This is a genomic window from Streptomyces sp. NPDC091649 (assembly GCF_044756785.1).
Lineage (GTDB): Bacteria > Actinomycetota > Actinomycetes > Streptomycetales > Streptomycetaceae > Streptomyces.
Genome location: NZ_JBIVTR010000001.1, coordinates 1 through 57,671, shown reverse-complemented (window position 1 = coordinate 57,671; position 57,671 = coordinate 1). Strand labels below are relative to the sequence as shown.

Genomic DNA, 57,671 nt, shown 5'->3' with positions numbered 1-57,671 from the left:
GACCATCGGCCCCGCCACCCTCGTCGTCGAGCGCGACGGCGAGAAGGTGACCCTCAACGCGGTCCTGCGCGAGAACGCCGTCGCGAAGAAGGACGGCAACGGCGAGATCGTCCCGGACCAGTTCGTCAAGGCGGGCTACCTGGGCTTCGCCGCGCGGACCGAGATCGTGCCGCTCGGCTTCGGCGACTCCGTCGTCCGCATGGGCGACATGATCGAGAACGGCGTCGACTCGATCATCGCCCTGCCGTCCAAGATCCCGGCCCTCTGGGACGCCGCCTTCAGCGACGGCGAACGGGCCGACGACTCGCCGGTCGGCGTGGTGGGCGCGGCCCGCATCGGCGGCGAGGTGATGAACCTCGACATCCCGGCCCAGAACCAGGTCGCGATGATGCTGTTCCTGCTCGCGGGCTTCAACCTCTCGCTGTTCCTGTTCAACATGCTGCCGCTGCTGCCGCTGGACGGCGGGCACATCGCGGGCGCGCTGTGGGAGTCGCTGCGGCGCAATGTGGCCAAGGTCTTCCGGCGCCCCGACCCGGGGCCGTTCGACGTGGCCCGGCTGATGCCGGTCGCCTATGTGGTCGCCGGACTCTTCATCTGCTTCACGCTGCTGGTCCTGGTGGCCGACATCGTGAACCCCGTCAAGATCACCTGATCGGCCCTCTCCTCCTCCACCCGGCCGCCTCTTCCGTCCCACGGGCGACGGCCGGGCACACACGTCGTGTCCGGCCGCTCACCCGTGGATGGACTTGTCGACACGGTGCGTCCGTCCCGGCTCCGGTGCCGTAACCTCGAAGGCCGGAGCCCGCCGATCTCGGGACCTTGATCCACACCTTGGGGATGCACAGCGCATGACTGCGATTTCTCTCGGAATGCCGGCCGTTCCGACCAAGCTCGCCGACCGACGGGTCAGCCGACAGATCCAGGTCGGCTCGGTCGCGGTCGGCGGCGACGCACCCGTATCCGTGCAGTCGATGACGACGACACGCACGTCGGACATCGGTGCCACGCTCCAGCAGATCGCCGAGCTGACGGCCTCCGGCTGCCAGATCGTCCGCGTCGCGTGCCCGACACAGGACGACGCCGACGCACTGGCCACGATCGCCCGGAAGTCGCAGATCCCGGTGATCGCCGACATCCACTTCCAGCCGAAGTACGTCTTCGCCGCGATCGACGCGGGCTGCGCAGCGGTCCGGGTGAACCCGGGCAACATCAAGCAGTTCGACGACAAGGTCAAGGAGATCGCGAAGGCCGCCGCCGAGACCCGCACGCCGATCCGCATCGGCGTCAACGCCGGCTCCCTCGACGCGCGGCTCCTCAAGAAGTACGGCAAGGCGACCCCCGAGGCCCTGGTCGAGTCGGCCCTGTGGGAGGCGTCCCTCTTCGAGGAGCACGGCTTCGGCGACATCAAGATCTCGGTCAAGCACAACGACCCGGTCGTGATGGTCAACGCCTACCGCCAGCTCGCCGCCCAGAGCGACTACCCGCTGCACCTCGGCGTCACCGAGGCCGGGCCGGCGTTCCAGGGCACCATCAAGTCGGCCGTCGCGTTCGGCGCCCTGCTCTCCGAGGGCATCGGCGACACGATCCGCGTCTCCCTCTCGGCCCCGCCGGCCGAGGAGGTCAAGGTCGGCCTCCAGATCCTGGAGGCGCTCAACCTCAAGCAGCGCCGCCTGGAGATCGTCTCCTGCCCGTCCTGCGGCCGCGCCCAGGTCGACGTCTACAAGCTCGCCGACCAGGTGAGCGCCGGCCTGGACGGCATGGAGGTCCCGCTCCGCGTCGCCGTCATGGGCTGCGTCGTCAACGGCCCCGGCGAGGCCCGCGAGGCCGATCTCGGCGTCGCCTCCGGCAACGGCAAGGGCCAGATCTTCGTGAAGGGCGAGGTCATCAAGACCGTCCCCGAGTCGAAGATCGTCGAGACCCTCATCGAAGAGGCCCTGAAGATCGCCGAGCAGATGGAGAAGGACGGCATCCCGTCCGGCGAGCCCGAGGTCTCCATCAGCGGCTGACCCGCGCCGCTCCGGGCCGCCGCCGCCCCGCCGGGCCCCGCTCCCGGCGGGGCGGCCGCGTGTGCGGGGCCCGGCTCCCGCACACACCGCCCCGGGGCCCGGCTCCCGGACTCGAGCGGCGTTCGACGGCCCCGTCGGTTACAGTGCGGAAATCAGCAGACCGCATGGTGAGGCCCCCTCGTGTTGACGCAGACCACCACCCGGGTCCTCGAACCCAGCGACCTCGGCGCCGCGCTCGCCATCCTGGAGAGCGAGCCCGTGGCCAACGCCTTCGTGACCTCCCGCGTGCAGGTCGCGGGACTCGACCCCTGGCGCCTCGGCGGCGAGATGTGGGGCTGGTACGCCGACGGCATGCTCCGCTCCCTGTGCTACTCCGGCGCCAACCTCGTCCCCATCTGCGCCGGACCCGAGGCGGTCCGCGCCTTCGCCGACCGGGCCCGCCGGGCCGGCCGCCGCTGCTCCTCCATCGTCGGCCCCGCCGAACCCACCACCCAGCTGTGGCGGCTCCTCGAACCCAGCTGGGGCCCCGCCCGCGAGGTCCGCGCCAACCAGCCCCTCATGGTCACCGAGAGCCTCCCCGCCGACGTCACACCCGATCCGCTCGTCCGCCGCATCCGCAAGGACGAGACCGAGACCCTCATGCCGGCCTGCGTGGCGATGTTCACCGAGGAGGTCGGCGTCTCCCCGCTCGCCGGCGACGGGGGACTCCTCTACCAGGCCCGCGTCGCCGAACTCATCGGGGCCGGCCGCTCCTTCGCCCGCATCGAGGACGGCAAGGTCGTCTTCAAGGCGGAGATCGGCGCCGCCACCCCGCAGGCATGCCAGATCCAGGGCGTCTGGGTCGCCCCCGAACACCGCGGCAAGGGCCTCTCCGAAACGGGCATGGCCGCCGTCCTGCGCTACGCCCTCGCCGACGTCGCCCCCGTCGTCAGCCTGTACGTGAACGACTACAACACCGCCGCCCGCAGGGCCTACCGCCGCGTCGGCTTCCGCGAGACCGGCTCGTTCATGAGCGTCCTGTTCTGAGCCCCCGCACAAGCCCGCGCCGCGCTCCCACGGTGCTGATGGCCCGCCCCGGCCAGTAGGGTTCGCGCATGGCAGCAGCCCCCGGAGAAGGCCACGCGGCACCCGACGTCCAGATCGGCCCCGTCGACCTGGCCGCCCGCGTCGACGAAGCCCTGCACGTCCAGGCGGCGGCCTTCGGACTGAGCCAGGACGAGATCGACGTGCGCCGCCACATCGTCCTGAGACACCTGGACCACCCCCACGCCCGCGCCCTCGGCGCCACCGCCCCCGACGGGCGGCTCGTCGGCTTCGTCTACGGGCTGCCCAACGACCGCTCCCAGTGGTGGTCCACCGTCGTCGAGCCCTATCTGCGGGCCACCGGTTCCGACGGCTGGCTCGACGACTCCTTCGTCATCACCGAACTGCACGTCCACCCGGACCACCAGCAGCGCGGTATCGGCCGCACCCTGATCACCACCATCACCGACGCCGTCCACCATCCCCGGTCGATCCTCTCGGCGATCGACAGGGACAGCCCGGCCCGCGCCCTGTACCGCTCCCTCGGCTACCGCGACCTGGCCCGGCAGGTCGTCTTCCCGAGCGCCCCGCAGCCGTACGCCGTCATGGGCGCTCCCCTGCCGCTGCTGCGCGAGGGGCCCGCGGGCCGAATGGATTTCCGCCTGCCCGCACCGCCCGGCTAACCTCGGGCCCACCACCCTTGCGAGCAGGAGTTCACCATGGCCCAGGTCCAGCGCATGTCCCGATTGATGATCAAGACACTGCGCGACGACCCGGCGGACGCCGAGACGCTCAGCCACAAGCTGCTGGTCCGCGCCGGGTACGTCCGCCGCAACGCGGCCGGCATCTGGTCCTGGCTGCCGCTCGGCAAGAAGGTCCTGGACAACATCTCCCACGTGGTCCGCGAGGAGATGGACGCCATCGGCGGCCAGGAAGTCCTGCTGCCCGCCCTGCTGCCCAAGGAGCCCTACGAGGCTTCCGGCCGCTGGGAGGAGTACGGCGACCTGCTCTTCCGCCTCAAGGACCGCAAGGGCGGCGACTACCTCCTCGGCCCGACCCACGAGGAGATCTTCACCCAGACCGTCAAGGACCAGTGCACGTCCTACAAGGACCTGCCGGTGATGCTCTACCAGATCCAGACCAAGTACCGCGACGAGGCCCGCCCCCGCTCCGGCGTGCTCCGCGGCCGCGAGTTCCAGATGAAGGACTCGTACTCCTTCGACACCACCGACGAGGGCCTCGCGCACTCCTACGCCCTGCACCGGGCCGCGTACATCAAGATCTTCGAGCGTCTCGGCCTGGACCACCGCGTCGTCTCCGCGGTCTCCGGCGCGATGGGCGGCTCCGCTTCCGAGGAGTTCCTCGCTCCCGCGGCCGCCGGTGAGGACACCTTCGCGGACTGCCCGAACTGCGACTACGCCGCCAACACCGAGGCCGTGACCTTCGCGCTCGCCCCGGTCGACGGCTCGGCGCACGGCCCGGTCGAGGAGCTGGACACCCCCGACACCCCCACCATCGAGACGCTCGCCGCGCACCTCGGCGTCCCCGCCTCCGCCACCCTGAAGAACCTGCTGGTCAAGGTGGACGGCGAGATCGTGGCCGTCGGCGTCCCCGGCCACCGCGAGGTCGACCTCGGCAAGCTCGGCGAGCACCTGGCGCCCGCCGTCGTCGAGCTGGTCACCGCCGAGGACTTCGTCGGCCGCGACGACCTCGTACGCGGCTATGTCGGCCCCCAGGGGCTGGAGAAGGTCCGCTACCTCGCCGACCCCCGCGTCGCCCCCGGCACCACCTGGGTCACCGGCGCCAACCAGGAGGGCAAGCACGCGAGGAACGTCGTCGCGGGCCGCGACTTCGAGGTCGACCAGTACCTCGACGTCGTCGTGGTCGAGGAGGGCGACCCCTGCCCGAAGTGCGGCACCGGCCTCACCCTGGACCGCGCCATCGAGATCGGCCACATCTTCCAGCTCGGCCGCAAGTACGCCGACACCTTCCAGCTCGACGTGCTCGGCCAGCAGGGCAAGCCCGTCCGGGTCACCATGGGCTCGTACGGCATCGGCGTCTCCCGCGCCGTGGCCGCCCTCGCCGAGCAGACCGCCGACGACAAGGGCCTGTGCTGGCCCCGCGAGGTCGCCCCGGCCGACGTCCACGTCGTCGCCGCGGGCAAGGCCCTCCAGACGGAGCTGGCCCTCGACGTCGCGGAGAAGCTCAACGCGGCCGGCCTGCGGGTCCTGGTCGACGACCGTCCCGGCGTCTCGCCCGGCGTGAAGTTCACCGACTCCGAGCTGATCGGTGTGCCGAAGATCCTGGTCGCCGGACGCCGCTCCGCCGACGGCGTGCTGGAGCTGAAGGACCGCCGCACCGGCGAGCGCGAGGAGCTGACCGTCGACGAGGCGATCGCCCGCCTCACGGCCGACCTGGCCTGACCGCGTACGGCGAAGGCCCCCGCGCACCCGCGCGGGGGCCTTCGCCGTACGGTGGGCGGTGTTACAGCCAGCCCGCGAACTCCAGGTTGACCTCGCCCATCTGCCGCCGCCCCTCGGCCAGCGCGCGCGTACCCGACTCGACCGCCCGGAACAGCGTCCAGCCCAGCAGCCGCGGCTGCTCGACCTCCAGCGACTCCGCCAGCTTCTTGACCCGCCGCCGGGCCGTCACCGGGCCGCTGGGGGAGGCGATCAGATCCTCCACCCGGTCCCGCACCAGCCGGGCCAGGTCATAGGCGCGCTCGCCCACCAACGGCTCCGGGCCCACCGTCAGCCACGGCGCCCGCTCCCCGGACAGCACCTTGCTCTGCCGGAAGTTGCCGTGCAGCAGCAGGAGTTCGGACGTGCCCCCGACCAGTTCCGCCCGGGCCGCGAGCGCCGCCTCCACCAGCGGCGCCAGCTCCCGGTCGGCCCCGGCGGCGGCCCGCATCCCGGTGCTCTGCCGTTCGGTCCGCTCGGCCACCGTCTCGAAGGCGGGCCCGGCCGGCGGTTCCACCCACAGTCGGCGAAGCGTGCCCGCCGCCTCCAGCAGGGCCTTCGCCTCCGGCAGCGAGCGCAGCGACACCTCGTGGTGCAGCCGCTCCAGCAGCAGCGCCCCGGGCTCCGGAGCGTCCAGCACCTTCACCGCGCCCCACCCGCTCCAGTGCTCCAGCGCGGCCCGTTCCAGCTCGGGCCGGGCGACCGGCGGGGCGATCTTCAGCGCGGCCGGGGTCCCGTCGGCCCGCCGCACCAGGACCACCAGGGAACTGCGCCCGCCGGGGGCGGCCACCCGCTCCGCGGTGAGGCCGTCCCCGGCGGTGAGCGCCCGTTCGGTCAGCGCGGGTAGCCCGTCCAGCCAGTCGGCCGCCGCGGCGTCCCCGTACATCTCACCGAGCGCGCGCACCAGGCGTGGCGGCGGTTCGAAACCCATACGTCGTGTGTTCCCTTTCCGGTCCTTCGTGCCGCCGCGTCCCGTCCGCTCCGCGTGTACTGTGCCGCTCCCCGCGAGCCGTCCGCTCAGCGCGTCCCGTCCGGGCCCGCGGCCTCCACCGGCCCCGTCGTGGCCGGATCCGCGTCGGCGGCCCGCTCCGCGAGCCCCGGAAAGGCTACGTTGCCGCCCCGCCAGCGGGCCGAGCGAACCGCGGCCTCCCGCAGCGCGCCCGCGGCCTCCTTGCGACGCGGGCCCTCGGTGGCCCGTACGAGATCGGCGTAGGCGCCCGCGATCCGGTCCTCCAGCACCGCGGCCAGCCGCACCGCCGCCGGGGAGTCCGGGACGGCGAAGGGCAGGGCGTACGCGGCGTCCGAGGGCACCGGCCCGCCGCCCAGGTCGCGCACCGTGCGCGCCAGCGCGTCACGGCGGGCCCGGTGCCCGTCGTACGCCGCGCGGGCCTCGGCGCGCCGCTTCCCGTCGAGGCGGCCTCCCAGCACCCCGTAGCCGTACACCGCGGCGTGCTCGGCGGCCAGGGCCGCCTGGGCGGCGGTCAGCTCGGGGGAGTCGGCGTCCTCCTCGGAGGGTCTGACGGAACGAGTGCTCATGCGGCTGCCTCCTCGGCCAGTCCGGTCAGCAGAAACGCGTGCGCGGCCGCGGCCGCCGCCACCGAGGCCAGCAGCCGGGCCAGCTCCGGGCCGGCCGTCAGCAGGGCCTCGGTGTACGCGTCGGCCCGCCGGCGCTCGGCGGCGGCCAACTCCCGCACCGCGGCCTCCGGGTCGGCGGGCACCGGGGCGGGAGCGGCGGAAGGGGACTTCCCGGCGCCGTCCGCCGGGCCCTTCGCACCCGGCGGCGCCAGCGCCTTCCCGTGCTCCCCCACGGCGGCCCGCAGGGGCGCCAGGCCCGCCGCGGTCGCCGGATGCGCCACGGCCACCAGGTCGTACCGGGCGAGCAGGAGGCCGCCGTCGCGCACCGCCTTCTCGCGCAGGGCCCTCTCGGCCCGCGCGGCGGCGTGCTCCGGCTTCCCGCTCCCCGCCGCGTCGTCGCGGCCCCCGCAGCCGGTCAGCACCGCACCCAGGGCGAGGGCTCCCGTCGTGGTGAGCGCCCCCCTGCGCGTCGTCCCCGTGCGCCGCACGTTTCTCCTTCGGGCCTGGACCGATCCTGACAGGATCTGTCCTGATGTGATCACCGCAGGCGAGCGTACCCGCGGCCGAGCGGCAGGCGGACGGCAACACCCCTGGCGACCGGATACCCTTTGACCTGACGCACGAAGATCCCCACAACAGCACACGCGGCCGAGGAGTCACCCGGATGAGCACCACCCAGAGCGAGAGGCTGCGCGGGTTGCTGGAACCGCTCGTCAGCGCGCGGCAACTGGAACTCGAGGAGATCGAGGTGTCCCGGGCCGGCCGCCGAGGAGTGCTGCGGGTCATCGTGGACTCCGAAGAGGGAGTGGAGCTGGACGCCTGCGCGGAGCTGAGCCGCGCGATCTCCGAGAAGCTGGACGAGACCGACGCGATGGGCGAGGGCGAGTACGTCCTCGAAGTCAGCTCCCCCGGCGCGGACCGCCCGTTGACCGAGCACCGCCACTACGTACGCGCCATCGGCCGGCTGGCCAGGTTCCACCTGGCCGGCGACGGATCCGGTGAACTGGTCGCCCGCATCCTCTCCGTCGACGAGGACGGGCTCGACCTCGAAGTACCCGGCGTCAAGGGCCGCAAGCCCACCGCCCGCCGCCTCGCCTTCGACGAGATCGCCAAGGCGCGCGTCGAAATCGAATTCAACCGCAAGGACAAGAAGGAAGAGGAGGCGTAGCCGTGGACATCGATGTGAAGCTTCTGAAGGGCTTGGCGCAGGACAAGGAGATCCCCTTCGACGTGCTCGTCGGGGCGATCGAGTCGGCCCTCCTCATCGCGTACCACCGCACCGACGGCAGCCACCGCCGGGCGCGCGTGGAGCTCGACGAGAACGGCCACGTCACCGTGTGGGCCAAGGAGGACCCGGCCGACCTCGAAGAGGGCCAGGAGCCCAAGGAGTTCGACGACACCCCGTCGGGCTTCGGCCGGATCGCCGCGACCACCGCCAAGCAGGTCATCCTGCAGCGGCTGCGCGACGCCGAGGACGACCGCACCTTCGGGGAGTACGCGGGCCACGAGGGCGATGTCGTCACGGGCGTCGTCCAGCAGGGCAAGGACCCCAAGAACGTCCTGGTCGACATCGGCAAGATGGAAGCCATGCTGCCGGTCCAGGAGCAGGTGCCGGGCGAGGAGTACACCCACGGTCTGCGCCTTCGTACGTATGTCGTACGGGTCGCCAAGGGCGTCCGAGGCCCGTCGGTGACGCTGTCGCGCACCCACCCGAACCTCGTGAAGAAGCTCTTCGCGCTGGAGGTCCCGGAGATCGCGGACGGCTCGGTGGTCATCGAGGCCATCGCCCGCGAAGCCGGTCACCGCACCAAGATCGCCGTGCGCTCCACCCGCGCCGGCCTGAACCCCAAGGGCGCCTGCATCGGCCCGATGGGCAGCCGTGTGCGCAATGTCATGGCCGAGCTGCACGGCGAGAAGATCGACATCGTGGACTGGTCCGACGACCCGGCCGAGATGGTCGCCAACGCCCTCTCGCCCGCCCGGGTGAGCGAGGTCGAGGTCGTCGACCTCGGCGCGCGCTCCGCCCGCGTCACCGTGCCGGACTACCAGCTGTCGCTGGCCATCGGCAAGGAGGGCCAGAACGCCCGCCTCGCCGCGCGCCTCACGGGCTGGCGCATCGACATCCGTCCCGACACCGAGACGGACGAGGAGCGCGTGAGCGCCGACCGCGAGCGGGCCGAGCGGGCCCGGGAGCGCTCGGAAAGGCGTTGACCCGGAGCCGTCCCAGGGAATAGATCTGGACCGTACGCCGCTGAGATCACGACAACATCCGTTCGATTTTTTGCCCCAAAGCGGCGAGGTCGGTACGGGGAGGTAGACTTAAACGTGTCTGGCCGGACGCAAGCCCGCGCTTGCCCCGAGCGAACCTGTGTGGGATGCCGGGAGCGAGCGGCCAAGAGCGAGCTGCTGCGCATCGTGGTGGACGAGGGTGCGTGCGCCCCTGATCCACGCGGTACGCTGCCCGGCCGGGGTGCTTACGTGCACCCCGTCTCATTCTGTCTCGACCTGGCGGTTCGCCGCCGGGCATTCCCCCGGGCCTTCAAGGCCAAGGGGCCGTTCGACACCGCGGCACTGACGTGGTTCGTCGAGCGGGTGACACCGTAAGAAAAGTGAACGGCACGGGTCCCCGTGCGGTCAGGTACCTCGCGAGTTGGAAGTAGGTCGAGATTGCGATGAGCACTCGATGAGTACGCGATGAGTACGCCCATGAAGTAGCGACGGTCCGGCGGTAACCCGGACCTAAAAGGAGCGAAGTGGCTAAGGTCCGGGTATACGAACTCGCCAAGGAGTTCGGCGTCGAGAGCAAGGTCGTCATGGCCAAGCTCCAAGAACTCGGTGAATTCGTCCGTTCGGCGTCCTCGACGATCGAGGCGCCGGTTGTACGTAAGTTGACCGACGCACTGCAGGGGCCCGGCGGCAACGCCGGCAAGTCCGCTGCCAAGCCCGGTGCGCCCCGCAAGGCGGCGCCCGTGAAGCCCGCAGCGCCCTCCCCGGCCGCTGCGGCACGTCCCGCTGCCCCGAAGCCCGGCGCACCGGCTCCCAAGCCGGCCGAGGCCGAGGCCCCGAGCAGCACCCCGGCGGCGCCCTCCGCGCCGTCCGCGGGCCCCCGTCCGGGCCCGAAGCCCGCGCCGAAGGCGGCCCCGGTGACCCCGGTCCCGGCCGCCGAGTTCTCGGCTCCGGCTCCGGCCCAGCCGGCTGCCCCGCAGCAGCCCCAGGCCCCGCGTTCCGCGGGCGCCACCCCGGGGCCCCGCCCCGCACCCGCCCGTCCGGCTCCGGCCGGCGGTCAGCGTGACGGTGGGCGCGACGCGGGTCAGCGCGATGGCGGCCAGCGCGACGGCGGCCGCGGCGGCGAGCGCGGCGGCGACCGCCCCGCACGTCCCGCGGGCCAGGGCGCCCCGCGCCCCGGCGGCGCCCGTCCGGCCGGTCCCCGTCCGGGCAACAACCCCTTCACCTCCGGCGGCTCCACCGGCATGGCGCGCCCCGGGGCGCCCCGTCCCGGCGGCGCTCCGCGCCCCGGTGGCGGCTCGGAGCGCCCCGGCGCCCCGCGTCCCCAGGGCAGTGGTCCCGGTGGCGCCCCGCGCCCCCAGGCCGGTCAGGGTCAGGGCGGTGCCCGTCCCACTCCGGGCGGCATGCCCCGCCCGCAGGCTCCGCGTCCCGGCGGCGGTCCCGCCGGTAACCGTCCGAACCCGGGCATGATGCCGCAGCGTCCCGCAGCGGGCCCGCGTCCCGGCGGCGGCCCCGGCGGTGGCCGTGGTCCCGGCGGCGGTGGCGGTCGTCCCGGCGGTGCCGGTGGCGGCGGTCGTCCCGGTGGCGGCGGCGGCTTCGCCGGTCGTCCCGGCGGCGGCGGCGGCGGCTTCGCCGGCCGTCCGGCCGGTCCCGGTGGCGGCGGCGGTGCCGGTCGTCCCGGTGGCGGCGGCGGCTTCGGCGGTCGTCCCGGCTTCGGTGGCCGTCCCGGCGGCCCCGGTGGCCGCGGCGGCACCCAGGGTGCGTTCGGCCGTCCCGGCGGTCCGGCGCGTCGTGGCCGTAAGTCGAAGCGGCAGAGGCGCCAGGAGTACGAGGCCATGCAGGCCCCGTCGGTCGGCGGCGTCATGCTGCCTCGCGGCAACGGACAGCCCGTCCGACTGTCGCGCGGCGCCTCGCTCACCGACTTCGCGGAGAAGATCAACGCCAACCCGGCGTCGCTCGTCGCCGTGATGATGAACCTCGGCGAGATGGTCACCGCCACGCAGTCCGTTTCCGACGAGACGCTCCGGCTTCTCGCCGAGGAGATGAACTACGTCCTGGAGATCGTCAGCCCCGAGGAGGAGGACCGCGAGCTGCTCGAGTCCTTCGACATCGAGTTCGGCGAGGACGAGGGCGGCGAAGAGGCTCTGGTCTCGCGTCCGCCGGTCGTGACCGTCATGGGTCACGTCGACCACGGTAAGACCCGGCTGCTGGACGCGATCCGCAAGACGAACGTCATCGCGGGCGAGGCCGGCGGCATCACGCAGCACATCGGTGCGTACCAGGTCTCCTCCGAGGTCAACGGCGAGGACCGCAAGATCACCTTCATCGACACCCCGGGTCACGAGGCGTTCACCGCCATGCGTGCACGTGGTGCGAAGTCGACCGACATCGCGATCCTCGTGGTGGCGGCCAACGACGGTGTGATGCCCCAGACGATCGAGGCGCTGAACCACGCCAAGGCGGCCGAGGTGCCGATCGTGGTCGCGGTCAACAAGATCGACGTCGAGGGCGCCGACCCGACCAAGGTGCGCGGTCAGCTCACCGAGTTCGGTCTGGTGGCCGAGGAGTACGGCGGCGACACCATGTTCGTCGACATCTCCGCCAAGCAGGGCCTCAACATCGAGTCCCTCCTGGAGGCCGTCGTCCTCACCGCCGACGCCTCGCTCGACCTGCGGGCCAACCCGGAGCAGGACGCGCAGGGTATCGCGATCGAGTCCCACCTCGACCGCGGTCGCGGTGCCGTCTCGACCGTCCTGGTCCAGCGCGGAACGCTGCGCATCGGCGACACGATGGTCGTGGGCGACGCCTACGGCCGAGTCCGCGCCATGCTCGACGACAACGGTCAGAACGTCCAGGAAGCGGGTCCCTCGACCCCCGTCCTGGTGCTCGGTCTCACCAACGTCCCGGGCGCCGGCGACAACTTCCTGGTCGTCGACGAGGACCGTACGGCCCGTCAGATCGCCGAGAAGCGCGCCGCCCGTGAGCGCAACGCCAACTTCGCCCGCAAGGGCGTCAGGTTCTCCCTGGAGAACCTGGACGAGGCGCTCAAGGCCGGTCTGGTCCAGGAGCTCAACCTCATCATCAAGGGCGACGCGTCCGGTTCGGTGGAGGCTCTCGAGTCCTCGCTGCTCCAGCTCGACGTCGGCGAAGAGGTCGACATCCGGGTCCTGCACCGCGGTGTGGGTGCGGTCACCGAGTCGGACATCAACCTGGCGACCGGCTCCGACGCCATCGTGATCGGCTTCAACGTGCGCGCCGCAGGGCGTGCCGAGCAGATGGCCGAGCGCGAGGGTGTGGACGTCCGGTACTACTCGGTCATCTACCAGGCGATCGAAGAGATCGAAGCGGCCCTCAAGGGCATGCTCAAGCCGGAGTACGAAGAGGTCGAGCTCGGCACGGCGGAGATCCGCGAGGTCTTCCGCTCGTCCAAGCTGGGCAACATCGCCGGTGTGCTGGTCCGCTCCGGCGAGGTCAAGCGCAACACGAAGGCGCGCCTGCTGCGCGATGGCAAGGTCATCGCGGAGAACCTCAACATCTCCGGTCTGCGTCGCTTCAAGGACGATGTCACCGAGCTCCGCGAAGGCTTCGAGGGCGGTATCAACCTCGGAAACTTCAACGACATCAAGATCGACGACGTCATCGCGACGTACGAGATGCGCGAGAAGCCGCGAGGCTGATCCACCAGGATCCGCAAGGATTCGGAAGGGGCCCCGGGAGTTCGCTCCCGGCCCCTCCCACACGGTCGGAGCCGGTCGACGGGTGGTATTTCCGTCGATCGGCTCCGGCCGTTCCGGTACGGTTCTGGTGTCCCCGCCAAACTCTGGCGGGGCACGAACCCGAACCGGCGGGACATCCGGACACACATGTATGTGGGGACCCTGTCCTTCGATCTGCTCCTCGGCGACGTACGGTCGTTGAAGGAGAAGCGTTCCGTCGTCCGCCCGATCGTCGCCGAGCTCCAGCGCAAGTACGCGGTGAGCGTGGCCGAGACCGGCGGACAGAATCTCCACCGCAGGGCCGAGATCGGCCTTGCCGTGGTCTCCGGTGACACCGGACACCTCACGGACGTGCTGGACCGGTGCGAACGGCTGGTCGCGGGGCGTCCCGAGGTGGAGCTGCTGTCGGTGAGACGGCGGCTGCACACTGACGAAGACTGACAGTCGAGCGAAATCAGAAGGAAGAGTGACGGACCGGTGACCGACAACGCGCGGGCCCGCAAACTGGCCGATCGCATCCAGGTCGTGGTCGCGGAGACCCTGGACCGGCGAATCAAGGATCCGCGGCTGGGATTCGTGACGATCACGGACGCCCGGGTCACCGGCGACCTGCGGGAGGCCACGGTCTTCTACACGGTCTACGGCGACGACGAGGAGCGCGCGGCCTCCGCCGCCGCGCTGGAGAGCGCCAAGGGCGTCCTGCGCTCCGAGGTCGGCCGCCAGACCGGGGTGCGGTACACGCCGAGCCTGGCCTTCGTCCCGGACGCCCTCCCGGACAACGCCCGCACCATCGAGGACCTCCTCGACAAGGCGCGGGCCAGGGACGCGGAGGTGCGCCAGGTGTCCACGGGAGCGAGCTACGCCGGCGAAGCCGACCCGTACCGCAAGCCCGAGGACGAGGACGACGAGCCCGGGACGGCGGCCGAGACCGACGGACCCTCCGAGAAGAACGAGGGCCCGGCCTCCGCATGACCGAGCAGACCACCACGCCGGACGGACTCGTCATCGTCGACAAGCCGTCCGGCTTCACTTCGCACGACGTCGTCGCCAAGATGCGCGGCATGGCCCGCACCCGGCGGGTCGGCCACGCCGGCACGCTCGACCCGATGGCGACCGGCGTCCTCGTGCTCGGGGTCCAGCGGGCCACCAAGCTGCTGGGCCATCTCGCCCTGACCGAGAAGGAGTATCTCGGAACCATCCGGCTCGGCCAGGACACCGTCACCGACGACGCCGAGGGCGAGATCATCTCGTCCACCGACGCCTCCGGCGTGACCCGCGAGGGCATCGACGCCGGGGTGGCCGCCCTGAGCGGGCCGATCATGCAGGTGCCCTCCAAGGTCAGCGCCATCAAGATCGACGGCAAGCGGTCCTACGCGCGGGTGCGCGGCGGCGAGGAGTTCGAGATCCCGGCCCGACCGGTGACCGTCTCCTCCTTCCGCGTCTACGACGTCCGCGAGGCCGTCGCCGAGGACGGCACCCCCGTCCTCGACCTGGTCGTCTCCGTCGTCTGTTCCTCGGGGACGTACATCCGGGCCCTCGCCCGCGACCTCGGCGCCGGGCTCGGCGTCGGCGGCCACCTGACCGCGCTGCGCCGCACCCGGGTCGGCCCGTACGGACTGGACGCGGCCCGGACGCTCGACCAGCACCAGGAGGAACTGACGGTGATGCCGGTCGCCGAGGCGGCCGACTCCGCGTTCCCCCGCTGGGACGTGGACGAGAAGCGCGCCAAGCTGCTCCTCAACGGCGTACGCCTGGACATGCCCGCCCACGCTCGGGGCCCGGTCGCGGTCTTCGGTCCCGACGGCGCGTTCCTCGTGCTCGTCGAGGAGGACAAGGGCAAGGCCAAGAGCCTCGCCGTCTTCGCCTGAAGCGCGCTCCGCGGAGCGCGGCTCCGGGCCAGGAGTGTCCGGGCCCGGTTCGGCCCCGGGCCGGCTCCCGGAGCGCGCCTCGGGTGCGCGTCCCGGCCGGCCCTGCGTGGAGCGGGCGCCCGCCCCCGTCCCGGGGCCCGCTCCACGTCCCCCTCCCCGGCACCATTCATGCTCCCCCGGGGGCACGCTCATTCACCCCATTGGACGGGCGCTCGGAGTGAATACCGGGAGCGCGGGGGGCGCTTTACCCCGTCCGCGCCCTTCGGGAGATCACCGGCGGCCTAACGTCGGACCATGGGCAGTGGGGACCGGTCGAAGCTGGTAAGAATCTGCGATCAGGCCGGCCGGCCGCGAGGGACGGGCTTCGTCGCGGACGACCGCGGCACGGTCGTCACCGCCCATCAGGCCGTCACCTCCCCGGGGCCGCTCCTCCTCCACGGCAGCGACGACCGCGCCTGCCGCGTCGCCCCCGACGACATCACCGCGCTGCCCGCCCTGGGCCTCGCCCTGCTGCGCACCGGCGGCCCCGACGCGCTGGCCGTCGAACCGCTGCCCATCGCCGGCCGCGACCGCGCGGAGCCCGGCGGCTACGTGGACATCGCCGCCCACGGGCGGCGCGAGGCCCGGGTGCTCGGCACCACCCCCGTCACCTACACCGCACCGGACGGCGCGGGCCACCCCGTCGCCGCCGCCCTGGAGCTGGCCCTCGGCACCGACGGACGGGACGCCCTGCGCTCCGGCGGCGCGGCCATCGGCGGCCCCGTCACGGACCCGGCCACCGGCGCGGTCCTCGGCATCCTCTGCACCGCCCTCACGGCCCCGCACGAGGCGGCCGGCCTCGCACTCCCGCTGACCCGCGGCGCCGACGACACGCTCGACGCCCTGCTGCGCCGCAACGCCGCCGCCGCCCCCGCCTACGGCCCCGACCTCAACCTCGCCGGGGCCCTCCAGCTCACCGCCACCTCCGTCGGCTCGGCGAACGGCCCCCGAGCACGCACCGCCCCGGTCGAACGCGACGAGGTCCACGCGGAGCTGGCCGCCTTCGCCGCCGGTACGGCCCCGGTCCTCGCCCTCGTCGGAGCACCCGGCACCGGCCGCACCACCGAGCTGGCCGCCCTCGCCGCCCGCCGCGCCGAAGGCGGCGCACCCGCCCCCACGCTCTGGCTGCGCGGCGCGGACCTGCTGGCCGACGACACCTCGATCGAGGACGCGGCGAGCCGTGCGCTCACCCGCGCCGCCCGGATCGTCACCGCGGCGGGAGCCCGGGGCGACATGAGCACGGCCACCCCCCGGAGCGTCGCCCGCCTCGCCGCCGAAGCGGGGCACCCGCTCCTGGTGGTCCTCGACGGCCCGGAGGAGATGCCGCCGCTGCCGGCCCACCGGTTCGCCGACTGGACGACCGGCACCGCCGCCTGGCTGCGCCAGCGGGGCGTCCGGCTCGTCGTCGCCTGCCGGCCCGAGCACTGGGAGAGGGCCGGAGCCCTCTACCCGCCCCACGCCCTGCACCGCCCGCACCGCCCCGCCCGCCGGCTCCCGCCCGCCGTGCGCCTCGGCGACCTCACCCCCGAAGAGGCGGAGCGGGCCAAGGAGGCGTACGGCATCCCGTCCGCCGCTCTCGCCCCCGGCCACGACCGGCACCCGCTCACCCTGCGGCTCCTCGCCGAGGTGCGGGCGGCGCTGCCGCCCGGCGTACCGGGCCGCCCCGACACCGAGGACGTCTTCGGCGCCCACCTGGACCTGCTGTGCGTGCGCGTCGCGGTGCGGATCGCGGCCGCCGCCGACGAACAGCCCCGCGGCGCGGCCGTGCGGCGGCTGGCGGCCCGGGTGGCGGGCCAGGTCCACGAGGCGGCCCGCCGCTGTCTGGGCCCGGGGCAGGGCGAGCTGGACCGGGCGGCGTTCGAGGAGGTCTTCCCCTGGCGCACCGGCTGGGCCTCCGCCGTGCTCACCGAGGGCCTCCTCGTCCCGGCGGGCGCGGGCTACCGCTTCGCCCACGAGGAACTCGGCGACTGGGTACAGGGCGCCCACCTCGACCTGGACGCGGCCCTGCGCTCCCTGGTGCACCGCTGGCACCGCGGGAGCGCCGGGGCGGGCCGGCCGCCGCACCGCCGCGGCGCCGAAGAGCCCCGCAGCCTGCCCGTGCCCCGGCACCGCATCGGACCGGTGATCCAGGCGATGGTGCTCCTCGGCCGGCGCCAGGGCACGGCCGCGCTCGCGCACCGGATGGCCGACCTGATCGAGGCGCTGGACCGGCTGTGGACCGACGAGGGCCCGCGCCACGAGGACGCCGCCTGGTGGGCGGCCCACCTCCTCGGCGGCAGCCTCCTGCGGGTGCCCGACGCCCGCCCGTACCTCGGGGTCCTGCGGGTCCTCGCCGGCCGCATCACCCGCCGCTCCGCCGCCCCCGAAGGGCCCGGAGACCTCGGGGCGTACGGCGAGTTCGGCCCCTGGTTCTGGCGGCGGCTGCGGCTGCCGGAGGAGGACCGGATCGACCTGCTGCGCCGCCTCGTGCCCGCCGACGGGCTGCCCCGCGCCGACGGCGACGAACGGTATCTGGACGCGGTCGCCCGCCGCCTGGCCCTCGACGCCCCGGCCGTGCAGCCGCTGCTGTGCCGCTGGTTCACCGACGAACGCCCGCTGCTCGTGGGCCCCGACGCGCCGGACGTCCCGCTGCGCCCCACGGTCGCCGCCGCCGCGCAGGCCCTGCTGTACGCCCGCCGGGGCCTCGCCCCCGACGCCCTGACCGACGCGCTGATCGCCACCCCGCACCAGCGGGCCGGGGAGCTGCTCCTGGCCCTCGCCGAGGACGAACCCACCACGCTCTGCCGGGCCGTCCGGCGCTGGGCCCGCGACGAGGACCGCCCGGCCCGCCGCTCCGCCGCCGCCCGCTACGCCGGGCTCCTCCAGCGGCGGATCACCGCTGAGGACGACCGGGCCCTGCTGCGCTCCGCCGCCCTGGAACTGCTGGAGCGCCCGGACGACGACGGCCTGCACGCCGCCGCCCTCACCCTCCTCGTCCGCGACCCCGGGGCCGGGGACCGCCACCTCCCCAGGGCCCTGCGCGCGTTCGCCGCCGGAGAGCCCGGGCTGTCCGTGGAACTGCTCGCCGAGGTGTTCCCGGCCCACCCGGAACCGGTCCTCGCCGCGCTCCGCGCCCGCCTCGCCCGCCCCGGGGACGACGGGGCGGCGGTCCTGCGGGCCCTCGCCGGACTCGACACGCCCGCGCTCGCGCTGCACGTGGCCGGACTCGTACGGGAGTACATCGACGCCCACCCCGAGGACGGCACGCACGCCGCCGAGTACGTCGACCTCCGCCTGGAGCACGGCCCGGCCGCCCGCGCCCTGCTGCTGCCGCTGGTGACCGGGCTGCTGCGGGACCGCCCCGCGCCGCCGCCGGTGCGTGCCGCGCTCGCCCGGGTCCTCGCCGGGGCCAGAAGCACCGAGTCCGGCCCGCTGCGGGCCGAGCTGCTGGAGGTCCTGCTGGAGTTCGAGCAGGTCACCGGCCGGGACCCGGACGTGCTGGAGGCCCTGCTCCGGGCCGCCGCCGCAGGCTCGGAACGCCGCCCGGAGATCCGTACGCGCGCACTCGTCCACCGCACCGGAATGCTGCTGGTCCGCACCCCGGAGGGCGCCGCCCGCTTCGACCGGGGCCTGGTCGAACTCGCCCGAGAGGTGCCCGGTTTCGCCACGCTCGTCACCCGCTGGCTGGCCGACGCCCCCCAGGAGTGGGCGGTGGTCGTCGGCCCGAGCGCCCGGCGCACGGTCGAGGCGCTGGAGACCGCACGCCCGCCGATGCCGATGCCGATGCAGGCGGCGGGACGTGAGCATGGCAGTCTTAGACCTGCGTAATCGACATACACACGTACACGGGTTCGGGCGAGGAGCGGTCACAGTGCAGCGCTGGCGTGGCTTGGAGGACATCCCCCAGGACTGGGGACGCAGCGTCGTCACCATCGGCTCCTACGACGGCGTGCACCGCGGGCACCAGCTGATCATCGGCCGGGCCGTCGAGCGCGCCCGTGAGCTGGGCATCCCGTCCGTCGTCGTCACCTTCGACCCGCACCCCAGCGAGGTCGTCCGCCCCGGCAGCCACCCGCCCCTGCTCGCCCCGCACCACCGCCGCGCGGAACTGATGGCGGAGCTGGGCGTGGACGCGCTGCTGATCCTGCCGTTCACCACCGAGTTCTCCCAGCTGTCGCCCGCCGAGTTCATCGCGAAGGTCCTCGTCGACCGGCTGCACGCGAAGGCCGTCATCGAGGGCCCCAACTTCCGCTTCGGCCACAAGGCCGCGGGGAACGTCGCGTTCCTGACCGAGCTGGGCGCCACCTACGACTACACCGTCGAGGTCATCGACCTGTACGTGACCGGCGAGGCGGGCGGCGGACAGCCGTTCTCCTCCACGCTCACCCGCCGGCTGATCGCCGAGGGCGACGTCGCCGGGGCCGCCGAGGTCCTGGGCCGCCCGCACCGGGTCGAGGGCATCGTGGTGCGCGGTGCGCAGCGCGGCCGCGAGCTGGGCTTCCCGACGGCCAACGTCGAGCCCCTGCCGCACACCGCGATCCCCGCCGACGGCGTCTACGCCGGCTGGCTGGAGGTGGACGGCGAGTCGATGCCCGCGGCGATCTCCGTGGGGACCAACCCCCAGTTCGACGGCACCGAACGGACCGTCGAGGCGTACGCCATCGACCGGGTCGACCTGGACCTGTACGGGCTGCACGTGGCCGTCGACTTCCTCGCGTACGTCCGCGGCATGCTGAAGTTCGACTCGATCGACGACCTCCTGGTCGCCATGGCCGCCGACGTGAAGCGCGCCGGCGAGCTGACGGCCGCCTACGCCCGCACCCACTGACGCACCCGCCGGCCGTGCGGTCCGTCCGGGGACGGCGGATGCTGACAGGGTGCGCGACATCCTGCCCGACCTCCGTGCCCGGTGCGCCGACGGCACCCCCTTCGCCCTGGCGACCGTCGTCGCCGTGCACGGCAGCGCACCCCGCGACCCCGGCGCCGTGCTGGCCGTCGACGCGGCGGGAAGGGTCGTGGGCAGCGTCTCCGGGGGCTGTGTCGAGGGCGATCTGTACGAGGTCGCCCGCGAGGTGCTCGCCGGGGCGGCGCCGCGCGTCGTGTCGTACGGGATCAGCGACGACGAGGCGTTCGGTATCGGCCTGACCTGCGGCGGCACCATCGACGTCCTGGTGCGCGCCTACGCCGCCGAGGCCGAACGCCACGACCTCGCGGCCGTGCTCGACCTGATCGCCGCCGGTCTCCCGGTCGCCGAGGCCACGGTCCTGTCCGGCCCGGCGGAGACCGGGGCCCGCCTGGTCGTCCGGCCCACCAGCACCCTGGGCACGCTCGGTATCGAGGGCCTGGACGCCGCCGTCACCGACGACGCCCGGCGGCTGCTCGCCCAGGGCCGCACGGAGATCCAGTGGTACGGGGCGTCCGGCCGGCACCGGACACGGGAGGTCGCCGTCTTCGTACGGACGTACGCCCCGCCGCCCCGCATGCTGGTCTTCGGCGCGATCGACCACGCGGCGGCCACCGCCCGCATCGGCTCCTTCCTCGGCTACCGGGTCACCGTCTGCGACGCCCGCCCCGCCTTCGCCACCCGGGAACGCTTCCCCACGGCGGACGAGGTCGTCCGCGCCCGGCCGCACATCTATCTGGAGTCCACCGAGGTCGACGCCCGCACCGCGATCTGCGTGCTCACTCACGACGCCGGGTTCGACGTGCCCCTGCTGCTGGCGGCCCTGCGGACGCCCGCCGGGTACATCGGGGTGATGGGCAGCCGCCGCACCCACCGCGACCGGCTCGCCCGGCTGCGCGCGGCCGGGGCCGACGAGGACCAGCTGGCCCGCCTCGCCGCCCCCGTCGGCCTGGACCTCGGAGCCCGTACGCCCGAGGAGACGGCCGTCTCCATCGCCGCCGAGATCATCCAGCACCGCCGGGGCGGCACGGGCCGCCCGCTCGGCGAACTGACGGGCGCGATCCACCACGGGGAGCCGGGGCGCCGAGAGGAGCCCGGCCGACGGTGAGCGTCAAGAGCCGGTCCGCGATGCCGTGTTCTCAAGCCCCCTCGGCGCACGCCTCCGCCCAGTGGCACGCCACCTGGGGGTGTCCGCCGCCGTTCAGCACCGGCAGATCCACCGTGCGGCACGCCTCCGCCACCCCCGCCCGCTCCGCCTCGCCCGAGGCCAGGACCTGGCAGCGGACGTGGAACCGGCAGCCGGACGGCACCTTCGAGGGGTCCGGCGGCTCCCCGGCCAGCACCACCGGCTCTCCCTCCGCCTCCGGGAGCACGGACAGCAGGGCCCGGGTGTACGGGTGCTGAGGGGCGGTCAGCAGCCGCTCGACCGGGCCCGTCTCGACGATCCGGCCCAGATACATCACCGCCACCCGGTCCGCGATGTTCCAGGCGAGCCCCAGATCGTGGGTGACCACCAGCGCCGAGAGCCCCAGCTCGTCCCGCAGGCGCAGCAGGAGCGCCAGGATCTCGCCCCGCACCGACGCGTCCAGCGAGGCCACCGGTTCGTCGGCCACGATCAGCTCCGGCTCCAGCACCAGAGCACCGGCGATCACGACGCGCTGGCGCTGACCGCCCGACAGTTCGTGCGGGAAGCGCAGGAAGAATCGTTCCGGCGGCCGGAGTCCGGCCCGGGACAGGGCTCCGGAGACCGCCGCCCGCTCGTCCCCGGCATACCCGTGGATACGCAGCCCCTCGGCCACCGCGTCGTACACCGTGTGCCGGGGGTTGAGCGAGCCGCTCGGGTCCTGGAGGACCAGCTGCACGCGCTTGCGGTACGCCTTGAGCGCCCGGCCCGTGGAGGCGAGCGGTACGCCACCGAAGGTGACCCGCCCCGAGGTGGGCGGGACCAGGCCGAGCAGCGACCGGGCGAGCGTCGTCTTGCCGCACCCCGACTCGCCGACCAGCGCGACGATCTCGCCGGGCCGGATGTCGAGGTCCACCCCGTCGACGGCACGGGCGGTGGCGGCCCCGCGTCGGCCGGGGAAAGCGACCTCCAGCCCCTGGGCGCTGAGCAGCGGAGGACCGCCGGCCAAAGGAGCGGCGGCCGGAGGGGCGGCGCCGACCGGAGGGCTGGTGCTCATGTCGTGCTCCTCGTGTCGTCGGCTCCGGTCGCGTCGTCGGCACCGGAGGAGGCGGGCGCGTCCACCCGCACGCAGGCCGCCCGGCGCTCGCCCCCGGCGTTCCGCAGCCCCGGGTCCTCGGTGGCGCAGGAGTCGAGCGCCACCGGGCAGCGCGGATGGAAGGTGCAGCCGCCCGGCAGCGTCGAGGGGTCCGGCGGGTCTCCCGGCAGGCCGCGCGGGGCGTGCCGGGACGAGAGGTCCCCGATCCTCGGGAACGCGGCCGAGAGGGCCTTGCCGTACGGGTGCCGGGCGTCCGTGTACACCTGCCGGGCGGGGCCCTCCTCGACGACCCGGCCCGCGTACATCACCGAGAGCCGGTCACAGGTGTCCGCGAGGACCGCGAGGTCGTGGCTGATCATGATCAGCCCGACGTCCTGGTCCGCGACGAGCGCCTCGATCAGCCGCAGGATCTGGGCCTGGATCATCACGTCGAGGGCGGTGGTCGGCTCGTCCGCGACGATCAGGCGCGGATCGCAGGCCAGCGCCATGGCGATCATCACGCGCTGACGCTGCCCGCCGGACAGTTCGTGCGGATAGGACCGGGCGCGGGCGGCGGGCAGACCCACCTGCTCCAGCAGCTCACCGGCCCGCTCGCGGGCGGCGGCCGGTGTCGTCCGGCCGTGCAGCAGGATCGGTTCGGCGATCTGGTCCCCGACGCGGTGCACGGCGTTCAGCGAGTGCATCGCCCCCTGGAAGACGATCGACGCGCCCGCCCAGCGGACGGCCCGCAGCCGCCCCCACTTCATGGTCAGGACGTCCTCGCCGTCCAGGAGGATCTCGCCGGACAGCGTGGCCGTCGCGGGCAGCAGCCGCAGCAGTGCGAGGGCCAGCGTCGACTTGCCGCAGCCGGACTCCCCGGCGATGCCGAGCTTCTGCCCGGCCTCGACGCGCAGGTCGACCCCCCGGACGGCGGGGACGGCGTCGCTCCCGCCCCCGTAGGTGACGGTCAGGTCCCGCACCTCCAGGAGCGGCGGGTCACCGGTGGGCTTCGTCGGGCCGGGTGAGCCGGCCGGGTCCGGGCTCGGCGTGGCGGTCGTGGTCGTGGCGGTCAACGGGACACCCCCAGCTTGGGGTTGAGCACGGACTCGATGGCACGGCCGCACAGCGTGAACGCGAGGGCGACCACGGCGATGGCGAGACCGGGCGGAGCGAGGTACGACCAGTTGCCGGAGCTGACCGCGCCGGCCTCGCGGGCGTCCTGGAGCAGACCGCCCCAGGAGACGATCGTGGGATCGCCGAGCCCGAGGAAGGCGAGGGTCGCTTCGGTGAGGATGGCGGTGGAGATTACGAGCGTGGTCTGGGCCAGCACCAGCGGCATCACGTTGGGCAGCACATGGCGCGACATGATGTGCCCGTGCCCGCCGCCGAGCGCCCGGGAGCGCTCGATGTACGGGCGGGACTCGACGGACAGGGTCTGCGCCCGCACCAGGCGCGCCGTCGTCGGCCAGGTCGTCACGCCGATCGCCAGGATCGTCGTCCAGACCGACCGGGACAGGACGGTGGCCAGCGCGATGGCCAGCACCAGCGTCGGCATCACCAGGAACCAGTCCGTCACCCGCATGGCGATGGTCGCGTACCAGCCCTTGAAGTGACCGGCGGTGATCCCGACCAGGGTGCCGATGGCCACCGACAGGAACGCCGCGAGCAGCCCGACCGTCAGCGAGACCCGGGTGCCCCAGAGCATCAGGGCGAGCAGACTGCGCCCGAACTGGTCGGTTCCCAGGAGGAACTCACCGCTCGGGGATTCCATCGGGCCGCCCGGAGCCTGCGTCACGCTCTGCGAATCGGCTCCCACCAGCAGGGGGGCGGTCAGTGCGAGCAGGGCGATCACCGCGAGCACGGCGAGGCCGACCAGGCCGGACCGATGCGTGCGGTACCCCCGCCAGAAGCGGAGCACGGCCGCCCGCCGCCGGGCTCGGGCGAGGGCGCGCGGACTCCGCGCCGGCGGAGCCGTCTCCGGCCGCCCGGGAGGCTTCCCGGCGTCCGGCCCGTGCGGCTCGGGCTTCTCCATGGACGTCGTCATCGGCCCACCCGGGGATCGAGCAGCGGATAGATCACGTCGGCCAGCGTGTTCATCAGGATCACCGCGGCGGCGAACACGAAGAACAGCGCCTGCACCAACGGCAGGTCGGGCACGCTCAGCGCCTGGTAGAACAGCCCGCCCAGGCCCGGCCACGAGAACACGGTCTCCACCAGGATCGCCCCGGCCACCGTGGTGCCCAGGTTCACGAAGAGCAGCGTCACGGTCGGCAGCATCGCGTTCGGCACGGCGTGCTTCCGGCGTACCAGGTCGTCGCGCAGCCCCTTGGCGCGGGCGGTCGTCAGATAGTCGCTGCCCATCTCGTCCAGCAGCGAGGACCGCATCACCAGCAGGGTGCGCGCGTACTCCACCGCGACGAGCGTGATGACGGGCAGCACCATGTGGTGCGCGATGTCCAGCACCCGGTCGAAGCCCTCGGTGCCGCCGGACTCCATGCCGCCCGTCGGGAAGAGCCCGGGGACCGGGCCGATGCCCACCGACAGGGTGATGATGAGGAGCAGTCCGAGCCAGAACGAGGGCACCGAGTACAGCGTCAGCGCGAACGCGGTGTTGGCCCGGTCCCCGGCGCCGCCGTTGCGCCACGCGGAGCGGGCGCCCAGCCAGATGCCCAGCAGCGTGTAGATCACGAAGGCGGTGCCGGTCAGCAGCAGGGTGGCGGGCAGCGCCTCGGCGATCTTGTCGAGGACCGGGGCGCGGAACTGGTACGACGTACCGAAGTCGCCGGTCAGCGCCTTGCCGCAGTACTGGGTGAACTGCTGCCACAGGGGCAGGTCGAGGCCGAACTCACGGCGCATCGCCGCGATCTGTTCCGTCGACACCTGCCGGCCGCCGGTCATCTGCTTGACCGGGTCGCCGGGGATCAGCCGGAAGAGGAAGAAGCTGGTGACGAGGACGGCGAAGAGGGAGACGGCCGCCCCGGCGAGCTTGCCCGCCGCGTAGCGGGCGTAGGCGGCCGTACCGCGGGAGCGTGGGGAGCGGACCGGCGGCCCGGCCGGAGCCGGGCCGCCCGACGCGGTGCTCTCCACGCCCGCCGCGCCCTTCAGCAGGGCGGGAGTGCTTTCTGAGCTCATGGACTATTCACGGTCTTCCGCGGTGGAGCGGCGACGCATGGCGAACAGGAGTCCACCACCGGCGAGGACGACGACGGCGATCCCGATCCCGACGAGCACCCCGGTGGAGCCGCCACCGGAGTCGGAGGAACCGGAGGAGGAGGCCCCGGCGGCCGGGACCGCCGACCACCAGCTCCAGTAGCCGTCCTGGCCGTAGATGTTGCCCGCGGCCGACGGCATGGTGGTGATGGACTCGATGTGGTCGGTGCGGTACGCCTCGACGGCATTCGGGTACGCCATGACGTTCATGTACCCGGTGTCGTACAGCCGCGACTCCAGTTGCTTGACCAGATCCGCCCGCTTGGCGGGGTCGTACTCCGCCAGTTGCCGCTTGTACAGCTCGTCGTACTGCTTGTCGCAGATGAAGTTGTCGGTCGCGGCCGACTCCTTCGCCTTGGTCGGCAGGGCGGCGCAGGTGTGGATCGACAGCACGAAGTCCGGGTCCGGGTTGACGGACCAGCCGTCGAAGGCGAGGTCGTACTCACCGGCGTACCAGGGGTCGGAGACGTTGTCGAGGCAGTCGACCTTCAACCCGATGCCCTGCTCGCCCCACCACTCCTGGAGGTATTTGCCGATCGCCTTGTCGTTGGGGTCGGTGGCGTGGCAGAGGATACGGAAGTCGAGCGGCCTGCCGTCCTTGCCGACGCGCTTTCCCTGGCCGTTCTTCCTGTATCCGGCCTCGTCCAGCAGGGCTCCGGCCTTCGCCGGGTCGTAGGCGAGCTTCTGGTCCGCCGACGGCTTCCAGAAGTAGTCGGAGAAGCGCGGCGGGATGTAGCCCTCGCCCTCGACGGCGTGGCCCTGGAAGACCTTGTCGATGATGGTCTCGCGGTCGACCGCCATGAACAGGGCGTGCCGCACCTTCTGGTCCAGCAGCGCCGGGTGGCCGTCGCCGAACTTCTGCCCGTCCTTGGTACGGGCGCCGGGGTTGACGGCGAGCGCGAAGAACCGCCGGCCCGGGGCGTCGTTGACCTTGATGTCCGGGGCCTTCTCCAGCGAGGCGGACTGGGCCGGGGTCAGACTGGGGCTGCCCGCGACGAAGGAGACCTCACCCTTGCGCAGGGCGGCCACGGCCGCGTCCTGGTCCTTGTAGTAGCGGAAGACCAGCTCGTCGAACTTGGGCGACCCGCGCCAGAAGTCCTTGTTCGCCTTCAGCTTCACGTAGCTGTCGACCTTGTAGTCCGTCAGGATGAACGGACCGTTCCCCACGACGGGGAACTTCTTGTCGTTGTTGAACGTGGAGAAGTCCTCGACCTTCTCCCAGACGTGCTTGGGCACGATCGGCACGTCGAGCGCGGCCATGGTGGCCTGCGGCTCCTTCAGCTTGATGACCAGCTTGTCCTTGCTCGGCGCGGTCACCTCGTCGAAGTTGCCGACGAAGCTGCCGTTGGACGTCGCGGCCCCCTCGTCGGTCATCATCGTGTTGAACGTCCAGGCCGCGTCCTCCGCGGTGGCCTGCTGCCCGTCGGACCACTTCGAGTCCGACCGGATCGTGTACGTCCACGTCAGCTTGTCCGGGGAGGGCTCCCACGCCGTGGCGAGACCCGGGATCGCCTTGTTGTCCTTGGGGTCGTAGTTGGTGAGGTAGTCGTACATCAGCCGGTGGACGCTGGTGCTCAACAGCCGCTGCGCGAGGAACGGGCTGAGCGAGTCGACGCTCTGGGCGACCGCGACCGTCAGCGTCGTCCTGCCGTCGTCGGCGCGGGCCTCGGAGGGTGCGGGGGCGAGTGGATTGCCCGGGACGACGGAGCCGGCGGCGAGCGCCAGGCCCGCTGCGCCGGAGGCCAGCAGGAGGCGCAGCCGTCGGCGTGGCCGGGAGGAGCGGGGCGGAACTCTTGTGACCATGGACGGGACCTCGCGTCATCTCGCTGGAAGAAGGCGGGCGGATCTCTGGTTCGCCAGTCGGTGAAGCGAAGGTTTATCAGCGGTGGTCGAGGCTCGTCAACGGTGTGTCAAACCGCGTGTGGGCTGCGGGAATAGCGGAAGGGCCCGCACCGCGCGAGCGATGCGAGCCCTCATTGGTCTCAACCAGATGCGCCTACTGCTGAGGCGCCGGCGGCGGCTGCGGAGGCGTCTGCTGCCAGCCGGCGGGAGGCACCGGGGCGTGCGGATCGGGCCGAGCCGCCGGGTTGTCCTGCGCGCCCTGCTGTTCCGGCTGTCCCTGCTGCGGCGCCCCCGCCCCGGGCGCACCCGGCCCGGTCTGCGCGGGAGGGGACGGGGCCCACCCGTGCTGCGGCCCGCCCGGCGCCGCCTGCGGAGGGTAGGGGGCGTTCGGCTGACCGGCCGCCTGATATCCCCCGTACGGCGGCTGTCCGCCGTAGGGCTGCTGGGCGTACGGCTGCTGTCCCGGCTGCGGCTGTCCGGGGTGCTGCGGCTGCTGCGGATAGGGCTGTCCGGGGCCGGGCTGCTGCGGTGCGTACGGCTGTGCCCCGGGAACCTGCTGACCCGCGGGCCCGCCGCCGCCCTGCTGGCCGGGCATCGGCCGGCCCGGTCCCGGGTAGCCCTGCTGACCCGGCATCGGCGGGGCGTACTGCGGCGGCGGGTTCTGGCCGTCCGCCGTCCACAGCCCCTGCTGCTGCTGGGCCCGCGAGAAGTCCTCGGCCACCAGCGCCGAGAGGTGGAAGTACGCCTCCCGGGTCTTGGGCCGCATCATGTCGAGGTCGACCTCGGCGCCCGCCGCCAGGTGCTCGTCGAACGGCACGACGACGACTCCGCGGCAGCGTGTCTCGAAGTGCTGGACGATGTCGTCCACCTTGATCATCTTGCCGGTCTCGCGGACGCCCGAGATGACGGTGAGCGAACGCTGCACCAGATCGGCGTAGCCGTGCGCCGAGAGCCAGTCCAGCGTCGTGGAGGCGCTGGACGCGCCGTCGACCGAGGGCGTCGAGATGATGATCAGCTGGTCGGCGAGGTCGAGCACCCCGCGCATCGCGCTGTAGAGCAGCCCGGTGCCCGAGTCGGTGAGGATGATCGGGTACTGCTTGCCGAGCACCTCGATCGCGCGCCGGTAGTCCTCGTCGTTGAACGTCGTGGAGACCGCCGGGTCCACGTCGTTGGCGATGATCTCCAGACCGGAGGGCGCCTGCGAGGTGAACCGCCGGATGTCCATGTAGGAGTTGAGATACGGGATCGCCTGGACCAGGTCGCGGATGGTCGCCCCGGTCTCGCGGCGCACCCGCCGCCCCAGCGTGCCGGCGTCCGGGTTGGCGTCGATGGCGAGGATCTTGTCCTGCCGCTCGGTGGCCAGGGTCGAACCCAGCGCGGTCGTGGTGGTGGTCTTGCCGACGCCGCCCTTGAGGCTGATGACGGCGATCCGGTAGCAGGACAGCACCGGGGTGCGGATCAGCTCCAGCTTGCGCAGCCGCTCGGCCTCCTCCTTCTTGCCGCCCAGCTTGAACCGGGAGGCGCCGGAGGGGTTGCGGCTGCTCTTGGCCTTCTGCTTTCCCCGTACCAGCCGGTCGGAGGAGAGCTCGACGGCCGCCGTGTACCCGAGCGGGGCGCCGGGCACGGACCGCTCCCGCTGGTCGTGAGCGACCGGGTTGGGCCAGGCCCCGCCGGCACGCGGGTCGACGGGTGGCTGCTGCTGGTGCGGCGGCTGGGCCTGCGCCGGGGGCTGCTGCCCGTACGCGTCCGGCTGCTGCGGGGCGACGGGCGCGGGGAGGTTCGAAGAGCCCTGGGCCGGGAAGGGCGGCTGCGGTGCGTGGGGCGTCTGTCCCGGCTGGTGGGGGGCCTGCCCGTGCGGACCCTGCCCGCCGTGTTGCTGCTGTCCTTGCGCCGCCTGCTGGCCGGCCGGCGGGAAACCGTAGCCGCCCTGAGGGGGGAAGCCATAACCGCCCGCGCCCTGAGGCGCGTGGGGAGGGGCCTGCGGCGGCAGCGGTGCTCCGGGCCCGGGGGAGGGGTGGCCGGGCGAGCCGGGGAACGGCTGCTGGTGCGGAGGCTGGGGCGCTTGCGGTGTCTGGGGCTGAGGTGCGTGAGGCGCCTGGGACGCCTGGTGTGCCTGTGCCGCCTGGGGGAAGCCGTAGCCGCCGGGCGCCTCGTTCGGAGGGACCGAACCGGGCCACTGCGCCGCGGGCTGCGGTGCGGAGGGCCCCGGAGCGGCCGGCTGGAAGGCGGGCGGCAGGGGCGGCAGCGCGCCGCCCTGTGCGGGCGGCGACCACGGCGCGGACGCGGCGGCGGCCTGCGGGGCCTCGGCGGCGGGCGGCGGCACGTGCCGGGGCGCCGCGTCCTGGGGACGCGCGTCCTGCGGTACGGGGTGCTGGGGGCCCGCGTCCGTGGCGGCGTCGGGGGCGGGCGCCACCTCGGGGCCCGGGGCCGCGTCGGCGCTTGCCCCGGGCGCGCTCGCGTCCTCGGAATCCGCGGGGCCTGTGTCCGTACGGGAGGCGGCTGCGGAGTCCGTGTCGGCGTCGGCCGCCGGGCGGGACGGGGCGGGAGGCTCGGAGGACGCGGCGGCCGACGAGGCGTCGTCGGATTCCGTACCGGAGCCCGGGGCGTCGGCCCGCTCGGGGCCCTTCGCCCCGGCAGCGGACGCGTCTTCCCCGACGGTCCCGGAATCCGGAACCGAAGCCGGGCCGGCGGCGGTCCGGGCTGCGGCTTCCGCCTCGCGTTCGGCGATCTCCCGCTGGAGCGCGGCGGGCGAGAACCGCATCGTCGCGCCGCTTTCCACATCGCCGCCACCGAACGTACCGGCGTCCTCGCTCCGGGCGGCCGGAACAGCCGGTGCACCCGGGGCCTGTGCACCCGGGGTCCGCGCGTCCGGACTCTGTGCGCCCGCGGCCCGCGTCTGCGGCGGCTCCGGTACGGCGGGGGAGTGCGGGGTCTTTGGGACCGCGGGCTCGGCGGGCGCCGGCGGCGCGGGTGCCCAGTCGGGGTCGAAGCCGCCGGGCGTCGCCGACAGACCGGGCGTGGACAGGGGGGCGCCGACCGGCGGCGGAGGGGGCGCCAGGTGCGAACCCGACCCCCCCGACGAGTCCCCCGACGCGTTCTGCGTGTACCAGGCGGGAGGGGTGTAGTCGATGGTGAACTCACCCGTCATCTCGGCGGGATCCGCGTCGGACGACTCGTCGACGGGCAGGTCCCATCCGCCGCGGATCTCGTCCCGATCGCCGTTCACTTTGCCTCCTGGTGTGGTCGAGCACCCTTGTGCCGTGGTGGGTGGGGGCGACCGTTCCCGATGTGCCGGTCCGCCCGGCTCTCCCCCTTGCGACGCGCATCCCCTGCTCGCAGGTTCTTCCGCCGCGCCCCACCCACCCTAATCGCCATCCGCTGAACTCAGGCAGGGCGTGGGGCACGGCAAACCCCGCCCTCCCGGCCGCCTGTCACACCCCGGTGAACGACGTGCGACGGAAAGGGGGCGGTGGGAGGGGCAATCCAGGCCATACGCGCCGGTAACCGGACGGGCGAGGCCGAACCTACGTGAGGTCGAACTCGCCGTCGCGAGCGCCCAGGACGAACGCCGTCCACTCCGCCTCGGTGTACCGCAGGACGGTGTCCGGGTCCAGGGAGGAGCGCATGGCGACGGCGCCGCCCGGCAGATGCGCGATCTCGACCCGCTCCTCGGCGTCCTCGGTGCCGGGCGCACTGAGCCACGTCACATCCGAGATGTCGAGAGCGTAGAGCTCATCCTTTTCCTGCTGGGTGCCCATGACGGCGTCCCTTCGATCGAGCGGATTCGGTGCGGGTCCATGTTCCACGGAGTACGGGGTGTTCGTGGGCCGAACGGCGCAGGAATCAGTCCATCCGGCGAGCGGTGCCCAGCAGACCGGTCTCGGCGTCCGTCGCGTTGGTCATCACCCAATGGTGTTCCGGCCCGGCCACCCACAGCGTGACGCCGTCCGCCAGCGTGGGCAGCGCCTCGTACTCGGCGCGCGCCAGCCCCAGGATCCGGCCGATCTGCTCGGCCTCGCCGGGCGAGACCCGTTGGACGCCCACCAGCGCCGACGACCGCATCAACCGCGGTGCGACCGGGCTCAGATACGGAAGCAGCGTCAGCACGGACTGCCACGGCGAGGACACCACGCGCCCGCGCGGCGGCCGCATGCCGCAGTCCCGCACGACGACCACGGGACTGCCCACCGTCGCCCCCGTCGGCGGAACGCGCCCCACGTCGTACAGGGACACACACTCCAGCCCGGCACCCGCCGCCTGGGCGAGCGTGGTCCACGCCTGGACGCGGCCGGTCTCGACCGCCACCCGGGCGCCCGTGCCCGCCGCCCGCAGCGCCAGGACCTGCGCCGTCCACAGCCCGCCGATCAGCGTGACGTCGTAGGGCACGGGGCGATGGAAACCGATGAGCTGCGGCCGGTTGTTCGCGTCGTTGCCGATGATCACGCCGTCGTCGCCGACGGGCAGGGACAACGCGCCGAGATGATCCGCCGCCACGGTGTGGCCCGCATGACGGGGGCCGCGCAGCCCGCGCCGCGGCTCGGTCCGATTGCTCACTGTGCGCCTCCCAGGGGGAGCGTGGCCAGAACGCCCGGCAGCTGCTCGCGGTCCAGCCGCGCCAGCCCCACCTTCGCGTGCCGGGCCGCCTGCTCCAACGTCCTTCTCACGCCGATCAGTTCGGTGTCCGAGCCGCCGGTGACCCGCACATGGCCCGCCACCCGCGTCGAGCCCTGGCGCTCCCCGCGGCGCACCGTCAGGCTGAACGTCGTCGCGTACGCGGGCACCGAGGTCAGCAGCGCGACCAGCTGCGGCAGCGGCGTCGCGCCCCGGCCCAGCTCGGGCCAGCGGTCCACCGCGTACGTGGTGTGCCAGCGGTCATCACACCGCCAGACCCGCGACGTCTCCATCGTGCGCCGCTGCTGTGCGGCTTCCGGCCGCCCAGCCCGGCCCGACAGGATGGGACTGGCGCACGCGGACGTGGCCACGGCGGAGTTCACCTCGTCCTGGTCGAGCACCGCGGCCTGGAAACCCGCACCCGTGATCCGGCTCGCCACATGGTCGGCGACCCGCACCAGACAACGCTGAGCACCCTGAATCCCGCCGCCGCGCGCCTCGATGGCCTCACGGCACAGTTCCGGATCCAGCTTCAACGCCACCCACGTCATCCGCAGGGCGGGCGCACCGGTCTGGTCCTGCAGCGGGGCGTACGAGAGCCGGGCCACCGACTGCTGCGGCAGATGCGGGGCCGGCGCGCACCGCACCTGCTGCACCAACTGCGCCGACTCCAGCACGATGTCGTCCACCCGCAGGGCGTCGCCCAGCAGGGACAGCGGGAGCGAACGGGCGCCGAACGCGGGCCGCAACGACTCGCCGCTCGCCTCCACCCGGACCACAGCGGTCAGGAACGTGCCGTCGCCGAGCATGCCCACCGTCCGGTGGGCCCGGTCCACATAGACCTGCGGGCCGAAGCCGGGCACGTTCTCGGCGACCGCGGCCAGCATCGGCTCCGCGTCCGCCGGCGGCGTGCCCGCGGCCCGGCGCCGGGCCCGGAGCCCGAGGGCGCTCGACACCCAGTCCTGGAGCGCGCGGCCCCGTCGGCGTACCACCGCGAGGGCGACCAGCAGGCAGAGCAGCACGAGCGAGGGGATCAGCCACGCACCGCCGAGAACCGCGCCCACCGCGGCGATCACGAGGCCCACCTCGACGATCACCAGCTGCCGCAGCACGGGGCGCACCCGGTCGGTACGCGAGATCGAACGCAGCGTCGTCGCGGCGGGCGCGTTCTGCCCGGCCGTGCCGGAGGGCCCGGCGGGGGGCGTCGCGGGCGACGCGTTGCTGCGTTGCCTCCGGGAAGTCCTGGAGGTTCGACGGCCGGCCCGCCCGGTACGCTCGCGCGTAGCTGCACCCATCGACGCGTTGCCCCCTCGTGTCCGTATTCACCGCTTTTTACACGGGTGTTGATCGGGTCGTCACCCTACCTGAGCACAGGGAGCGGAACCCCAGCAGGCATAGTAGGAACGCGGTACGGCAGCGGGGGCCGACGGTGCGTATGGGACCCTGTTCGATCACTGGGGAGAAGGGGCAGCGGACACATGGCATCACGGCGGGATGAGCTCAACGCCTATACCTTTGCGAAGCGGAGGTTGATCGCACAGTTCCTGCAACCCAACCCCACCGGTTCCGAGGAAGGCGCCCCCCGGCCGCTGCGCGCGGTACTGCCCGGGGCCGTCATCGCCGTCGTGGTTCTCGCCGTCTTCGGCGCCTGGGGCATGTTCAAACCGGTGGCGCCCCAGAAGTGGGACGCTCCCAAGGAACACGTCATCATCGCCAGCAAGTCCACCACCCGCTACGTGGTGCTGGAGACCGACGGCAAGAAGCAACTGCACCCCGTCCTGAACATGGCCTCCGCCAAGCTCCTGCTCGCCCCGGACAAGGGCACCGTCGTCAACGTCAGCGAGTCGGTCCTGGACAGCGGCAAGATTCCGCACGGCGCCACCCTCGGCATTCCGTACGCCCCCGACCGGCTGCCCGACTCCAAGGAAGCGGGCGGAGCCAAGCGCTGGGCGGTCTGCGAACGCCCCGGCGAGGGCGGCAGGGCCATCCAGAAGGCGACCTTCATCTTCGCCGAGCGCGAGGAGAAGAAGACCGAGGGCAAGAACGCCCTGCGGGGCGGCGAGCTGATGTACATCGAGGGCCCGGACCGGACCCGCTACATCGTGGACGCCGCCGGCAAGGCATACCCCGTCAAGAACGACGAACTGCTGCTCCGCACCCTGGTCGGCCAGGGGACCAAGCCCCAGCGGGTCTCCGCCGCCTGGCTGGCCACCCTCCACACCGGGGCGCCGATCACCTTCCCGACCCTCGACGGCGTCCCCGGAGCCCCCGCGGGCGCCCCCGGTACCCTGGACGCGCAGACGAACCGGGTCGGCATGGTCCTGGCCGCCACGGCGGGAACCAAGACCCAGAGTTACGTCGTCCTGCCGGGCAGGGTCGCCCCGGTCTCCGACTTCACCGCCAAGCTCCTGCTCAGCAGCCGGCAGCTGGTCGACCTCAAGCAGGCGGGCAACGCGAAGCCGGTGAGCGCCGCCGAACTCGAACCGGGCGCCCCCTTCAACCAGAAGGCGGACTGGCCGGTCAGCAAGCCCGAGCCCGTCAACTCCCCGAGCGTCACGAAGGGCAGCCGAAACACCGTGTGCAATGTTCTGCGCGGCGTCGACGCGGACAGCGGTGACACCACGCTGAGCACGTGGGTGGGCACGAGCTTCCCCGCGACGCTCCCCACCGGCTCCAGCAGCGCCTACGTCACGCCGGGGTCGGGCGAGTTCTTCCGCCAGTTCAAGGGCTCCACAACCAGCGCCGGCTTCCTCTTCCTGGTCACCGACACCGGCCTGCGCTACGCGATGCAGTCCAACAGCGACAGCGGCCAGGACGACTCCGGCATCGGGGAATCCGGTTCGAAGGAGGAACGGGAGTCCCAGCAGCAGGAGGCGCAGCAGGCGCAGAACCGGCTCGGCTACAAGGACGTCGACCCCAACCCCGTACCGGCGGTCTGGTCCGCGCTCCTGCCGACCGGGCCCCGGCTCTCGACCGGCGCCGCCAGCCAGCCGCAGGGTTCGTGAGCGTGGGTATGGACATGGCGGCCCCCGACCGCCCCCTGACCCGCCGCCTCCTGACCGCCGGGGCGGCCGCGGCCGTCCTCCTCGTCACCCTGCCGGTGCTCCCGGCGGCCGCGGCCGACTCGACCCAGTGCACGTTCCCGTCGAAGAACTACCCGGGCCGCCCCTGGGCGTTGCAACGCGTCCTGCTGGACGAGGTGTGGAAGCAGTCCACCGGCAAGGGCGTACGCGTAGCGGTCATCGACACCGGCGTCGACGTCAGGAACAAACAGCTCAAGCCCGCGGTGGACACCGGGGCCGGTCGCAACTTCCTGCCGAAGAACCTCAAGGCCGACGACGGCACGAAGATCGAACGCGGCAAGGAGAACGGCACCACGGACACCGTGGGCCACGGCACCAAGGTCGCCGGCATCATCGCCGCCCGCGAGATGAAGGGCACGGGCTTCAGCGGCCTCGCCCCCGACGCGACGATCATCCCGCTCCAGCAGAACGACGCCGAGGGCCACGGCACGACCGAGACCCTCGCCGACGCGGTCCGCTACGCCACGGAGAAGGCGGACGCGGACATCATCAACATCTCCCAGGACACCGCCGACGCCGTGAAGCCGTCCCCGGCCCTGAGGCAGGCCGTGGACAACGCCCTCGCCCGGGAGATCGTCGTGGTCGCCTCGGCCGGCAACGACGGGCTCGGCGGAAACGTCAAGGAGACCTACCCGGCGTCCTTCGACGGTGTCCTCGCCGTCGCCTCCTCCGACCGCAACAACGAACGGGCGCCCTTCTCCCAGTCCGGCGAGTTCGTCGGCATCGCCGCCCCCGGGGTGGACATGGTCTCCACGGTCCCCGGCGGCGGACACTGCGCCGACAACGGAACCAGCTTCTCCGCCCCGTACGTCGCGGGAGTGGCAGCCCTGATCAAGGCGAAGCACCCCGACTGGACGCAGGAGCAGATCGTCGCGCAGATGCAGCAGACGGCGGAGCGCTCGGTCGCGGGCCACGACCGCCTGGTCGGCTGGGGCGTGGTCGACCCGGTGCGCGCCCTCACCGAGGACGACAAGCCGATCGACCGTCCGGTCGCGAGCGAGGGCATGAGCAAGGGCAAAGCCCCGACCCCCGCCGAACTCCACCTGGGCGAAACGGCCGACGAGCGAAACGCGCGCCTGGCGACGTACGTCATGGTCGGCGGCGGCGTCCTGGTGGCGGCCATCGCGGGCACGGCCGTGGCGGTACGGGACACGCGGCGGCGCACGGGGCGCCTGCCGGGCGGGGCGTAGCGGTCGGGGACGGGGAGGGTGCCTGCATGAGACAAGTCACGTGGGCGGCAAGTCGATTGGCGCTGTCGTAGCCAGTGACTAGAGTTGTCGGGATTGAGATCGGATCGGATCGCGTCAGTGCGATAGCAACGCGGGACGGTCCGAGCAAACGGGGATGCAGAACGGGGAGGACGGCATTGTGACCGATCCAGGTGGTGGCGGCGGTACGGGTGATCTCAGGCGCGGAGTGGGTGCGCTGGAGAAGTTCAAGAAGCGGGTGGACGCCCTGCTGGCGGACTTCGAGGGCTCGGCCGCCAGCAAGACGAAGGTCGCCGACCAGAAGGTCTCGCGGGCCTCGCTGAGCGGCCCGAACGCCCGCTTCGCCGAGGCGGACGGCCTCTACACCCAGTACAACCGGGTCCACTCCTCCCTCGTCTCGCTCTCCAGGTCCCTCGGCGACCAGATCGAGTACCTGAGCCTGGGCGTGCACGCGGCTGCGGTCGGCTTCGACAACGTCGAGGACGACATCAGGCGGCGGTTCTACGAGATCCAGGCGCGGATGGACCAGGAACGCGAGAGGCACGCGGCGTCCGAGCAGGCGAACAAGGACAAGCAGTCGGACTCCGGGTGGGCAGCCGAATGAGCGACGAGAAGCAGCAGAACCTGACGCCCGCCGAGCAGCACAAGCAGGACGAGGGGCGGGTCCAGACCCAGATCGTCGTCACGGACATGTCCGAGATGGCCGGCCGTGCCCTGGAATCCTTCGGCTTCGGCAACCCCCGCACCGGGGGGCGTACCTCCTTCGAGGGACACAAGCTCAACGCCATCATCGACATGGTGGAGAACGCCAACCCGGAACACCTGGAGAGCGCCGGCGAGGCCCTCTGGAAGGCCCGGGACGCCATCCGGCGCGCGGCGAAGGAGCTGAAGGACCACCTCAAAGGGGTCGACTGGGAGGGCGAGTCCGGCACGGCCTTCCGTGCCTTCGGCACGGGCCTGGCCGCCCACGCCGAAAAGCTGGGCGACTTCGCGGACGCGGCCGGCACTCAGATCACGGTCGCGGGTACCGGTTTGGCATCGGTGAAGAGCGCCATGCCGCCGCGCGACCGCCGGATGATTCAGACGGACGTGGACGACATTCTGTTCCCGGCCCGGACCGAGACCAACCCGCAGTACGCGGCTGCCTTGGAGGTGGAGAAGAACCGCCAGGAAGCCATCAACCAGATCAACCGGTTGGCGTCGTACTACTCGGTCTCCGAGGAAGTGCTGGCGGCGCAGGAGCCGCCGCGGTTCGAGAAGAGCCTCGGTATCAAAATGCCGAAGCCGGTTGATGTCGGCCAGGCCACTCCTCCCTCCTCCTCGGCCTCGACCACGAGCCCCGAGGCTCTCGGTTACGCTGCTGCACCGAGCTCTTCGGACCGTCCGATCACGGGCGGCGCCGCCACAGGGGCCGCAGTCAGCCGGCCACAGGCTGAAGTTCTCGGTGATGCACCCCCGCTGGGCAAGAGCACTGCTACGGAGATCAACAGCGTTGCGCCCCCCCAGGCTCCGACGACGATCCCCAGCGCGCCATCGCTACCCTCTCCCACGCCCACCACGGGCCCGCCCGGGATGCCGCCGGCTGCCGTGCCGCCCCCCTTCATGCCCACCAAGCAGGGGAACCCGCCACGCACGACTGGCCCTTCAGTGCAACGCACGGTGAACCAGACCGGCCTGGGCATGGGCAAGGCGCAGCCCACAGGGGGAGGGCCCGTAGCCAAGGGGCCGGGCGGGCCCCCAGTCGGCCGTCCCAACCCCATGGGAGGTGGAGGTTCCTCCACGGGGCGTCCGCCGGTCGGCTCGCAGTCGCCGATTACCGGCCGTTCCACTGCGACGGGCGGACGACCGGTCACCGGCCAGGGCGGGACGCCCATAGGCGGCGGACCTGGTGCGGGGGGCAGAAACGGCATCGTCGGCGGAACCCCGCAGCAAGCGCCGCAGGGCAGGGCGGGGACTTCGGGCCAGCGGGGAGTGATCGGGGGGCGCGGAGCAGATGCGGCTGCCTCTCGTCCTGGCGGTCGGCCTGCGCAGGCTTCGGGTGCCAACGGAGTCGTGGGTGCTCCCCGTAAGGCTGGAGGAGCTGGCTCTAACGCCAAGGGCTTCACGGCCGGTGGTGCAGGGCTGGTTCGTGGTCCTGCTGGTCGACGGAATGCCGGCCGGGACGACGAGGACAGCGGGTCGGCCCGTCCCGACTACCTGACGGAAGACGAAGAGACGTGGAATGCCGGACGGCGCGGAGCTGTGCCGCCGGTGGTCGAGTAGCAGTCCCAGGGAAGGTTCGGAAGCCGGGATGACAGCAGGAATGGGCCGAGCCCAGAAGCGTGTGCTCGGCGGGCTGGCTGTGGCCGCTTCGTGGAGTGTGTTGTTTGTCGGTGGGGCGCAGCCCGCAGCAGCCGACACGCAGTCGAAGCAGTGGTATCTCAGCGCGATGCAGGCTGAGGACATGTGGAAGGTCACGACCGGCGAGGGCATCAAAGTCGCTGTCATCGACACGGGGGTGAACCCGTCCACGCCGTCGCTGAGAGGGCAGGTCGTCAAGGGAGTTGACGTCACCGGGGCGCCTGGCGACGAAACCGACGATTACCGCGGTCACGGTACGACGATGGCCGAGTTGATCGCCGGGACTGGCAAGGGGGGCGGTCTGAAAGGACTCGCCCCAGGGGTCGAGATCATTCCTGTGCGTATGAGTGACGTCGGATTCATGACGAAGCGCAACACCGTCATCGGTGACATAAAGAAGGCCATCCGAGCCGCAGCCGACAGCGATGCACAGATTATCAGTGTGTCCATGGCTGATGATTTCTCCCAGCGCGAGGAGCATGAAGCCGTCAAGTATGCCGAAAGCAAGGGGAAGCTGGTCATCGCCGGCGTCGGCAATGAGGGGAACAAGGAGAACTGGAAGCAGTATCCGGCCTCGTACCCCGAGGTGGTGGGTGTTGCCTCGGCAGACCGCCAGGGAAAGGTCTCGTACTACTCCCAGCACTCGGGTTCGGTAGACGTTGCTTCTCCCGGGAGCGACATCCCCAAGTGGTGCGACAGCACCTTCCAGAGCTACTGCGACGGCGACGGCGGCACCAGCGCCGCCACAGCCATCGCCTCCGCCTCCGCCGCCCTGATCTGGTCGCTCCACCCCGACTGGACCGCCAACCAGGTCCTCAACGTCCTCTTCGACACAGCCAGCCGCGACTGGAAGGACGGCGAGCGCAGCGAGTACCTCGGTCACGGCCTGATCCGCCCTTCGATGAATGTCCTCAAGGGCAAGGGCGACCCCGGTGACCCGGACATCAGCCCGCTCACCAAGGAGAGGACGACCGGCCCCGCCGACTCGTCCCAGAAGCCGGAGGACTCGGCCTCGCCGCAGCCCGCCAAGAACGGCGCGGAGGGCGACAAGCCTGTGGCGGCGGAAGAAGAGAAGTCCTCGGGGGACGAAAGCCAGTTGGGTCTGATCCTCGGAGCGGCCGCAGTTGTGGTCGTGCTGGGAGGAGTGGCCTACGCCGTGGTCCGCAGGCGTAAGGCCGCTTGACCGCACGTTCCGCGTGTACCGGCCGGCGATCCATGCCGGCCTTGCAGAACCAACCGAAAGGGAAAGAGAACCATGGCAGATCAGAAGGTCTCAGATGCCGCACTCCTGAAGCTGGAGGGTGACCTCACCATCAAGTTCAACTCGGTGAAGGGCCAGCTCCAGAAGCTCCACGCGACGATCGACAGCCTCGAAGGCAAGTGGCAGGGCATCGGCGCCAACCACTTCAACGTGAAGCAGGACCAGATCAACAACCGCATGGTCAGCCTGGCCAAGCAGCTGCTTCAGTTCCAGGAGGCCATCAAGGCCGCCCGCACCATCTCGGGCAACAACGAGGACGAGATCCGCGCGGCCCTCAGCGGCGTGGACGTCGTCGACGGCTACTCAGGTGACGCAGCGGCGACGGCCAAGACGTCGAACCTGAACAACTTCTGACCCTCATCTCGTAACTCGAATTCAGCGGAGGACCACATGGGGAACAACGACGGTACGACGGTCGTCACTTACGCGAGCCTGGATCTCGCAGCCGGCGAGATCAAGAAGCAGGCCAAGGCGCTTGCCCAGGACCTCCAGGAGATCCAGACCATGATCGCGAAGGTGTCGGAGGTCTGGGAGGGCGAGGCGAAGCAGGCGTACACCACCGCCCAGAAGAGGTGGAAGACGGACGCCGACGCCATCCGCGCCAACCTCGATGAGATCGCCCAGAAGGTCAGTGAGGCGTCGCCCATCTACCGCAGCGGTGACAAGCGAGCGGCAGCGAACTTCTAACGAGTTCGGGCACAGGACCAGATCACCACAGCACCAAAGGCACCAAAAGCGCCACAGCAAAACACAGCACGACACAGCACACCAGGGTGGACACGCGCGGGAGGTGTCCACCCTGAACTGTCTCCCGAGGCCGGGCCGAGGCCGATACCGCATCGGACGGTTCGCCCGGCCGACGGCGAAAGCGCAGGGGCGGGACACACGGATGCTCGTGCGTCCCGCCCCTCCCCGCTTCGCGGAGCTACCCCTCCATCAGCCCCGTCTGCACCAGAGGGTTCCCCCGGCGCCGGGTGACGAAGATGCCCCGGCCCGCGGGCATCGGGCGCGGTCGTACGTTGCCGAGGACGTCGCCCTCGTTCGGGTCGCCCGACAGGACCACGCCCTGGGCGCCCAGCTCGATCATGCGTTGGAGGAAGGGCTCGTACAGGGCACGGCTGGCCCCCGCCGTATTGCGGGCGATGATGAAGCGGACGCCCACGTCGCGGGCGAACGGCAGCAGCTCCGTGATCGTCGACAGCGGGTTGCCGCTCGACGTGGAGACCAGGTCGAAGTCGTCGATGACGACGTACACCGTCGGGCCCTGCCACCAGCTCTGGTCGCGCAGTTCCTGCGCCGTGACGTCGGCCGACGGTGTGCGGCGCTGCATCAGGTCGTGCAGCGCCGTCATGTGATGGTCCATGTTGTTGGACATCGGGATGTACTCCGCCAGGTGCGAGGGCGGAGTCACGTCCAGCAGGGAACGACGGTTGTCGATGACGAAGAGCTTGCACGCATCACCGTCGTACCGCTCGGTGAGCTGCTTGATGAGCAGGCGCAGCAGGTTGGACTTCCCGGACTCGCTCTCACCGAACGCCAGGAAGAACGGGTCCTGCTCGAAGTTCAGGAACACCGGCTCCAGGTTGTTCTCGTCGATGCCGAAGGCGACACCGCGCTCCGGCACCGCGTAGCCGGGCGGGAGCTCCCTCGCCGGAAGCTCACGCGGCAGCAGACGCACTGCCGGTGCGGGCGCCGCCGTCCAATGGCGGGCGACTTCCTGGTTCATCGCGGCGGTGGCCTCGGAGAGGTCGCTGTCGGAGTTGATGCCGTCGATCCGCGGCACCGCCGCCATGAAGTGCAGTTTCTCCGGGGTCAGGCCGCGGCCCGGGACCCCGGCGGGCACGTTGGCGGCCACCTTGCGGTCCAGCTCGGAATCCATCACGTCACCGAGCCGCAGTTCCAGCCGGTTCATGAGGTGGTCCTTCAGGCTGGCCCGCACCTCCATGGAACGCGACGCCGTGACGATCAGGTGGATGCCGTAACCCAGTCCCCGGGCCGCGATGTCCGTGGCCGCCGACTCCAGGCCCTCGTAATCCGTCCGGAAGCTGCCCCACCCGTCGACGATCAGGAACACATCGCCCCACGGCTGGTCCGTCACCGAGATGTCACCGCGCGCCCGCAGCCTGCGGAACGTGGCGATGGAGTCGATCCCGGCGCTGCGGAAGTACTCCTCGCGGCGCGCCATGATGCCGTACACCTCGGCGACCGTACGCCGTACCCGCTCGGGGTCGAGCCGGGAGGCGATGCCGCCCACATGCGGCAGCCCCGCGATCGAGGACATGCCGCCGCCACCGAAGTCGAGGCCGTAGAACTGGACCTCCTCCGGGGTGTGGGTGAGCGCGAAGCCGGCGATGAGCGTCCGCAACAGCGTCGACTTCCCCGACTGCGGCCCTCCGGTGATCTGCATGTGCCCGGCGGCGCCGGAGAAGTCCCGGTAGAGGGTGTCGCGCCGCTGCTCGAACGGCTTGTCGATGACGCCCAGGGGTACGACCAGCCGGCCGGCGCCCTCGAAGCCGGGCTGCGTCAGCCCCCGGCCCCGCACCGGGGAGAGCCCCGGCAGCAGCTCGTCCAGCGAAGGCGGGTTGTCCAGCGGCGGCAGCCACACCTGGTGGGCGGAGGCGCCCCGGCCTTCCAGTCGGCGCACGATCACATCGAGCACCGTGTCCGCCAGCGCGTCGTCATCCGTCGACCGCTGATCCGGTACGCCGCCGGGCTGCGGGTCGGGCTGCACGTACCGCACCGGAACGGGGGCGGCGGTGAACGGAACCGGCCTGCGGTCTACCGGGAGCGGAGCACCCGGAGCGGTGGCCCGGTGCACGCCCGAGCGGTACACCCCCGAGACGTACGCGGCCTTGAACCGGACCATCTCCTCCGTACCGAACTTGAGCAGCCCGGAACCGGGAACATTGGGAAGGTGGTACGCGTCGGGCACGCCGATCGCGGCCCGTGACTCGGCCGCCGAGAACGTCCGCAGACCCACCCGGTACGACAGATACGTCTCCAGGCCGCGCAGTCGCCCCTCCTCCAGCCGCTGCGACGCCAGCAGCAGATGCACGCCCAGCGAACGGCCGATACGGCCGATCTGGACGAACATGTCGATGAAGTCGGGCTTGGCGGTGAGGAGTTCGCTGAACTCGTCGATGACCAGGACGAGCGAGGGAATGGGCTGCAGCGGCGCACCGGCCGCGCGCGCCTTCTCGTAGTCGTGGATGTTGGCGTAGTTGCCCGCGTCGCGCAGCATCTCCTGCCGGCGGTTCAGTTCGCCGCTGATGGAGTCACCCATACGGTCGACCAGCGTCAGGTCGTCCGCGAGGTTGGTGATCACGGCCGCGACATGGGGCATCTGCGCCATACCGGCGAAGGTCGCGCCGCCCTTGAAGTCGGCGAGGACGAAGTTGAGCGTCTCCGAGGTGTGGGTGACGGCCAGACCGAGCACCAGCGTGCGCAGCAGCTCGGACTTGCCCGATCCGGTGGCGCCCACGCACAGCCCGTGGGGGCCCATGCCCTCCTGCGCCGCCTCCTTCAGGTCCAGCATCACGGGCGCGCCGTCCTCACCCACGCCGATCGGCACCCGCAGCCGTTCCGCCTGCGACCGCGGCCGCCAGGTCCGGCTGACCTCGATCGAGGCGGCGTCCCCCAGGTTCAGCAGGTCGGTGAACTCCAGGTTGGCCAGCAGGGGCTCGTCGTCGTCCCCGCCCGTGGCCATGTGCAGCGGGGCGAGCTGGCGGGCGAGAGCCTCGGCGGCCTCGTAGCTCAGCAGGTCCGGAACCCCGTCGTAGACGAGTCCCTGGCCCGACTCCAGCTGCAACGACGTCGGCTGCACCACGATGGAGAGGCCCCCGCGGGCCCCGGTCGCCTCGCCCGGCACCACTTCGATGACCGTCACGCCCTGCAGGCCCTCCGCCGAGGCCAGCACCGACATGGGGGGCACCGACTCACCGTCCAGGACCACGACGACATGGGGCTGCTCCATGAGCGGCTGCCCGCCGGGCTGGAAACGGGGCCTGCCCTCCAGGCGTCCCGCCAGCATCTCCTCCAGGGCCAGGGAACTGGTGGTGATGAGGCGCGGGCTCCCCGCCCCGTCCACGGGCCCGGGGGCCTGGACGTGCGGAAGCCACTTCGCCCACTCCCACTGCGGCGCCGCCTCCGCACCGGTCGCGACCGCGATCACCAGGTCCTGGGGGGAGTGCAGGGAGGCCAGCCCGCCGATCATGGCGCGCGCCGCGGATCGCGCGGAATCCGCGTGGCCGCCGATCGTCAGGTGGTAGAACGCCCGCAACGAGACGGCCATGGGCAGACCGTCCAGTGTGGAGTGCGTCGCCAGGAACTGCTGCATGGCCCCGGCCGCCAGGGGTTCCAGCTCGTCCAGGGGCGCCGTCTCGGGGGCGATGAGCGGCGTGGCCAGCTCCTGGCTGCCCAGCCCGATGCGGACCTGCGCGAAGTCCGCGTCACCGGCGCGCCGCTCCCACACCCGGCTGCCCTCGGCGACCAGCGCCCACAACTGCTCGGGAGAGGGGTGGAGGTAGAACTGCGCGTCGCGCTGCTTGCGCGCCGTCTTCAATACCGTGCGCCTGGTCTGTGTCAGGTACTTCAGGTAGTCGCGGCGCAGATCCGCCAGCTCCCCCTGGGTGCCCCGTCGGTACCGTACGAGCATCGCGATGGCCATGGCCAGGGTCGAGGCGATCATGATCATGCCCATGATGCGCATGATCGGGTTCGGCGTCATGAAGAAGAAGACGACGGAACCGCCCATGCCCAGCATCGGCAGGAGCTGCATCAGCGCGCCCTCCTGCTGCCCTCGGGGGAGTTCCGGCGGAGGTTGCAACTGCATCTGCTCGACCGGTACTTCGGTGGGCAGGGCCCGCGGTGGGCGCTTGACGACGATCTGGCTCACAGCTCACCAATTCCCTTGCCGGACGGAAGTGTTCCTATCGGCGCCCCCGTGGCGACGGGCTCCATCCGCGGGAAGGATCCTACTGGCGTGGCGGTGACCCCATGGCGGTAGGGTGTCGCGACGCGTGTACGCATCCGCTAACTGTCGCGAGAAGACGGTCATTCGGGACGTGCGGTGCGATCCGTGGCCCCGGTGGTGATTTTCCGGCGGAAGCGGACGCGGCCGGGCGAAGACGGCGGCAGTGGCGGCAGCGCGAAAGCCAGTCGGTGGAAGCCGCGGCGACCGCGGCACAAAAACAGAAGCACCGGAAACACCGGAAACACCGGAAGCACCGGAAGCGGCACAACAGAACAGCGGCGGAACGAACCGCGCGAGCGGCGAGACGAACCGCACCAGCTCAGCGAACCGCAGCAGAAGCGCAGAACAAGCCAGTAGCCAGTAGGGGGAGCACCAGGTGACCATGACGGCCCAAGCGGCAGCCACCGGATCCGGTCGGCAAAGTCCCGGGACCCCGGCCGCCAGCGGTACCGGATTCTGCCGGGTCACGGTCGTGGCGCCCGACAGCCGTGTCGACGTGGCCCTGCCCGAGGACGTCCCCGTAGCCGACCTGTACCCCGAGATCCTCCGGCTGTCCGGACAGAGCCCCGCCCCCGGCGCACCGGTCGGCTACCACCTGGTGCGCCGCGACGGCACCGTCCTGGACAGCGCGCGTACGCTCGCGGGCCACCGCATTCTCGACGGCGAACTGCTGTCCATGCGGCCCTTCTCCGAATCGCTGCCGCCCGCCGTCTTCGACGACGTCTCGGACGCCGTCGCCACGGCCGTGGCGAAGGACCGCACCCTCTGGGGCGACGCGCTCATGCGCGGAGCCGGCCTCTTCGGCGGCTCCGTGCTGCTGGCCGTGCTCGGCTTCGTCCTGTGGACGGCCGACCCGCTCCATGACATGCACGGCCTGCCGGGCATCCTGGCGGCCGTCGCCGCCCTGCTCCTGCTCGCCTTCGCCTGCGTGCGCGCGCGGGTGTACGACGACCGGGCCTCGTCCATCGCCCTCGGCACCGGTGCGCTGGTGAACGCCGCGGTGGCCGGCTCGGGCCTGCTGCCCCTGAGTGCCGGGCAGGGCGTCGGACGGCTGCAGTTCCTGCTCGCCTGCGCCGCGGTCCTGGTCGTGGCGGTCATTCTGATGATCGTCGCGCCCGGCGGGGACGGGCCGTTCGTCGCGTTCGTCTTCGCGAGCGCGGTCGGCCTCGTGGTCACTTTCATCGCGATCCTGAGCGACATGAAGCCGATCGAGGCAGCGGGCGTGTGTTCCCCGCTGGCCGTGGGCGCGCTCGCCTTCCTTCCGGGACTCTCCACGCGCTTCGCCCGGCTTCCCATCGGGTTCGAGCCGCCCCGCACCACGGTCGGCGACTACGGGACCTCCGAGCCCGCGCCCGCCGGCCCGGTGGACGCCGTGCGCCTCGCCGCCCAGGCGCGGCGAGGCCACGAACTTCTCCTCGGCCTGGTCGGCGGCTGTGCCCTGGTCGCCGTGGCGGCCGCCGCGGTGCTGGGGTTCTCGGACAACGTCTGGGGCCAGCTGCTCGCCCTGGCCACCGGGGTCGCCATGCTGATGCGCGCCCACCTGTTCCGCTACACCGCCCAGGTCGGCTGCACGCTCGCCGCGGGCCTCGGCTCCCTCGTCCTCCTGGGTCTCGGGCTGTCCCTCAACCCGCCGGTCGCCATGGTGCGCGACGCGCTGCGGGGCGACGGCGCCGCACTCGACATCCGTACGGTGTGGCTCGCCGCCGCGGTCACCGGCGTCGCCGTCCTGATCACCGCCATCGGCCTCATCGTGCCGCGCAAGGGAGTGACCCCGTTCTGGGGACGCTTCCTGGAGATCGCCGAAACGGTCGTCCTGCTGACCCTGCTCCCGCTCTGCCTCGCGGTCTTCGACGTCTACCACTCGATCCGCGCCCTCACCAGCTGATCACCGCACCGCGTCACCCGACGCGGCGCACCGGTCGGCACCGGCTGGTCAGCGGCGGAGTGTGACCCGAATGGCTGGTACTCTGTGCAGTGGCCGTTTGTGTACGCGTCCCCGGATCATCCTGGGGGCTGCGCTCATCGGACCTTCGCCTCCGAGTCACGGAAGCTCCTCTGAGATCAAGACCAGGGGCACTCGTGGGCGCTTCGAATCATCAAGAGGAGTATGCGTGCCGCTCGACGCCGCTACGAAGAAGCAGATCATGTCCGAGTTCGCCCAGAAGGAGGGTGACACCGGATCCCCCGAGGTCCAGGTCGCCATGCTCTCCCGCCGGATCTCGGACCTGACGGAGCACCTCAAGACGCACAAGCACGACCACCACTCCCGTCGGGGTCTGCTGATCCTGGTCGGCCAGCGTCGCCGCCTCCTGCAGTACCTGGCCAAGAAGGACATCCAGCGCTTCCGTGCGCTCGTCGAGCGCCTCGGCATCCGCCGTGGCGCGGCCGGCGGCGCCCGATAAGGACGCTGTGGAAAGGGAGCGGTTCCCGCGTTTGAGGGGACCGCTCCCTTTTCCGTACGTGCGCGATGGGTGTCAAGCTCAGTAACCTGGGTCCGGCGACACCCGTATGAGCGCGAACGCACGAGCAGGAACGCACGAGCGGGAACGCCGGCAGGAACGCACGACAGCACGAACGAGGGAGAGGCGCGACGACGCCGCCGCCGGTCCTCGGTAGTGGCCCCCGGGAACATGCCCGGGAGCTTCGATCGAAGACCGGCCCGCATCCACGGTGCGCCTCTCCCGCACCGTCCCCCGCCACACGGGCGTGAGGACGAAAGACGACGAGTATGGAGAAATCACTAGTGGAGAACGAGACCCACTACGCCGAGGCCGTTATCGACAACGGAACCTTCGGCACCCGCACCATCCGCTTCGAGACGGGCCGCCTGGCCAAGCAGGCCGCCGGCTCCGCCGTCGCGTACCTGGACGACGACACCATGGTGCTGTCGGCCACCACCGCTTCCAAGCGGCCCAAGGACAACCTGGACTTCTTCCCCCTCACGGTGGACGTCGAGGAGCGGCAGTACGCGGCCGGCAAGATCCCCGGCTCCTTCTTCCGTCGTGAGGGCCGGCCCTCCGAGGACGCGATCCTCACCTGCCGCCTGATCGACCGCCCGCTGCGCCCCTCCTTCAAGAAGGGCCTGCGCAACGAGATCCAGATCGTCGAGACGATCATGGCTCTCAACCCCGACCACCTGTACGACGTGGTCGCGATCAACGCCGCCTCCTGCTCCACCATCCTGGCGGGCCTGCCCTTCTCCGGCCCGATCGGCGCCACCCGCGTCGCCCTGATCAAGGGCCAGTGGGTCGCCTTCCCGACGCACACCGAGCTCGAGGACGCCGTCTTCGACATGGTCGTCGCCGGTCGCGTCCTGGAGGACGGCGACGTCGCGATCATGATGGTCGAGGCCGAGGCCACCGAGAAGACCATCCAGCTCGTCAAGGACGGCGCCGAGGCCCCCACCGAGGAGATCGTCGCCGCCGGTCTGGACGCCGCGAAGCCCTTCATCAAGGCGCTCTGCAAGGCCCAGTCGGACCTGGCCTCCAAGGCCGCCAAGCCGGTCGGCGAGTTCCCGGTCTTCCTGGACTACCAGGACGACGTCTTCGACGCGCTCTCCAACGCCGTCACCTCCGAGCTGACGCAGGCGCTCACCATCGCCGGCAAGCAGGACCGCGAGGCCGAGCTGGACCGTGTCAAGGAGATCGCCGCCGAGAAGCTCCTCCCGGCCTTCGAGGGCCGCGAGAAGGAGATCTCCGCCGCGTACCGCTCGCTGACCAAGAAGCTGGTCCGCGAGCGCGTCATCAAGGACAAGGTCCGCATCGACGGCCGCGGCGTCACGGACATCCGCACGCTCGCCGCCGAGGTCGAGGCCATCCCGCGCGTGCACGGCTCGGCGCTGTTCGAGCGTGGCGAGACCCAGATCCTGGGCGTCACCACCCTCAACATGCTCCGTATGGAGCAGCAGCTGGACACCCTCTCCCCGGTGACCCGCAAGCGCTACATGCACAACTACAACTTCCCGCCGTACTCGGTCGGCGAGACCGGCCGCGTGGGTTCGCCCAAGCGCCGCGAGATCGGCCACGGAGCGCTCGCCGAGCGCGCCATCGTGCCGGTGCTGCCCTCGCGCGAGGAGTTCCCCTACGCGATCCGCCAGGTCTCCGAGGCGCTGGGCTCCAACGGCTCGACGTCCATGGGCTCGGTCTGCGCCTCCACCATGTCGCTGCTGAACGCGGGTGTGCCCCTCAAGGCCGCCGTCGCCGGTATCGCCATGGGCCTGATCTCGCAGGAGATCGACGGCAAGACCCACTACGTCGCCCTCACCGACATCCTCGGTGCGGAGGACGCCTTCGGCGACATGGACTTCAAGGTCGCCGGCACGAAGCAGTTCGTGACCGCGCTCCAGCTCGACACCAAGCTCGACGGCATCCCCGCCTCGGTCCTGGCCGCCGCGCTGAAGCAGGCCCGTGACGCGCGTCTGCACATCCTGGACGTCATGAACGAGGCCATCGACGTCCCGGACGAGATGTCCCCGAACGCCCCGCGGATCATCACCGTCAAGATCCCGGTGGACAAGATCGGTGAGGTCATCGGCCCGAAGGGCAAGATGATCAACCAGATCCAGGAGGACACCGGCGCCGACATCACGATCGAGGACGACGGCACCATCTACATCGGTGCCCAGCAGGGCTCGCAGGCCGAGGCCGCGCGCGCCACGATCAACGCGATCGCCAACCCGACCATGCCGGAGGTCGGCGAGCGCTACCTGGGCACGGTCGTCAAGACCACCACCTTCGGCGCGTTCGTCTCGCTCATGCCCGGCAAGGACGGTCTGCTGCACATCTCGCAGATCCGCAAGCTCGCCGGTGGCAAGCGCGTGGAGAACGTCGAGGACGTGCTCGCGGTCGGCTCCAAGGTCCAGGTCGAGATCGCCGAGATCGACTCCCGCGGCAAGCTCTCCCTGATCCCGGTCGTCGAGGGCGCCGACTCCGACGGCGACTCCGCCGAAGGGTCCGAGAAGAAGGACGACACCGACAAGTGACGTCCCGTAGTTCCGCGACGACGGCCCGCACCTCCTCGGAGGCGCGGGCCGTCGCCCGTACCCAAACGCTTCTGAAGGGCAAGGACGGCATCGGCACCGTCCGCCGGACCGTCCTCCCCGGCGGTCTGCGGATCGTCACCGAGACCCTGCCCTCCGTCCGGTCCGCCACCTTCGGCATCTGGGCGGGCGTCGGCTCCCGCGACGAGACGCCCACCCTGAACGGCGCGACCCACTACCTCGAACACCTCCTCTTCAAGGGCACCGCCAAGCGCACCGCCCTCGACATCTCCTCCGCCATCGACGCGGTCGGCGGCGAGATGAACGCCTTCACGGCGAAGGAGTACACCTGCTACTACGCGCGGGTCCTGGACACCGACCTGCCGCTGGCCATCGACGTCGTCTGCGACATGCTGACCGGCTCGCTGATCGCCGCCGAGGACGTCGACGCGGAGCGCGGTGTCATCCTCGAAGAGATCGCGATGACCGAGGACGACCCGGGCGACTGTGTGCACGACTTGTTCGCGCACACCATGCTCGGCGACACACCGCTCGGCCGCCCGGTCCTCGGCACCGTCGACACGATCAACGCGCTGAACCGCGGCCAGATCGCCCGCTTCTACAAGAAGCACTACGACCCGACGCACCTCGTCGTCGCCGCCGCCGGCAACGTCGACCACGCCACGGTCGTGCGCCAGGTCCGCCGCGCCTTCGAACGCGCCGGCGCGCTCTCCCGCACCGACGCCGTCCCGACGGCGCCCCGCGAGGGCTCCCGCGCCCTGCGCACCGCCGGCAAGGTCGAGCTGCTGAACCGCAAGACCGAGCAGGCCCACGTGGTCCTCGGCATGCCCGGCCTCGCCCGCACCGATGAGCGCCGCTGGGCCCTGGGCGTCCTCAACACCGCCCTCGGCGGCGGCATGAGCTCCCGCCTCTTCCAGGAGGTACGGGAGAAGCGCGGCCTGGCCTACAGCGTGTACTCGTACACCTCGGGCTTCGCCGACTGCGGCCTCTTCGGGGTGTACGCGGGCTGCCGGCCCAGCCAGGTCCACGACGTCCTCAAGATCTGCCGCGACGAACTGGACCGGGTCGCCACACACGGTCTGGACGACGACGAGGTCGCCCGTGCCATCGGGCAGCTCTCCGGGTCCACCGTCCTCGGCCTGGAGGACACCGGCGCCCTCATGAACCGCATCGGCAAGAGCGAGCTGTGCTGGGGCGAGCAGATGTCGGTCGACGACATGCTGGCGCGCATCGGGGAGGTCACCCCCGACGCCGTACGGGAGGTGGCGGGCGAACTCCTCACCCGGCGCCCCTCGCTCTCGGTCATCGGCCCGCTCAAGGACAAGCAGGCGGACCGCCTCGAAGAAGCGGTCTCCTAATCCCCTAAGGAAACAAGATGAGCAAGCTGCGCGTAGCCGTTCTCGGCGCCAAGGGCCGCATCGGCTCCGAGGCCGTCACCGCGATCGAGGCCGCCGACGACCTGGAGCTGGTGGCGGCCCTGGGCCGGGGCGACAAGCTGGAGACCCTGGCCGACACCGGCGCCCAGGCCGTCGTCGAGCTCACCACCCCCGCGTCGGTGATGGGCAACCTCGACTTCTGCGTCCGGCACGGCATCCACGCCGTCGTCGGCACCACCGGCTGGACCGACGAACGGCTCGCGCAGCTCACCACCTGGCTGGCGGGCTCCCCGGAAACGGGCGTCCTGATCGCCCCGAACTTCTCCATCGGCGCCGTCCTGACGATGAAGTTCGCGGAGCGGGCCGCCCGCTACTTCGAGTCCGTCGAAGTCGTCGAACTGCATCACCCGAACAAGGCCGACGCCCCCTCCGGCACCGCCACCCGCACCGCCCAGCTCATCGCGGCGGCCCGCGCCGAGGCGGGCAGCGCCGCTCAGCCGGACGCCACCACCACCGCCCTGGACGGTGCGCGCGGCGCGGACGTCGACGGCGTCCCGGTCCACGCGATCCGGCTCCGCGGCCTGCTGGCCCACCAGGAAGTGCTCCTCGGCGGCGAGGGCGAGACCCTCACCATCCGCCACGACTCCCTCCACCACAGCAGCTTCATGCCGGGCATCCTGCTCGGCGTCCGCCGCGTGGTGACCACTCCCGGCCTCACGTTCGGCCTGGAACACTTCCTCGACCTGAACTGACTGAGCCCACCATGCGCGCAAAGATCACCTACACCGTCACGGCCGCCGTCCTGGTCTTCTACTTCGTCCTGGTCGGCAGCCGGGGCCTGATGCTCATCCGGCACGGCACCCTGGTCACGATCACGTTCGGCGTCGCCGTGCTGATCCTGCCGGTGATCGGCGTCTGGTTCCTCTGGAAGAACACCCAGTTCGTCCGCCGCGCCAACGCCCTGGCCGCCGAGCTGGACGCCGAGGGCGGCCTGCCGGTGGACGAGCTGACCCGCACCCCGTCCGGGCGCATCGACCGGGACTCCGCCGACGCCGTCTTCACCAAGCGCCGCGAGGAGACCGAGGACGCCCCGGACGACTGGCGGACCTGGTTCAGGCTGGCGGTCGCCTACCAGGACGCGAGGGACACGCCCAGAGCCCGCAAGGCGATGCAACGAGCGATCGCCCTGCACGCCGCACGCCCGGCCGCCCAGCCGAGCCGGCCCGGCGCCCGGGACGCGCCTCCCGCCGTACGCGAATGAGCCGGGGAGCGGACCCCGTACGTGAGTGAGCCCGGGACCAGAACGGTCCCGGGCTCACTCACGTACGGCAGCGGCTCATCCCTGCCGGTACTCGTCCGCCCAGGCTTCCACCGAGTCCGTGGCCCGCTCGAACGCCTCGTCACGCCCGAGGAAGTCCGCGTTGTGGTCGGTGGCCAGCGGCGGCAGCGTCTCACCGTTCTGCCGGGCCACGATGAGCGCCTGACCCTGGACCGTACGGGGCAGGCCCATCCACTTCACGGGCTGCTGGACCGTACGAACCGCCGACGTGCCGCTCCAGGCCACCGTGGTGGTCCGGAAGAAGGCGACGCGACGCACACCATGGCGGCTGACCCACGCGCCGACACGCAGCAGCCGCAGGGCCGCGGCGATCACCGCACCGGACAGGACCAGACACACGGTCGCACCGGACGGCGCTCCGGCCACGCCGATGATCATGGCCGCGAGCAGAACGAACGAGGCCAGCAACAACAGGGTGGCCGCAGCCGCGACCCGCCACGGGCCGGGGCGGTAGGGCCGCCGCCAGCTGTCGTGGTCGTCGAACGGCAGCGCGACGTCCTCCGCGCTCGCGTCGAATGCGCGGTCGGCCGTCAGAAAGGGCAGGGGCACGACTCATCCTCACTCACAAGCACGCTCGATTGCTGTGCCCGGTGAGGCTACCGAGAGCGCCACCGGCCCGACCACCCCAGGGGGTCCGTACGAGTCAGCGGCCCTGCGACGCCTCGGACTGCTTGCCGTGCGCGGGGGCCTGTTCGGGGTCGAGGGCCGGGAGCCCCAGCAGCAGTGAGCCCACGAGCCCGGCGACCACGGTGAGTCCGACGAGGGACCGCCCCAGCAGTTCGGGAACCGTGGCGCGGGTCGAGGGAGGAGGGGTGACATTACTGCGGAATCGGTCGGACTCGGCGACGAACGAGAACGGGACGGCTTCACGCCGGCGGAACATGAGGAAACTCTCCTTGATCTCAGTGACGGGTGCTGCTAATGAGTCAGACGTACGAACGGCCCGATCGGTGCCCCGAATCGCCGTAACGTTTGAAGGACTCCACGAACGGCTGCCCCCGGCCGCCACGTGCATGTGCCGTCCGCCCGGCCCGTAAAGTGGTCGCCGCCCGAGCGACGCCACTGGAAGGACCCCTGTCGGTGACCGACACCCCCGAACCCGCAAAGCCCCACTTCCGCAGCGATGTCACCGTCGAGCTGGTGAAGAGCGACGCGCGCGACGCGGACGTGCTGTTCGCCGCCCGGGTCTCCACCGCCGGCGAGCAGTCGCTCGAAGAGGTCACCAAGGACCCCGAGCGCTCCAAGGGGCTCATCAACTACCTCATGCGGGACCGGCACGGCAGTCCCTTCGAGCACAACTCGATGACGTTCTTCGTCAGCGCCCCGATCTTCGTCTTCCGCGAGTTCATGCGTCACCGCGTCGGCTGGTCGTACAACGAGGAATCGGGCCGCTACAGGGAGCTGGACCCGGTCTTCTACGTCCCCGGTACCTCGCGCAAGCTGATCCAGCAGGGCCGCCCCGGCAAGTACGAGTTCGTCGAGGGCACCGAGGAGCAGTACGACCTCACCACCCGCGCCATGGAGGAGTCCTACCGGGCCTCCTACGAGGCGTACCAGGAGATGCTGGCCGCGGGCGTGGCCCGGGAGGTCGCCCGAGCGGTCCTGCCGGTCGGGCTCTTCTCCACGATGTACGCCACCTGCAACGCGCGCTCCCTGATGCACTTCCTCGGCCTGCGTACCCAGCACGAGCTGGCGACGGTCCCGTCCTTCCCGCAGCGCGAGATCGAGATGGTCGGCGAGAAGATGGAAGCCCACTGGGAGCAGCTCATGCCGCTCACTTATGCGGCCTTCAACAAAAATGGACGGGTAGCCCCGTAGGCGGTGTCCGTATTGCGGCGTTTCGAGAAGTTCATCTAGGCTGATCAAACGGACCCGGCACTGCTTGAACCCCCGAGCAGGCAGTGCCGGGCTCCTCTTCCCCGTCCCCCCGAGGGGACCCCGCGCGCTGAGCAGCGAGTAGCGTGTTACCCATGGCTCCGATCTCCACTCCGCAGACCCCCTTCGGGCGGGTCCTCACCGCTATGGTCACGCCCTTCACGGCGGACGGCGCTCTCGACCTCGACGGCGCCCAGCGGCTCGCCGCCCACCTGGTGGACGCAGGCAATGACGGCCTGATCGTCAACGGCACCACCGGTGAGTCCCCGACCACCAGTGACACGGAGAAGGACCAGCTCGTACGAGCGGTGCTCGAAGCGGTCGGCGACCGAGCCCATGTCGTCGCCGGCATCGGCACCAACGACACCCGGCACAGCGTCGAGCTCGCCCGGACGGCCGAGCGCACCGGCGCCCACGGCCTGCTCGCCGTGACGCCGTATTACAACAAGCCGCCGCAGGAGGGCCTCTTCCGGCACTTCACGGCCATCGCCGACTCCACCGGCCTGCCCGTGATGCTGTACGACATCCCCGGCCGCAGCGGTGTCCCGATCGACACGGAGACCCTCGTCCGGCTCGCCGACCACCCGCGGATCGTCGCGAACAAGGACGCCAAGGGCGACCTGGGCCGCGCCAGCTGGGCCATCGCCGAATCCGGCCTCGCCTGGTACTCCGGCGACGACATGCTCAACCTGCCGCTCCTCTCGGTCGGCGCGGTCGGCTTCGTCTCCGTGGTCGGCCACATGGTCACCCCCGACCTGCGGGCCCTGATCGACGCGCACCTGAGCGGCGACGTCCAGAAGGCCACCGAGATCCACCAGAAGCTGCTCCCGGTCTTCACCGGCATGTTCCGCACCCAGGGCGTCATCACCGCCAAGGCCGCACTGACCCTCCAGGGCCTTCCGGCCGGGCCGCTGCGCCTGCCGCTGGTGGAACTGAGCGCCCAGGAGACGGCCCAGCTCAAGATCGATCTCGCTGCCGGCGGGGTAGAGCTCTAAGCCGGGCAGAGCCCTGAGTGCCGACTTCTTCGAACACGGACTTCACAACTGAACAAGCGAGGCGACTCGCGTCGAGCACCACCCAAGACAACAGCAAGTGCACGAATGACATGCGCGCCACGTGCCTCAGCGGTACGTGGCGCGCGTGGTAAGGAGAGTCTTTTGAGTCATCCGCATCCTGAACTCGGTACCCCGCCGAAGCTCCCGAAGGGCGCCCTGCGGGTCACCCCGCTCGGCGGCCTGGGCGAGATCGGCCGCAACATGACGGTCTTCGAGTACGGCGGCCGCCTGCTCATCGTCGACTGCGGCGTCCTCTTCCCCGAGGAGGAGCAGCCGGGCATCGACCTGATCCTGCCGGACTTCACCACCATCCGGGACCGCCTCGACGACATCGAGGGCATCGTCCTCACGCACGGCCACGAGGACCACATCGGTGGTGTCCCGTACCTGCTGCGGCTGAAGCCGGACATCCCCCTCATCGGTTCGAAGCTGACCCTCGCGCTCATCGAGGCGAAGCTCCAGGAGCACCGGATCCGCCCGTACACCCTTGAGGTCACCGAGGGCCAGCGCGAGCGCATCGGCGTCTTCGACTGCGAGTTCATCGCGGTCAACCACTCGATCCCCGACGCGCTCGCCGTCGCCATCCGCACCCCTGCGGGCCTGGCCGTGGCCACCGGTGACTTCAAGATGGACCAGCTTCCGCTGGACGGCCGCCTCACCGACCTGCACGCGTTCGCCCGGCTGAGCGAGGAAGGCATCGACCTCCTCCTCTCCGACTCGACGAACGCCGAGGTTCCCGGGTTCGTGCCGCCGGAGCGGGACATCTCCAACGTCCTGCGCACCGTCTTCGCGAACGCCCAGAAGCGCATCATCGTGGCGAGCTTCGCCAGCCATGTGCACCGCATCCAGCAGATCCTGGACGCCGCGCACGAGTACGGCCGCAGGGTCGCCTTCGTCGGGCGCTCGATGGTCCGCAACATGGGCATCGCCCGCGACCTGGGCTATCTGAAGGTTCCCGCCGGACTGGTCGTCGACGTCAAGACCCTCGACGACCTCCCGGACGACGAGGTCGTGCTGGTCTGCACGGGCTCGCAGGGCGAGCCGATGGCCGCCCTCTCCCGGATGGCCAACCGCGACCACCAGATCCGGATCGTCCCGGGCGACACGGTGATCCTCGCGTCGTCGCTGATCCCCGGCAACGAGAACGCGGTCTACCGCGTGATCAACGGCCTGACCCGCTGGGGCGCCAACGTCGTCCACAAGGGCAACGCCAAGGTCCACGTCTCGGGCCACGCCTCGGCCGGCGAGCTGCTGTACTTCTACAACATCTGCAAGCCGAAGAACCTGATGCCGGTCCACGGCGAATGGCGCCACCTGCGGGCCAACGCCGAACTGGGCGCCCTCACCGGCGTGCCGAAGGACCACATCGTCATCGCCGAGGACGGCGTGGTCGTCGACCTCGTCGACGGCAAGGCCAAGATCGTCGGCAAGGTCCAGGCCGGTTACGTCTACGTCGACGGCCTCTCCGTCGGCGATGTCACCGAGACCTCTCTCAAGGACCGCCGAATCCTCGGTGACGAGGGCATCATCTCGGTGTTCATCGTGGTCGACAGCACCACGGGCAAGATCGTGGGCGGCCCCCACATCCAGGCCAGGGGCTCCGGCATCGACGACGCCGCCTTCGTGGGCGTCACGCCGAAGATCCAGGAGGCCCTGGACAAGTCCGCGCAGGACGGCGTGATGGAGCCCCACCAGCTCCAGCAGATGATCCGCCGGACCGTCGGCAAGTGGGTGTCGGACACCTACCGCCGGCGCCCGATGATCCTTCCGGTCGTCGTCGAGGTCTGACCCCGCACGACCACCTGACCTGGAGCGGGGCCCCCGATTTGCATCGGGGAGCCCCGCTCCAGTACGTTTACGTCTCCGCCTGAACGGGAAGCACCGCGCACACCCGTGCGCCTGGTCGACTCCGGACGGGGCGGGAATTTCGACTCAGAATCTCTGATAAAGTCGGAATCCGCCGAAAGGCAAGGCCACTCCACAGGCCACCGGAAATCGAATTCGGACCGGAAACGGAACGAAAAAGAGTCTGGTAAAGTTGGAACCGCCGGAAAGGGAGAACGCGAAAGCGAAGGACCTGGAAAGCGAAAGCAAGACTGCTGGGCCCGCTTCGACCGGGAATCGGACAGATAAGAGTCTGATAGAGTCGGAAACGCAAGACAGCAAGACAAAGCAGTAAACGAAGGGAAGCGCCCGGAGGGCCCCGGTGAAACGGGACCGAAGGAAGCGTCCGTTCCTTGAGAACTCAACAGCGTGCCAAAAGTCAACGCCAGATATGTTGATACCCCGGCCTGCTTCGGCAGGTTGGTGGTTCCTTTGAAAGTCCTGTCGTTCCGCTCCTTGTGGGTGGCGGCAGGCAATAACACAGCGAGGACGCTGAGAACAACGGGTCTTATTCCGACCGGTTGTTCCGCTCTCGTGATGTGTGCACCCGATTACGGGTAAACATTCACGGAGAGTTTGATCCTGGCTCAGGACGAACGCTGGCGGCGTGCTTAACACATGCAA

General features: G+C 71.5%; 46 protein-coding genes and 1 rRNA gene (1 of these 47 running past the window's edge). 32 read left to right on the top strand and 15 right to left on the bottom strand.

Going from position 1 to position 57,671, the window contains the following annotated elements:
* From ACIQMU_RS00235 to ACIQMU_RS00215, 5 genes are all read left to right on the top strand, one after another.
* Window positions 1–652: the final stretch of a site-2 protease family protein gene (locus ACIQMU_RS00235; RefSeq protein ID WP_352238500.1), read on the top strand. Its footprint begins 659 nt before the window's first position; the window shows 652 of its 1,311 coding nt (coding positions 660–1,311); its start codon lies beyond the left edge, outside the window; the stop codon is at window positions 650–652.
* Window positions 653–848: 196 nt separating this feature from the next.
* Window positions 849–2,006, top strand: a complete 1,158-nt coding sequence (gene ispG / locus ACIQMU_RS00230; RefSeq protein ID WP_352238501.1) for a flavodoxin-dependent (E)-4-hydroxy-3-methylbut-2-enyl-diphosphate synthase — start codon at window positions 849–851, stop codon at window positions 2,004–2,006.
* A gap of 180 nt (window positions 2,007–2,186) precedes the next feature.
* Window positions 2,187–3,032, top strand: coding sequence for a GNAT family N-acetyltransferase (locus ACIQMU_RS00225; protein ID WP_402687962.1), 846 nt, complete (start codon window positions 2,187–2,189; stop codon window positions 3,030–3,032).
* Window positions 3,033–3,100: 68 nt separating this feature from the next.
* Window positions 3,101–3,712: a GNAT family N-acetyltransferase gene (locus ACIQMU_RS00220; protein WP_352238503.1), complete on the top strand. Its 612-nt coding sequence runs from the start codon at window positions 3,101–3,103 to the stop codon at window positions 3,710–3,712.
* Between the two features lie 36 nt (window positions 3,713–3,748).
* Window positions 3,749–5,452 carry a proline--tRNA ligase gene (locus ACIQMU_RS00215; RefSeq protein WP_352238504.1) on the top strand — a complete coding sequence of 568 codons (1,704 nt, stop codon included), beginning with the start codon at window positions 3,749–3,751 and terminating at the stop codon, window positions 5,450–5,452.
* Between the two features lie 61 nt (window positions 5,453–5,513).
* On the opposite strand, the gene ACIQMU_RS00210 is transcribed toward ACIQMU_RS00215, so the two are convergent.
* From ACIQMU_RS00210 to ACIQMU_RS00200, 3 genes are all read right to left on the bottom strand, one after another.
* A complete protein-coding gene (locus ACIQMU_RS00210) occupies window positions 5,514–6,419 on the bottom strand; it encodes an aminoglycoside phosphotransferase family protein (RefSeq protein WP_402687961.1) in 906 nt (301 codons plus the stop codon).
* 86 nt (window positions 6,420–6,505) lie between these two features.
* Window positions 6,506–7,024, bottom strand: coding sequence for a ferritin-like domain-containing protein (locus ACIQMU_RS00205; RefSeq protein ID WP_352238506.1), 519 nt, complete (start codon window positions 7,022–7,024; stop codon window positions 6,506–6,508).
* Window positions 7,021–7,551, bottom strand: a complete 531-nt coding sequence (locus ACIQMU_RS00200; protein WP_402687960.1) for a hypothetical protein — start codon at window positions 7,549–7,551, stop codon at window positions 7,021–7,023. The genes ACIQMU_RS00205 and ACIQMU_RS00200 overlap by 4 nt, the downstream gene beginning before the upstream one ends.
* Before the next feature lie 176 nt (window positions 7,552–7,727).
* Here ACIQMU_RS00200 and rimP point away from each other — a divergent pair, with 176 nt between their 5' ends.
* From rimP to ACIQMU_RS00150, 10 genes are all read left to right on the top strand, one after another.
* Window positions 7,728–8,231 (top strand): ribosome maturation factor RimP, encoded by a 504-nt coding sequence (gene rimP / locus ACIQMU_RS00195; RefSeq protein ID WP_352238508.1) that lies wholly within the window; start codon window positions 7,728–7,730, stop codon window positions 8,229–8,231.
* 2 nt (window positions 8,232–8,233) lie between these two features.
* Window positions 8,234–9,274: a transcription termination factor NusA gene (gene nusA / locus ACIQMU_RS00190; protein WP_352238509.1), complete on the top strand. Its 1,041-nt coding sequence runs from the start codon at window positions 8,234–8,236 to the stop codon at window positions 9,272–9,274.
* A 114-nt stretch (window positions 9,275–9,388) separates the two neighbouring features.
* Window positions 9,389–9,667 (top strand): YlxR family protein, encoded by a 279-nt coding sequence (locus ACIQMU_RS00185; protein WP_402687959.1) that lies wholly within the window; start codon window positions 9,389–9,391, stop codon window positions 9,665–9,667.
* Window positions 9,668–9,816: 149 nt separating this feature from the next.
* Window positions 9,817–12,966: a translation initiation factor IF-2 gene (gene infB, locus ACIQMU_RS00180; protein ID WP_352238511.1), complete on the top strand. Its 3,150-nt coding sequence runs from the start codon at window positions 9,817–9,819 to the stop codon at window positions 12,964–12,966.
* 186 nt (window positions 12,967–13,152) lie between these two features.
* The gene (locus ACIQMU_RS00175; protein WP_352238512.1) at window positions 13,153–13,446 is read left to right on the top strand and encodes a DUF503 domain-containing protein; all 294 of its coding nucleotides are present in this window, start codon (window positions 13,153–13,155) and stop codon (window positions 13,444–13,446) included.
* Window positions 13,447–13,482: 36 nt separating this feature from the next.
* Window positions 13,483–13,977: a 30S ribosome-binding factor RbfA gene (gene rbfA, locus ACIQMU_RS00170; protein ID WP_352238513.1), complete on the top strand. Its 495-nt coding sequence runs from the start codon at window positions 13,483–13,485 to the stop codon at window positions 13,975–13,977.
* A complete protein-coding gene (gene truB, locus ACIQMU_RS00165) occupies window positions 13,974–14,873 on the top strand; it encodes a tRNA pseudouridine(55) synthase TruB (RefSeq protein WP_352238514.1) in 900 nt (299 codons plus the stop codon). The genes rbfA and truB overlap by 4 nt, the downstream gene beginning before the upstream one ends.
* A gap of 294 nt (window positions 14,874–15,167) precedes the next feature.
* Window positions 15,168–18,719 carry a trypsin-like peptidase domain-containing protein gene (locus tag ACIQMU_RS00160; protein WP_352238515.1) on the top strand — a complete coding sequence of 1,184 codons (3,552 nt, stop codon included), beginning with the start codon at window positions 15,168–15,170 and terminating at the stop codon, window positions 18,717–18,719.
* 43 nt (window positions 18,720–18,762) lie between these two features.
* Window positions 18,763–19,719: a bifunctional riboflavin kinase/FAD synthetase gene (locus ACIQMU_RS00155; protein ID WP_402687958.1), complete on the top strand. Its 957-nt coding sequence runs from the start codon at window positions 18,763–18,765 to the stop codon at window positions 19,717–19,719.
* 49 nt (window positions 19,720–19,768) lie between these two features.
* A complete protein-coding gene (locus ACIQMU_RS00150) occupies window positions 19,769–20,902 on the top strand; it encodes an XdhC family protein (RefSeq protein WP_352238517.1) in 1,134 nt (377 codons plus the stop codon).
* 31 nt (window positions 20,903–20,933) lie between these two features.
* Here the strand turns inward: ACIQMU_RS00150 and ACIQMU_RS00145 are convergent, their stop codons facing one another.
* The 9 genes from ACIQMU_RS00145 to eccE form a co-directional block, all read right to left on the bottom strand.
* Window positions 20,934–21,974, bottom strand: a complete 1,041-nt coding sequence (locus tag ACIQMU_RS00145) for an oligopeptide/dipeptide ABC transporter ATP-binding protein (protein WP_402687957.1) — start codon at window positions 21,972–21,974, stop codon at window positions 20,934–20,936.
* Window positions 21,971–23,065, bottom strand: a complete 1,095-nt coding sequence (locus ACIQMU_RS00140; protein WP_402687956.1) for an ABC transporter ATP-binding protein — start codon at window positions 23,063–23,065, stop codon at window positions 21,971–21,973. Before ACIQMU_RS00140 ends, ACIQMU_RS00145 begins: the two co-directional genes overlap by 4 nt.
* Window positions 23,062–24,036 (bottom strand): ABC transporter permease, encoded by a 975-nt coding sequence (locus ACIQMU_RS00135; protein WP_402687955.1) that lies wholly within the window; start codon window positions 24,034–24,036, stop codon window positions 23,062–23,064. The genes ACIQMU_RS00140 and ACIQMU_RS00135 overlap by 4 nt, the downstream gene beginning before the upstream one ends.
* The gene (locus ACIQMU_RS00130; protein WP_352238521.1) at window positions 24,033–25,124 is read right to left on the bottom strand and encodes an ABC transporter permease; all 1,092 of its coding nucleotides are present in this window, start codon (window positions 25,122–25,124) and stop codon (window positions 24,033–24,035) included. Before ACIQMU_RS00130 ends, ACIQMU_RS00135 begins: the two co-directional genes overlap by 4 nt.
* 3 nt (window positions 25,125–25,127) lie before the next feature.
* Complete coding sequence (locus ACIQMU_RS00125) at window positions 25,128–27,005, bottom strand: ABC transporter substrate-binding protein (protein WP_352238522.1); 1,878 nt, start codon at window positions 27,003–27,005, stop codon at window positions 25,128–25,130.
* Between the two features lie 193 nt (window positions 27,006–27,198).
* Window positions 27,199–30,270, bottom strand: a complete 3,072-nt coding sequence (locus ACIQMU_RS00120) for an SCO5717 family growth-regulating ATPase (protein ID WP_352238523.1) — start codon at window positions 30,268–30,270, stop codon at window positions 27,199–27,201.
* Between the two features lie 298 nt (window positions 30,271–30,568).
* On the bottom strand, window positions 30,569–30,802 hold the full coding sequence (locus ACIQMU_RS00115; protein WP_352238524.1) for a DUF397 domain-containing protein: 234 nt from the start codon (window positions 30,800–30,802) through the stop codon (window positions 30,569–30,571).
* Between the two features lie 85 nt (window positions 30,803–30,887).
* On the bottom strand, window positions 30,888–31,598 hold the full coding sequence (locus tag ACIQMU_RS00110) for a hypothetical protein (protein ID WP_352238525.1): 711 nt from the start codon (window positions 31,596–31,598) through the stop codon (window positions 30,888–30,890).
* Window positions 31,595–32,950, bottom strand: a complete 1,356-nt coding sequence (gene eccE, locus ACIQMU_RS00105; RefSeq protein ID WP_352238526.1) for a type VII secretion protein EccE — start codon at window positions 32,948–32,950, stop codon at window positions 31,595–31,597. The genes ACIQMU_RS00110 and eccE overlap by 4 nt, the downstream gene beginning before the upstream one ends.
* 183 nt (window positions 32,951–33,133) lie before the next feature.
* Between eccE and eccB the strand changes: the two genes are divergently transcribed.
* The 7 genes from eccB (at window position 33,134) to ACIQMU_RS00070 (ending at window position 40,234) form a co-directional block, all read left to right on the top strand.
* The gene (gene eccB, locus ACIQMU_RS00100; RefSeq protein ID WP_352238527.1) at window positions 33,134–34,660 is read left to right on the top strand and encodes a type VII secretion protein EccB; all 1,527 of its coding nucleotides are present in this window, start codon (window positions 33,134–33,136) and stop codon (window positions 34,658–34,660) included.
* Window positions 34,661–34,674: 14 nt separating this feature from the next.
* Window positions 34,675–35,928 carry a type VII secretion-associated serine protease mycosin gene (mycP, locus tag ACIQMU_RS00095; protein ID WP_402688233.1) on the top strand — a complete coding sequence of 418 codons (1,254 nt, stop codon included), beginning with the start codon at window positions 34,675–34,677 and terminating at the stop codon, window positions 35,926–35,928.
* A gap of 154 nt (window positions 35,929–36,082) precedes the next feature.
* Entirely contained in the window at window positions 36,083–36,550 is a 468-nt protein-coding gene (locus ACIQMU_RS00090; RefSeq protein ID WP_402687954.1) for a hypothetical protein, read from the top strand.
* Window positions 36,547–38,208, top strand: coding sequence for a WXG100 family type VII secretion target (locus tag ACIQMU_RS00085; RefSeq protein ID WP_402687953.1), 1,662 nt, complete (start codon window positions 36,547–36,549; stop codon window positions 38,206–38,208). Before ACIQMU_RS00090 ends, ACIQMU_RS00085 begins: the two co-directional genes overlap by 4 nt.
* Window positions 38,209–38,236: 28 nt before the next feature.
* Window positions 38,237–39,469, top strand: coding sequence for a S8 family serine peptidase (locus ACIQMU_RS00080; RefSeq protein WP_402687952.1), 1,233 nt, complete (start codon window positions 38,237–38,239; stop codon window positions 39,467–39,469).
* 72 nt (window positions 39,470–39,541) lie between these two features.
* On the top strand, window positions 39,542–39,901 hold the full coding sequence (locus ACIQMU_RS00075) for a WXG100 family type VII secretion target (RefSeq protein WP_352238531.1): 360 nt from the start codon (window positions 39,542–39,544) through the stop codon (window positions 39,899–39,901).
* Between the two features lie 36 nt (window positions 39,902–39,937).
* Window positions 39,938–40,234, top strand: coding sequence for a WXG100 family type VII secretion target (locus tag ACIQMU_RS00070; RefSeq protein WP_352238532.1), 297 nt, complete (start codon window positions 39,938–39,940; stop codon window positions 40,232–40,234).
* A gap of 238 nt (window positions 40,235–40,472) precedes the next feature.
* Here ACIQMU_RS00070 and eccCa read toward each other — a convergent pair whose 3' ends face one another.
* A complete protein-coding gene (eccCa, locus tag ACIQMU_RS00065) occupies window positions 40,473–44,441 on the bottom strand; it encodes a type VII secretion protein EccCa (RefSeq protein WP_402687951.1) in 3,969 nt (1,322 codons plus the stop codon).
* Window positions 44,442–44,901: 460 nt separating this feature from the next.
* Between eccCa and eccD the strand changes: the two genes are divergently transcribed.
* The 6 genes from eccD (at window position 44,902) to ACIQMU_RS00035 (ending at window position 52,155) form a co-directional block, all read left to right on the top strand.
* Window positions 44,902–46,404, top strand: coding sequence for a type VII secretion integral membrane protein EccD (eccD, locus tag ACIQMU_RS00060; protein ID WP_402687950.1), 1,503 nt, complete (start codon window positions 44,902–44,904; stop codon window positions 46,402–46,404).
* Window positions 46,405–46,630: 226 nt separating this feature from the next.
* Window positions 46,631–46,921 (top strand): 30S ribosomal protein S15, encoded by a 291-nt coding sequence (rpsO, locus tag ACIQMU_RS00055; RefSeq protein WP_352238534.1) that lies wholly within the window; start codon window positions 46,631–46,633, stop codon window positions 46,919–46,921.
* Window positions 46,922–47,262: 341 nt separating this feature from the next.
* On the top strand, window positions 47,263–49,500 hold the full coding sequence (locus ACIQMU_RS00050) for a polyribonucleotide nucleotidyltransferase (RefSeq protein ID WP_352238576.1): 2,238 nt from the start codon (window positions 47,263–47,265) through the stop codon (window positions 49,498–49,500).
* On the top strand, window positions 49,497–50,876 hold the full coding sequence (locus ACIQMU_RS00045) for a pitrilysin family protein (protein ID WP_352238535.1): 1,380 nt from the start codon (window positions 49,497–49,499) through the stop codon (window positions 50,874–50,876). The genes ACIQMU_RS00050 and ACIQMU_RS00045 overlap by 4 nt, the downstream gene beginning before the upstream one ends.
* Window positions 50,877–50,893: 17 nt before the next feature.
* The gene (gene dapB, locus ACIQMU_RS00040; protein WP_352238536.1) at window positions 50,894–51,646 is read left to right on the top strand and encodes a 4-hydroxy-tetrahydrodipicolinate reductase; all 753 of its coding nucleotides are present in this window, start codon (window positions 50,894–50,896) and stop codon (window positions 51,644–51,646) included.
* A gap of 11 nt (window positions 51,647–51,657) precedes the next feature.
* Complete coding sequence (locus tag ACIQMU_RS00035; protein WP_352238537.1) at window positions 51,658–52,155, top strand: hypothetical protein; 498 nt, start codon at window positions 51,658–51,660, stop codon at window positions 52,153–52,155.
* Window positions 52,156–52,230: 75 nt separating this feature from the next.
* On the opposite strand, the gene ACIQMU_RS00030 is transcribed toward ACIQMU_RS00035, so the two are convergent.
* Both ACIQMU_RS00030 and ACIQMU_RS00025 read right to left on the bottom strand, forming a co-directional pair.
* Window positions 52,231–52,782 (bottom strand): hypothetical protein, encoded by a 552-nt coding sequence (locus ACIQMU_RS00030; RefSeq protein WP_352238538.1) that lies wholly within the window; start codon window positions 52,780–52,782, stop codon window positions 52,231–52,233.
* Between the two features lie 94 nt (window positions 52,783–52,876).
* Window positions 52,877–53,116 (bottom strand): hypothetical protein, encoded by a 240-nt coding sequence (locus ACIQMU_RS00025; RefSeq protein ID WP_352238539.1) that lies wholly within the window; start codon window positions 53,114–53,116, stop codon window positions 52,877–52,879.
* Between the two features lie 197 nt (window positions 53,117–53,313).
* On the opposite strand from ACIQMU_RS00025, the gene thyX reads away from it, so the two are divergent.
* The 4 genes from thyX to ACIQMU_RS00005 form a co-directional block, all read left to right on the top strand.
* Window positions 53,314–54,051 carry an FAD-dependent thymidylate synthase gene (thyX, locus tag ACIQMU_RS00020; RefSeq protein ID WP_402687949.1) on the top strand — a complete coding sequence of 246 codons (738 nt, stop codon included), beginning with the start codon at window positions 53,314–53,316 and terminating at the stop codon, window positions 54,049–54,051.
* A 152-nt stretch (window positions 54,052–54,203) separates the two neighbouring features.
* On the top strand, window positions 54,204–55,103 hold the full coding sequence (gene dapA, locus ACIQMU_RS00015) for a 4-hydroxy-tetrahydrodipicolinate synthase (protein ID WP_352238541.1): 900 nt from the start codon (window positions 54,204–54,206) through the stop codon (window positions 55,101–55,103).
* Window positions 55,104–55,265: 162 nt separating this feature from the next.
* Window positions 55,266–56,951, top strand: a complete 1,686-nt coding sequence (locus tag ACIQMU_RS00010) for a ribonuclease J (protein WP_352238542.1) — start codon at window positions 55,266–55,268, stop codon at window positions 56,949–56,951.
* A gap of 660 nt (window positions 56,952–57,611) precedes the next feature.
* Window positions 57,612–57,671 (top strand): 16S ribosomal RNA (locus ACIQMU_RS00005); the annotation flags it as partial.

Excerpts from the sequence above, each read along its gene's own strand:
- ispG (WP_352238501.1), top strand. The coding sequence starts at position 849 with ATGACTGCGATTTCTCTCGGAATGCCGGCCGTTCCGACCAAGCTCGCC.
- ACIQMU_RS00220 (WP_352238503.1), top strand. The coding sequence starts at position 3,101 with ATGGCAGCAGCCCCCGGAGAAGGCCACGCGGCACCCGACGTCCAGATC.
- ACIQMU_RS00215 (WP_352238504.1), top strand. The coding sequence starts at position 3,749 with ATGGCCCAGGTCCAGCGCATGTCCCGATTGATGATCAAGACACTGCGC.
- ACIQMU_RS00210 (WP_402687961.1), bottom strand. The coding sequence starts at position 6,419 with ATGGGTTTCGAACCGCCGCCACGCCTGGTGCGCGCGCTCGGTGAGATG.
- ACIQMU_RS00205 (WP_352238506.1), bottom strand. The coding sequence starts at position 7,024 with ATGAGCACTCGTTCCGTCAGACCCTCCGAGGAGGACGCCGACTCCCCC.
- rimP (WP_352238508.1), top strand. The coding sequence starts at position 7,728 with ATGAGCACCACCCAGAGCGAGAGGCTGCGCGGGTTGCTGGAACCGCTC.
- ACIQMU_RS00175 (WP_352238512.1), top strand. The coding sequence starts at position 13,153 with ATGTATGTGGGGACCCTGTCCTTCGATCTGCTCCTCGGCGACGTACGG.
- truB (WP_352238514.1), top strand. The coding sequence starts at position 13,974 with ATGACCGAGCAGACCACCACGCCGGACGGACTCGTCATCGTCGACAAG.
- ACIQMU_RS00160 (WP_352238515.1), top strand. The coding sequence starts at position 15,168 with ATGGGCAGTGGGGACCGGTCGAAGCTGGTAAGAATCTGCGATCAGGCC.
- ACIQMU_RS00145 (WP_402687957.1), bottom strand. The coding sequence starts at position 21,974 with ATGAGCACCAGCCCTCCGGTCGGCGCCGCCCCTCCGGCCGCCGCTCCT.
- ACIQMU_RS00135 (WP_402687955.1), bottom strand. The coding sequence starts at position 24,036 with ATGACGACGTCCATGGAGAAGCCCGAGCCGCACGGGCCGGACGCCGGG.
- ACIQMU_RS00130 (WP_352238521.1), bottom strand. The coding sequence starts at position 25,124 with ATGAGCTCAGAAAGCACTCCCGCCCTGCTGAAGGGCGCGGCGGGCGTG.
- ACIQMU_RS00125 (WP_352238522.1), bottom strand. The coding sequence starts at position 27,005 with ATGGTCACAAGAGTTCCGCCCCGCTCCTCCCGGCCACGCCGACGGCTG.
- ACIQMU_RS00115 (WP_352238524.1), bottom strand. The coding sequence starts at position 30,802 with ATGGGCACCCAGCAGGAAAAGGATGAGCTCTACGCTCTCGACATCTCG.
- eccE (WP_352238526.1), bottom strand. The coding sequence starts at position 32,950 with ATGGGTGCAGCTACGCGCGAGCGTACCGGGCGGGCCGGCCGTCGAACC.
- eccB (WP_352238527.1), top strand. The coding sequence starts at position 33,134 with ATGGCATCACGGCGGGATGAGCTCAACGCCTATACCTTTGCGAAGCGG.
- mycP (WP_402688233.1), top strand. The coding sequence starts at position 34,675 with ATGGCGGCCCCCGACCGCCCCCTGACCCGCCGCCTCCTGACCGCCGGG.
- ACIQMU_RS00090 (WP_402687954.1), top strand. The coding sequence starts at position 36,083 with ATGCAGAACGGGGAGGACGGCATTGTGACCGATCCAGGTGGTGGCGGC.
- ACIQMU_RS00085 (WP_402687953.1), top strand. The coding sequence starts at position 36,547 with ATGAGCGACGAGAAGCAGCAGAACCTGACGCCCGCCGAGCAGCACAAG.
- ACIQMU_RS00080 (WP_402687952.1), top strand. The coding sequence starts at position 38,237 with ATGACAGCAGGAATGGGCCGAGCCCAGAAGCGTGTGCTCGGCGGGCTG.
- ACIQMU_RS00075 (WP_352238531.1), top strand. The coding sequence starts at position 39,542 with ATGGCAGATCAGAAGGTCTCAGATGCCGCACTCCTGAAGCTGGAGGGT.
- ACIQMU_RS00070 (WP_352238532.1), top strand. The coding sequence starts at position 39,938 with ATGGGGAACAACGACGGTACGACGGTCGTCACTTACGCGAGCCTGGAT.
- eccD (WP_402687950.1), top strand. The coding sequence starts at position 44,902 with ATGACGGCCCAAGCGGCAGCCACCGGATCCGGTCGGCAAAGTCCCGGG.
- dapB (WP_352238536.1), top strand. The coding sequence starts at position 50,894 with ATGAGCAAGCTGCGCGTAGCCGTTCTCGGCGCCAAGGGCCGCATCGGC.
- ACIQMU_RS00035 (WP_352238537.1), top strand. The coding sequence starts at position 51,658 with ATGCGCGCAAAGATCACCTACACCGTCACGGCCGCCGTCCTGGTCTTC.
- ACIQMU_RS00025 (WP_352238539.1), bottom strand. The coding sequence starts at position 53,116 with ATGTTCCGCCGGCGTGAAGCCGTCCCGTTCTCGTTCGTCGCCGAGTCC.
- dapA (WP_352238541.1), top strand. The coding sequence starts at position 54,204 with ATGGCTCCGATCTCCACTCCGCAGACCCCCTTCGGGCGGGTCCTCACC.